The following is a 56,325-nucleotide window of genomic DNA, read 5'->3' as shown; positions in this document are numbered from 1 at the left end:
TCGGTCGCGGTCACGCTGTGGCGGACCCTGAGCCTTGCCGGCGGCGACATTGCGGCTCTTGCGGAATGGGGCCGGATATTCCAGACAATGCCAGCCATCAAGTGACGGAGACATCAGTGACGCAGCTCGATCTCGCCATTCGCGGCGGCACCATCGTGACGGCCAGCGACGAGTTTCGTGCGGATATCGGCATCCGTGACGGCCGCATCGTCAGCATTGCCGATCATCTCGAGGGTGCGGCGCGCGAGATCGACGCGACGGGCCTGCTGGCACTGCCGGGCGGCATCGACAGCCACGTGCACATCTCGCAAGCTTCCGGCCCCGACGTGGTGATGGCCGACGACTTCGCCTCGGCGACGCGCGCGGCGGCCGCCGGCGGCAACACCATGGTGCTGCCCTTCGCGCTTCAGGAGAAGGGCACCTCGCTGCGGACCTGCGTCGAGAACTACCGCAAGCTCGCCGAGGGCGAGTGCTACATCGACACGGCGTTCCACCTCATCATCTCCGATCCGACCGCGGTCGTGCTCGGTCAGGAGCTGCCGGCCCTGGTCAAGGACGGCTACACCTCGTTCAAGGTGTTCATGACCTATGACGACCTCGTGCTCAGCGACAAGCAGTTGCTCGAGGTCTTCGACGTCGCGCGCCGCGAGGAGGCGCTGGTCATGGTCCATTGCGAGGGCTACGACGCCATCCGCTTCCTGACCACCAAGCTGGAGCGCGAGGGCCATATCGCGCCCTATTATCACAGCGTCTCGCGGCCGCAGGCGGTCGAGCGCGAGGCGACGCATCGCGCCATCAGCCATGCCGAAATCGTCGGCGTCCCCATCATGATCGTCCATGTCTCCGGCCGCGAGGCGATGGAGCAGGTGCGTTGGGCTCAGCAGCGCGGATTGCCGGTTCATGCGGAGACCTGTCCGCAATACATCACGCTGACGGCCGACGACATGAAGGGCCTGAACATGGACATTACTGGCGCGAAATACGTCTGTTCGCCGCCGCCGCGCGATGCCGAAAGCCAGCAGGCGATCTGGGAGGGCATTACATCAGGCGTGTTCCAGACCTTCTCGTCCGACCACTGCCCGTTCCGCTACGACGACCCGAAGGGCAAGCTGACACCGAATTCGCGCACCTCGTTCCGCTGGGTGCCAAACGGCATCCCCGGTGTCGAGACGCGACTGCCGATCCTGTTCTCCGAGGGCGTGTCGAAGGGAAGGATCAGCCTACAAAAATTCGTCGAGCTGACCGCGACCAACCATGCGCGCATCTACGGCCTCTATCCGCGCAAGGGCTCGATCGGTGTCGGCTTCGATGCCGATATCGTGCTGTGGGACCCCAAATTGAAAAAGCCGATCCAGCAGGCCGATCTGCATCACGGCGCAGACTACACGCCGTGGGAGGGCTTTGACGTCACCGGCTGGCCGGTCACCACGGTTGCCCGGGGCCGCGTGGTGTACGAGCACGGCAGGATCGTCGGCGACAAGGGCGCGGGCCAGGTGCTGAGCCGCGGCAAGTCCAGCCTGGTGTGATCCTCACGCGATGTGAGGATCACATCGGGTCGGCGATCTCCGCCGTCAGTTCGTCGGTCCGTCGCCGCGGATGGCGAATGTCGTGGTTTTCAGCTTGGTCATGCCGAACTTGTCGAACAGCTTGTCATAGGTGCCGTCAGCGCGGATCGCGGTGAGCGCATCGGCAACGGCCTGGGCCAGCAGCTTGTCGCGGAAGGCGAAGGTGATGTCGGTGCCGGCGATGTCGCGGACCCAGATCTTTGCGATGCCCTTCTGTTCGAGCGAGTTGGCGGTCTCGTTGATGTTGAGCGCGGCCTCGAGCTGACCGGCACGCAGCGCCGCTGAGGTGGCGGTGACAGTGGTGAAGGTGCGCAGCTCGATCGGCTTCAGGCCCTTGGCCTCCATCGCGGTGCTGAACTCGCGCGCCTTGCGCTCGGTGTAGGTCGCCGATTCCACGCCCACGACGCGGCCGGCGAGATCCTCGAACTTCTCCAGCTTCAGGCTGGAGGAGGGATCGGTGTAGATGCTGATCGCCTGCTGCGCGTAGGGCACGAGGTAGAGCATCTTCGAGCGCTCCTCGGTCCAGAACAGACCGGTGTTGATGGCATCGAAGCGGCCCGAACGCAGCGCCGGGATCATCGGCGGGAAGTCCATGCGCAGAAACACCGGCTCGACGCAGATGCGCTTGGCGATCTCGCGGGCGAGCTCGACATTGAGGCCCTGCAACTCTCCCTTGTCGTCGACGAATTGCTGCGGCGGCAGCGTCGGGTTGATCGACATCTGCCACTTCGGCGCTTCGATCAGGCTCGAGGCCGGGACCTTCGGCGTGCAGGTCTGAGCGCCGGCGGCCTGGGACAGGCCGATCAGCAGGGCGAAGGCGGAGAAGATCTTGGGAAATCGCATCTGAATACTCCGATCAAATCGTGGGTGGCAGAGGAGCCGTTCTCCGGTCCGACGTCTTCTTCATTGTCTCGTCAAATGGCCGCCGTCGCGTCGCGATCGGCCTGCCGGGTCAGGATCAGCGAGGTGTGGCGGGCGGCGGTCACCACCTCATCGCGCTGGTTGAGAAGGTCGAGCGTCTCGATGACGATGCCGCGCGCGGGATTTTTGGTCGGCCGCTTCTCGACGAAACGGAAACGCACGCGCAAGCTATCGCCGGCGACGATAGGACCTTTGAATTTGACTTCGTCCCAGCCGAGCGAGGCGACCGAGGTCTCCTCGTACAGCTTCAACTCCGACTTCAGTCCTTCCATCAGCGACAGGCCGAACAGTCCATGGCCGATCACCGCGGGAAAACCGCGCGACTTCGCATAGCCTGCATCGATGTGGAGCGGATGATGGTCGCGCGTGACGTCGGCGAAGACTGCGATATCGGCCTCCGTCACGGTGTGCGCGGCGGTCTCGAACTCCGTGCCGAGCGCGATGTCCTCGTAACGGAGATTGATCGGGGCGCTGGTGTCCATGCCCAATCCTCAGGCGACCTTGCGCGGCCGCGCCGGCAAGGCCTTGAAGCTCTGCGCGATGCCCATGGGCCCGGAGCGGAAGATGCGCGGATCCATGTCCTTCAGTTGCGGGCTGATGCGCGGCCGAAAGCCCATATGGGCGAGGATGTCCTCCTCCAGGCGAGCGCCCGGCGCGATCTCGGTCAAGGTCACGCTGCCGTTCTCCAGTTCGAACACGGCGCGCTCGGTGACATAGCTGACGTGCTGGCCGCGCTGCGCGGCAAGCGACGCACTGAAGCTGATCTGGCCAACCTGCGGCACAAACTTGCGGAAGGCGCCGTCGCGCCGGATCGCAAGGCGCCCGTTCTCGACGCCGATATCGAACTTGCCACCGGTCATGGTGCCGCTGAAGATCAATCGCTTGGCGTTCTGCGTGATGTCGATGAAGCCGCCGGAGCCGTCGCGGCGATCGCCGAAGCGGGTGACGTTGACGTTGCCGGCCTCGTCCACCTCCGCGAAGGAGAGGAAGGCGCAAGACAGCCCGCCGCCGTCGTAGAAGTCGAACTGATAGGCCTGGTCGAGGATGACGCGCGGATTGATCGCGGTGCCGAATTCGCGCGCATGGCCCGGCACGCCGCCGACCACGCCGGATTCGACCGTCAGCGTGATCAGGTCGGAGATGCCTTCCTCGGCCGCGACGTTCGGGATCATCGCGGAGATGCCGACGCCGAGAACGTCGCGCGGGCGCAGCTCGAAGGCGGCGCGGCGGGCGATCACCCGGCGCTCGGTCAGCGGATCGGGCGTGATCATCGCCTCGGGCACACGCGTTTCACCGCAGCGCGCCGGATCGTAGGCGGTGCCGTAGGTCTGCATCTGATCGGGCTCGAGCACGATATGGTCGATCAGGAAGCCGGGGATCTTGACCATCTGCGGATGGATCGAGCCGCGCTTTACGATCCGCTTGACCTGGCAGATCACGGTGCCGCCCGCATTGTGCACGGCCTGCGCGATCGAAAGATCCTCGCGCGTCGTACCCTCGTGCTCCATGCTGACATAGCCGTCTTCGTCGGCGGAGGTGCCGCGGATAATGGCGACTTCGGGCGGGGCGGGGACGCGGTAGAGCAGCCACGACTGGCCGTGCAGCTCGAGCAGGTCGACCAGCGGCGCGGTGGTGCGCTTGTTCATGCGGCCGCCGTCCTGGCGCGGGTCCATATAGGTGTTGAGACCGACATGGGTGAGCACGCCAGGATGTTTCGCCGCCATGGCACGGCAGAGCTGGCTCATCACCCCTTGCGGGAAATTGTAGGCGTCGATCAGCTCGTCGCGGACGAGGCGCATGAACGGCACTTGCAAGCCGAAATTGCCGCCGATCACGCGCGCGATCAGGCCCTCATGGGCGAGATGGCAGAGGCCTTTCTCGGTCACGGCGCCGACGCCGGTGATGTTGATCAGCGTCAGATTGTGCGGGCCCTGGCCGCCGAGGAAACGCCGCTCCAGCGCGTCGAGAATGGCTTCGGCCGCGCCCGTGCCGCCATTGCCGCCGACGATCAGCGTATCGGCGTCGCGGATGAGGCCTGCGGCCTCTGCCGCCGTGATGATGCTCAGCATGATTGCACGCCCCGCATCACGCAGCCTCCTTCTCGACCTGGCGGGCGATGATGAGCCGCTGGATCTGGTTGGTGCCCTCGTAGATCTGGGCCAGGCGGACGTCGCGGAAGATCCGCTCGATGCGGTATTCGCGCGAATAGCCGTTGCCGCCGTGGATCTGCAGCGCGTTGGAGACGTGCTTCATCGCCATGTCGGTCGTGAACAGTTTGGTCTGCGCCGCCTCCTTGGCGATCGGCTCGCCGGCATCGTGCAGGCGCGCGGCGTGGTGGATCAGAAGCCGCGCGGCGGCGATGTCGGTCGACATGTCCGCGAGCATGAACTGAACCGCCTGGAAGCCGATGATGGCCTGGCCGAACTGCTTGCGGTCGCGGGCATAGGCGGTGGCGTCCTCGAACGCGGCCTGCGCCATGCCGAGCGCCATCGAGGCCATCATCAGCCGGCTGAAGTTGAAATTGCTCATGGCCATCTTGAAGGCCTGGTTCTCCGGCCCCATCACGCTGTCCGCCGGCAACTGCACGTCGGAGAAGGTGATCTGGCAATCTTCAAGGCCGTGCATGCCGAGCAGCTCCTCGTTCTTGCCGCGGGCGATGCCGGGCAGGGCGCCGTCGACCAGCAGGCAGGAGATGGAACGGTGGCCCGCCTCGCTGCCGGTGCGCGCGAACACCATGATGCGGTCGGCGACACCGCCGAGCGTCACCCAGGCCTTGGTGCCGTTGAGCCGCCAGCCGTTGCTCTCGCGCACCGCATGGGTGCGGATGCCGGCAACGTCGGAGCCGTGGTCGGGCTCCGAGACGGCGGTCGCGGGAATAATGTCGCCGCTGAGAATTTTCGGGATCAGTGCCTTGTGCGCGTCGGTACCGTGATGGTCGAAGAACAGCACCGCCTCGACGGGGATCGCGAAGGCATTGGCGACTGCGCCGGAGCATCGCGCCAGCTCCTCCATCGCGATGCAGGCCGCGACTGCATCCAGGCCGGCGCCTCCGGCGCCTTCGCGCAGGCAGATGCCGAACAGTCCGAGATCGGCCATGCCCTTGTAGAGGGTGCGGTCGAAGCGGTCCTCGCGGTCGATCGTGGCGGCGCGCGGGAGGATCTCAGCCTCCGCGAAGCGGCGCGCTGTCTCGCGCAGGGCTTTCTGGTCTTGAGAGTAGAAGCGGTCCATGGCGTGCGGCTCCCGTCAGTCGCTGGCGAGCTTGGAATCGTGGGAGACCTCGCTGCGGTCGCGATCGAGGAAATAGACCGCGACGTCATCGCCGGGCACGCCATAGGCGCTGCATACGCCGCGGGTCAGCGCGATGGCGGCGGCGCGGCGCTCGGCCTCGCTGCGGCGGAACGCGTGCACCTTGAGCATATGCGCTGGCCGGTGGCCTGCGCGCCGAACGTGCCGGCATGGGCGTAGTCATCGGGCGCAATGTTCAGGAAATAGAGCGTGACCGTATCAGCGGTGACGCCGAACGCCGACATCAGGCCGTCGGTCACGGACCTCGCCAGCGCGGCCTTGCGCTGGTTTGGGGCTTGCGGGGCGAGCACTTCGACATAGGGCATCGATCAGACCTTCGCGGATTTGGCCGCAGATGATTTGGATGAAGATGATTTGGACTTCGCGGATCTCGCAGGGGGCGGGGCATCGAACTGGCGGCAGGAGTCGCGCTTGATCAGCCGGGCGCCGACGCGATATTCGCGAACGCCGTCATTGCCGTTGCCCTTCGCATCCATGCGTTGCAGCAACCGGTCGACGGCGAGATTGGCGAGATCGCGCGCGCCGTTATCGACGATGCTGATCGCGGGGCGATGCCATTCGAACCACGGCATGTCCTCGTAGCAGAGCAGCGAGAGGTCGTCGGGGATCGCGATGTTCCGCTCCGCCGTCACGCGCAGCACGCCGAGCGTTGCCTCGTGGTTGGCCACGAAGATCGCGCTCGGCGGGCGCGGGAGGTCCAGCAGCTTGCGGCAGCCCGTCGCACCGGTCTCGGGGACGAAATGGCCGGCGTGAATCAATGTGTCGTCCTTGGCGATGCCGGCCTCGCGCAGCGCGCGGACATAGCCGGACAGTCGCTCGCGGCCGGACGTCGTATCCTGGCGGCCGACGATCAACCCGATGCGCTTGTGGCCGAGCTCGATCAGGTGGCGCGTGCCGAGATAGGCGCCCTGCGGATCGTCGGCGAGCACGGTCTCGAGATCGGTTGCGTCGTCGCGCCGCACCAGGCAGACGATCGGAACATCCTTCGCCAACGCCTTGAGCTGCGGGCCGTTCTTGCCGGTGGGAACGACGATCAGTCCGTCGATGCGGTGGTCGACCAGCGTCGTGAGGGTGTCGCTCTCCTGCTGCGGATCGTCGCCGCCGATGCACAGAAGCATCTGATAACCCAGCGCCTTCAGGCGCGCCTGCACCACTTCGGCCATCACCTGGAACGAGGCGTTGGTGAGGTTGTGCACGAGCAGCGCGACGAGCCGCGATTGTCCGGTCTTGAGGCCCCGCGCGATGGGGTTCGGCCGATAGCCGAGCTCGCGCGCGATACGCGTCAGGCGCTGCTGCGTGCGCTCGCTGGTCAAGCCGGTTCCCGTCAGTGCGCGCGAGGCGGTACTGACCGAAACGCGGGCCGCCTGTGCCACATCTTTGAGCGTGACGGTCATCAAACCTGCCGATAGACTGCAATCGATTGCAGAAACGCTATGAGCTTATTCCACGCGGATCAAGCTCAAAAAATGGATGGTGTTGCCCAATGCAGAGCCATTTATGCAAACGATTGCATAACGCGTGCGGATATTCCGCAGGCAGCACCCATCGCCTGAATTCACCCGAGCACCCGGCAGTTCCCTGATGAAGACGTTCCGCGGCACCTACACCGTCATGATCACCCCGTTCACGGCAGCGGGCGAGGTCGATGTTGCAGCCTTGCGCGCCTTCGTCGACTGGCAGATCGCGGAAGGCATTCATGGGCTAATCCCGCTCGGCTCGACCGGCGAATTCCTGTCTCTCGACGACGACGAGAAGGCGCTGGTGGCGGAGGTCGTCATCGGCCAGGCCGCGGGGCGCGTGCCCGTGCTGATCGGCACCGGTGCGGAGGATACGCGCGAGGTGGTTCGCCTCAGCCGCCGTGCCGAAAAGCTGGGCGCCGACGGCGTCATGATCATTCCGCCGTTCTATTCGACGCCGACCGACGATGAGCTCGTCCATCACTACAAGACGGTGGCCGACGCGATCGCGCTGCCGATCATGGTCTACAACAATCCGGCGACTGCCAATGTCGATCTCAAGCCACAGCTCGTGGCGCGCATCGCCGAGATCGACAACTGTCTCTATATCAAGGAGTCGACGCTGGAGGTGACGCGGGTGCGCGACATCATCCGGCTCTGCGGCGACAGGATGACCGTGTTCGGCGGCATCCTCGGCTTCGAATCCTTCGTCGAGGGCGCGCAAGGCTGGGTCGCGGTGGCCTCCAATGTGGTGCCGTCCGAGATGGCGCGCATCTTCAGCCTCGTCGCAGACGAGGGCGCCATCAAGGAGGCGCGCGAGCTCTACCTGAAATATCTGCCGGTGATCGAGTTCGTCGGCGGCCAGGCCTATGTCGCCGGCAGCAAGGCGCTGCTCGGCCATATGGGCCTTGCGGTCGGCGGCCCGCGCCCGCCGCGACTGCCGCTGCCGGCCGCACAGGACGCGGCCGCGCTGGCGCTGGTCAAGTCGTTCGGTCTCGCGTGGCGCGGCGCATCCACTGCAGCCGCTTAAACCTGGTGTGATCGATGAACCTGCTCGACGGCGTCAAAATCCTCAGCTTCAATCATTACCTCGCTGGCCCGCTGGCCGCGCAGACGCTCGCCGATCTCGGCGCCGACGTCATCGCGGTCGAGCCGATCGAGGGCGCGTTTCAGCGCAACTGGGCGGTGGCCAATCATTTCGTCGCGGGTGATAGCGTCAATCACCTGGCGACCGGGCGCAACAAGCGCAGTCTCGCCGTCGATCTCAAGCATCCCGACGGCATCGCCGCGGTGAAGAAGCTGGTCGCGACCGCCGATGTCGTGATGGAAAACTTCCGGCCGGGCACCATGGCCAAGCTCGGCCTCGGCTACGACACGCTCAAGGCGATCAACCCCGGCCTGATATATGCGGTGGCGACCGGGTTCGGATCGGAAGGGCCCTACAAGGATCGTCCCGGCCAGGATCTGCTGCTCCAGGCGATGTCGGGCCTTGCGATGCGGACGGGGCGGGCGGACGGCGAGCCGACCGCTGTCGGCGCGGTGATCGTCGATCAGCATGCGGCCTCGCTCTATGCCATGAGCATTCTCGCGGCACTGTTTGCCAGGACCAAGACGGGGAAGGGGCAGCTCGTCGAGGTCAACCTCTATCAGGCCGCCCTCGATCTCCAGGTCGAGCCGCTGACCGCCTGGCTCAATGGCGCGCCGTCGCCGACGCCACGCGGTCCGGCCGGAATTGCCGCCTGGTTCAGCCCCGGGCCTTACGGCATTCATGCGACGGCCGACGGCCATCTCGCGATCTCGATGGCGGCGCCCAAGGCGCTCGCGGCAGGGCTCGACTGCGAAGAGTTGAAGCGGTTCGGCGAGGCCGACAGTTTTTCGAAGCGCGAGGAGATCACGCGGATCGTCGCGACGCGTCTGAAACAGAAGTCGACGGCCGATTGGCTGCCCTCGCTCGAGGCGGCGCGGATCTGGCACGCGCCGGTCCAGGATTATCGCGACCTCGAGGCCGATCCCCAGCTCAAGCATCTCGGCGTGTTCAAGAGCGCCGAGAGTGCCGGCGGCGCGCAAATTCGGATGGTGGCGCATCCCGCTCGCTATGACGGCCGGTCGCCGGAGGTGCGGCTGGTGCCGCAGCGGCTAGGTGCGCAGACGCGCGAGGTGCTCGGCGAGATCGGCTACGGCGCTGCCGACATTGACGCGATGATCGCCGGCAAGGCGGTGGGAGTGGCGCGATGATCGACTTTTCAATCCCTGAGGATACGCGCCTGCTGGTCGATACCGTCCGCCGCTTCGTCGAGACGGAGGTGCAGCCGCTCGAAGACGTCGTGGAGCAGACGGCCAAGGTGCCGCCCGATGCGCTGGCGGTGACCAAGGCCAAGGCCCAGAAGCTCGGCCTGTATGCGATGAACATGCCGGCCGATGTCGGTGGTGGCGGGCTGTCCTGCGTCGAGCATTGTCTCGTCGAGGAGGAGTTCGGCAAGACCTCCGATGCGTTGATCCGCCGCGTGTTCGGCCAGGTCTATCTGATGCTGATGGCCTGCAAGGGCGATCAGGTCGAGCGTTATCTGCTGCCGACGGTGAAGGGCGACAAGATCTGCGCCATGGCGATCACCGAGCCGGGCGCCGGCTCCGACGCCGCCTCGATCAGCACGACCGCTCATCTCGACGGCGACCAGTGGGTGCTCAACGGCACCAAGCATTTCATCAGTGACGGCGACATCGCCGATTACGTGATCCTGATGGCGCTGACCGACAAGGAAAAGCGCGCGCGGGGCGGCATCACGCTGTTTCTGGTCGATCGTACCACACCCGGCTTCAAGGTCGCACGCACGCAGCCGATGATGGGCCACCGCGGCTATGGCCACGCTGAGCTGGCCTTCGAGGACTGCCGCATTCCGAAAGCGGCCGTGCTGGGCGAGGTTGGCGGCGGGTTCAAGCTGATCATGCAGAGCGTGCTCCAGATCCGTCTCGCCCATATCGGGGCGCGTGCCGTCGGCATGGCGCAGCGTGCGCTCGAGATGATGCGCAAGCATGCCGGCGAGCGGCGTCAGTTCGGCCAGCTCATCGGTGACTTCCAGATGGTGCAGAAACTCATCGCCGATTCCGCCACTGAGATCTTCGGCGTCAAGATGATGGTGATGAACGCCGCCTGGGACATCGATCAGGGCAAGGATGCGCGGGACAAGGTCTCGATGATCAAGGTCGCGGCCTCCGAGATGCAGGGCCGCGTCGTGGACCGCGCCATCCAGGTGTTCGGCGGCATGGGCTTCAGCAAGGACCTGCCGCTGGAGCGCATGTATCGCGACGCGCGCGTCACCCGCATCTATGACGGCACCTCCGAGATCCACCGCATGCTGGTGGCGCGCAGCACCATCAAGAACGGCTTGCAGCTCTAGGGAAACGACCGATGTCTCACGCACCTCTCAAGCCCGGCGCCGTCTTCGCGTTCCGCAAGACCATGACGGTTGCGGAGCAGGCGATGTTCACCGGCATCAGCGGCAATCTCGGCGGTCTCTATGTCGATGCCGTCCGCGCCAGGAAGGCCGGCGCCTCCAACATGGTCGCCTTCGAGCTCGCGGTCGGCGGCCTTGCCACGACCTGCCTCAGCCAGCTCGGCGGACCGACGCGGCGGATCGGCAGCATCGCGCTGAATTTCGCCGCGCCGGTGATCGTCGGCGAGTCCGTCGAGGCCAAGGCCGAGATCGTCTCGGTTGCCGGTGATGACGCGGTCTGCCGCGTCACCTGCACGCTGTCGCCCTCCGGGGCGACCGTGGTGGACGGCACCGCGACGCTGGTTCCTTTCGCGAAGGGCTGAGCCATGTACGAGCCGAAATCCTTCGACGATCTGAAGGTGAACGACAGGGTCAGCCTCAGCAAGACCATCACCGAGGCGGATGGTGCGCTCTATATTGCTGCGACCGGCGATTTCGGTCCCGTTCATGTCGACGAGGTCTACGCGGGCGCGACGCGCTTCGGCCGCCGGCCGGCGCCGGGGATCATGGTCGCGGGCCTCTGCACCAGCATCCTCACCAGCGAGCTGGTCGGCACGATCGGCGTCTCTGTCGAGGACCGGTTCTGGTTCACCGGCCCGGTGTTCTACGGCGACACGCTCACCTTCGACGTCTGGATCGCCGAGCAGCACGACGAGACCCGCACCATCATCTGGGAGGCGAGCGCCCGCAACGAGGGCGGCCTCGAAGTGCTGAAGGCGCGCGCGAGCCTGAAATTTCCACGGCGGAAACCGTCATGAGCAAGCCGATGAAGAAACCTGACCTGCGCGGCGTCACGGTCGCGACCGTGCTGCCCTTCAAGGACGACAGCTCGATCGACTGGGACGGCTACGCCCGCGTGCTCGACTATTGCGCCTGTCCGGACGGGATCGCGGCCGTGTTCGTCAACGGACATGCCGGCGAGGGCGGGTCGCTCTCGGACGACGAGCGGCAGGCGGTGATCGAGCGGACGCGCAGGCACATCGGCGGCAAGCCGCTGCTTTCAGGCATTATCGCGCATTCCACCGCGGAAGCGATCCATCAGGCGCAGCTCGCGGAAGCTGCCGGCGCCGATTGCGCCGTGTTGTTCCCGCCGGCGCCGCTTGGTGGCGGTGCATCGGCGACCTCGCGCGCACCGGTGGCTTTCGTGCAGGCGGTCAGTTCCGCCATCGGCATTCCAGTGTCGATCTTCCAATATCCACTGGCGTCCGGATTTGGCTACTCACCGGAGACGCTGGCGAAGATCGCAGCGCTTGACGGCGTCATCGCCATCAAGGAGGGCAGCGACAGCATCTTCGCCTATGACGAGAATCGCCGGGCGGTGAAGCGGGCCGATCCCTCCGTTGCGATCCTGCCGTCGAACTTCAACTGGTTCCTGCCGCAGCTCGCCATCGGCGGCGACGGCATTCTCTCGGGTCTCGTCAGCCTCGCGCCGGATCTGTTCGTCGCGCTTTGGCAGGCGGCGCTCGCCGACGATCTCACCGCGCTGCGCGCGGTCAACGAGCGGCTCTATCCAATCGTCCGCGCGATCTATGGCCCGGCGCCGATCATGGACATGCACACGCGCATGAAAGTCGGGCTCAAGGCGCTCGGCTTGATCGGTAACGCCGATCCGCGGCCGCCGCTGCTGCCGGTCGTTCCGGCGTTGTGCGACGCCATCGCAACGACGCTCGGTGCGGCGCGCGCGACCGGCGACATTCGTCTGGCGTGAGGGACGAACCCATGGCCGACGAAGCCTTCATTCACATCGTGCGGGTCGACATCGATCCCGAGCACGAGGCCGCGTTCAACGCCTGGTACGAGCAGAGGCATTTCCCTGATTTGCTCGCCTGTCCCGGCTGGCTGTCCGCAAAGCGCTTCGTCTCGATCGGCGACGGACCGAAATACGCGGCCATGTACGAAGTCGCGGGACGATGGGCGTTCGAAACGCCGGAGTTCCTGAAGGTAAAGGGCTTCGGTCCGTTCGAGCCCCTGGTGAAGAACTTCATGCGAATCCAGCTCAAGCCGATGTCGGGATCGGCTTGAGGGGGCGAAGACGATGCTGCCTGTCGTGTCGTGAGATCCGGCCGGCCGCATCCAACAAACATTGAGGGGAATCCCGGGCGAGGGACTGCATCGGTCATTGGCGTCTTACTGGAGGTATCACATGCTCTCGACACTGCTTCGCCTGAGTGCGGCCGCCGCACTCGCTCTTGCATCCACGGCTGCGCATGCGGCCTGTACGCCTGGGATCACCGACGACAATCTGATTGCGCCCGGGAAGTTGCAGCTCTCGATCAATCCGACAAACCCGCCGCAGCAATTCGTCGACAAGGACGGCCAGTTGCAGGGCCTCAACGTGGAACTCGCCGCCGAGCTCGGCAAGCGGTTGTGTCTTCCGGTCGAACTCGTCCGGATGGATTTTCCGGCGATGATACCGGCCATGGCCGCGGGCCGCATCGACGGCATCGACACCGGCATGTTCTGGACCGAGGAACGTTCGAAGCTGATGTACATGGTGCCGTACGCCATTCAGGCGATTTCGGTCGTGGTTGCGCCCGACAGCGGCACAAAAATTGCTACCGAAAATGATCTGATCGGAAAAACATCCGCCGTCGAGGTCAGCACCTACCAGATGAATTGGCTCAAGAAGCTCAGCGATGCGAGCGTGGCGAAGGGCGGCGCAGCCGTCGAGATGCGGACCTTCCCCACCGCCACCAACGTCGTCAGCGCGCTGCTGGCCGGCCAGGTGGACAACGCGTTGCTTGTCGACAGCGTGGCGCGTGATCTCACCGGCCGCGGTCGCGTGAAGGAAGTATTGAGCGGGCTCGGCACGGCGCGCACTACGCTCGGTTTCCGCAATAAGACGGTGGTCGACGCCGTCGTCAAGGCGCTGAACGCCATGCGCGCCGACGGCAGCTACCAGGCGCTGTTCGACAAGTTCGGCCTGACCAGCATGCCGGCCGATCAGCCGCTTGCGATCGCCGGCCCGGGTCCGGCCTGATACCTACGGAGACGAGCCGATGAGCCATTTCAGTCCGACGGCCGCCGTCAACTACTTCTTCAACTACTTCCTGATGAAGGGGGTGCTCGTCACCATCGGCCTGACGGTGGCGGCGGTCATCGGCGGATTGATCCTCGGCATGGGCATCGCGTTGATGCGCATGTCGTCCAACCCGGTGCTGTCGGGCGCGTCGCGCTTCTACATCTGGTTCTTCCGCGGCACGCCGCTGCTGATCCAGCTCGTGGTGATCTACAGCGGCTTGCCGCAACTCGGGATCAAGTTCTCCGTGATCACCTGCGCGCTGGTCGGCCTGATCCTCAACGAGGCGGCCTACCTCGCCGAGATCGTGCGCAGCGGCTTCATGGCCGTTTCGGCGGGACAGCGCGAAGCCGCCTGGGCGCTCAGCCTGTCGCCCTGGGTGACGTTCCGCCGGGTGACCCTGCCGCAGGCGTTCCGGCTGATGATCCCGCCGCTCGGCAACTCCATCAACTCGCTCTTGAAGGCGACCTCGCTCGCCTCGGTGATCTCGGTCGAGGAGCTCATGCGCCGCAGCGACATGCTGATGCAGGAGCATTTCCAGATCCTCGAAGTCTATGCGGCGGCCACGGCCTATTACCTGATCCTCACCTCGGTCTGGGATGCGATTCAACGCCGGCTGGAGAAGCACTTTGGTCGGTCCAGCGCTGCGAAGTCGAGGCGGGTTGCGGCGAGGGCGCCGGTTGCGCGGGCGAGCGTGGAGGCCCGGGCATGAGCGAGATATCGATGAATGCGGCTAGCGGCGTCGAAGGTGCAACGCAGCTCCGCGATGTGCCTGCGGTTCGCATGGAGGCCGTCTACAAGCACTATGGCGACTTCACCGCGCTGGATCAGATCGATCTCAGGGTCGACAAGGGCGAGAAGATCGTGGTCTGCGGTCCCTCCGGCTCGGGCAAGTCGACGCTGATCCGCTGCATCAATCACATCGAGAAGCACGACGAGGGCCTGATCTACGTCAACGGCGTCGAGCTCGATCGCCAGCGCAAGAACATCGACGCGGTCAGGCGCGACACCGGCATGGTGTTCCAGAGTTTTAATCTGTTTCCGCACATGACCGTGCTGGAGAACTGCATCCTGGCCCCGATGACCGTGAACAGCATGAGCGAGGCAGAAGCCAAGGACCTCGCCATGCATTTCCTGACAAAAGTCCGGATTCCGGACCAGGCCGAAAAATTTCCCGGGCAGCTCTCGGGCGGCCAGCAGCAGCGCGTCGCGATCGCACGCGCGCTGTGCATGCGGCCGAAGATCATGCTGTTCGACGAGCCGACCTCCGCGCTGGACCCCGAGATGGTCAAGGAGGTGCTGGAGACCATGAAGAAGCTGGCGGAGGAGGGCATGACCATGCTGTGCGTGACGCACGAGATGGGCTTCGCCCGCGAGGTCGCCGACCGCATCGTGTTCATGAACGAGGGCAAGGTTGTGGAGCAGGCCGTACCGGAGGAGTTCTTCCAGCATCCGAAGTCCGAACGGGCGCGGACGTTCCTCGACCAGATCATTCACTAGCGGGCGCGGCGGCGGTGTCCGGCGAGATGACGCAAACATTCAGCGATCGCCTTCGCGGCATTCATGCCGCCACGATCGTGCCGATGACGCCCGATTTCGAGATCGATGAGACAAGACTGGCGGATCATGTGGCCTCGGTCGCGTCCACGCCGGGCATCAATGGCCTCCTGGTCAACGGCCATGCCGGTGAGAATTTTGTGCTGTCGCTCGCCGAAAAACAGCGCGTGGTGGAGCTGGCGCGCGAGTACGCTCCGAAAGACTGCCTGATCGTCTCTGGCGTCAATCACGAATCGAGCCTGGAGGCCGCGCGCGAGGCGGCTGTGCTGGAGCGGGCGGGCGCGGACGGGCTTCTGGTGTTTCCTCCCAACAGCTGGGCGCTCGCACACGCCGATGATTGTGTCATCGCACATCACCGCCATATCCGCGATGCCACCACCGTGCCGCTGATGCTCTACGCCGCGCCGGTCGGTGCGGGTGCCATGGCTTATGCATCGTCGCTGCTGGAGCAACTGGTTGCCGACCCTCGCTTCGTTGCGATCAAGGAGGGCAGCTGGGAGGTCGCGACTTACGAACAGAATCTGCGACTGATCCGCAAGCTGCGGGCGGAGTTCGTCGTGCTCGGCTCGGGAGATGAGCACCTGCTGACGAGCTATCTCGTTGGCTCGGCCGGCAGCCAGGTCAGCCTTGCCTGCGTCGTGCCGGAGCTTGTCGTCAGCCTCTGGAATGCGGCTGAAGCCGGTGATTGGGAGCAGGCGCGGGCCGCGCACGAGAAGCTCTATCCGCTTGCGGTCGCGATCTATCGCGATGCGCCGGGAGGACGCGCGACGGTGCGGCTCAAGGCCTGCCTGAAATTGCTTGGGCGTCTTTCATGCGACGCGGCGCGACCGCCGCAGCCACCGGCAACTTCAAATGAGTTGCGGGCACTCGAGCAAGCGCTGCGGATCGCCGGCGCGCGCTGAAGCCTGATGGCTTTTGGTTGACTCGATCTCGCGGCGGGATCGGTCACCTCTCCCGCTTGCGGGAGAGGTCGGCGCACTTGCGCCGGGTGAGGGTTCTATCCTCTTGGGGAATCCCACCGCGGAGACACCCTCTCCCCAACCCTCTCCCGCAAGCGGGAGAGGGAGCGTACCTGCCTCGCGGCTCGCAGTCAGACCTAACTTCATCATCTTCTAAGCCGCGAAGAACGGATTGGCCGGCCGCGCAAGGCCGAGGTGATCCCGCAGCGTCGTCCCCTCATAGTCCGCGCGGAACAGCCCGCGCTCCTGCAGGATGGGTACGACGAGCTCGACGAAATCCTCGAACCCTTCGTGGAAATAAGGCGGCATGACGTTGAAGCCGTCGGCGGCGTGCTGCTCGAACCAGAGCTGGAGCGTATCGGCGATGCGCTCGGCCGAGCCGCACAGCACCCAATGGCCGCGGGCGGCGGCGGTGAGATTGTAGAGATCGCGCAGCGTCATGTTCTCGCGGCGGCCCTTGGCGAGCATGACGCTGGCGAAACTGTGATAGCTGTCGGACGGTGCGATGTCCGGGATCGGCCCGTCGAGATCGTAGGCCGACATGTCCCGGCCGAAGCGATCGGACAGGATCGCGAGCGCATTGCTGCCGCTGACAAAGCTCTGGAGCACGTTGAGCTTCTCGAACGCCTCCCTATCGGTGCGGCCGACGACGGGCATCACGCCCGGCAGCACCGTGACGTCGTCGGCCTTGCGGCCGAACGACGGCAGTCGCGTCTTCAGCGAGGTGTAACCGGCCTTGGCCTCCTCGATATCCTGCACCACCGAGAACACGATATCGGCGGTGCGCGCGGCGAGAGCCTGTCCGGCCTCGGAGCCGCCGGCCTGGAGCACCACGGGGTGGCCTTGCGGGCTGCGGCCGATGTTGAGCGGGCCCTTCACCTTGAAGAACGCGCCGTCATGATCGATCGGGCGGAGTTTGGCCGGATCGATGTAGACGCCGCTCGCGCGGTCGGCGACGATGGCGTCATCCGCCCAGCCGTCCCACAGGCCCTTGACGACGTCGAGGAATTCGCCGGCCATCTCGTAGCGGCGGGCGTGGTCGGGATGGGTGGTGCCGAAATTCGCAGCGGTCGCCGGATTGGCCGTCGTCACCGCATTCCACGCCGCGCGGCCCCTGGAGATGTGGTCAAGCGAGGCGAACACGCGCGCGACCGAGAACGGATCGCTGTAGGTGGTCGAGACGGTGGCGCCGAGCCCGATATGGCTGGTCGAGGTCGCGAGCGCGGCGAGCATCGTCAGCGGCTCGAGCCGCAGCGTGTAGGAGGGATGGGCGGCGGCATCGGCATAGAGATTGTCGCCCATGAAGATCAGGTCGAACTTGCCGCGCTCGGCGGTGCGGCCGATCTGCTGGATGGCTGCAAAGTCCTGGAAGCTGTCGACCGCGCCTGGATAGCGCCAGCCGGCGACGTGGCTGCCGGTTCCCAGGATGAACAGGCCGAGATGCATCTGTCGTTTCATGGCGTCATGTCCAGAACAGTATCTTGCGTTCGAGGAAACCGATCAGGCCGAAGAAGGCGAGGCTCGCCGCCGATGCGACGACGATCGCCGCCCAGACCTGGACGAAGTCGATCTGGAGCACGGCCTGGTAGATCACCCAGCCGAGCCCGCCATGCGCGCCGAGCATCTCGGTGACGATCGCGACGATCACGCTGCGCACCGTCGAGACGCGCATGCCCGCGAGCAGCAGTGGCAGGGCAGTCGGCAGGCGCAGGCGCCACAGCACACCGAAGCGGCTTGCGCCAAAACTCTTCATGAGATCGACGGCGCGGCGGTCGACACGGTCGAGCCCGGCCAGCATCGAGAGCAGGATGGTGAAGCTCACCGCCATCGCCACCATCACGATCTTCGAGCTGACGCCGATGCCGAACCAGAGCAGGATCAGCGGCGAATAGCCGACCACGGGCACCGAATTGATCGCGGTGGCCAGCGGCAGGATCGCACTGCGAAGCGCCGGAACCAATGCGATTGCGACGGCGAGGCCGATACCGATCAGGCATCCGAGTCCGTAGCCGACCAGCGCTTCGAGCAGGGTGTAACCGGCAGCGTCGATGAGCGTCGCGCGCTTGGACCAGAGGCCGGCGAGGATGTCGGTGACGGCGGGCAGGACATAGGCCGGCAGATGCAGTCCGCGCGCTGCGCCTTCCCAGCACGCGACCAGGAGGACGGCGCCCAGGATGCCGCGCTGGACGGCGAGCGAAGGTGAGGCAAGCGCGCGGCTCATTGCTCGGCGCTCCAGAACACCAGCCGTCGCTCCACCGCGGCGACCACCGCATAGAAGCCGGTGCCGAGCAGCGCGGCGGCGAGCAGGGCGGCCCAGATCGCGACGACGTTCTCGGTGAACATGGCCTGGAGCAGCAGCACGCCGAGCCCGGTGGTGTCGCCGAACCATTCGCCGACGATGGCGCCGACGAGGCTCAGCGATGCGGCGAGCCGCAGCGCGACGAAGATCTGCGGCAGTGCGGTTGGAAGCTGCAAGCGGAGCAGCAGCTGGCGGTTGGAGGCGCCAAAGCTGCGCATCAGGGCGATCTGCTTGGGATCGACGGTTTCGAGGCCCAGCAGCGTGTTCACCGTCACCGGAAAGAAGGTCAGATAGAACGCAATGATCGCCTTGGCGAGCAGCGTATTGCCAAACCACAGCACCACGAGCGCCCCGAAGGCGATGACCGGAATGGTCTGCGACACCACGAAGATCGGAAACACCATCTCGCGCAGCGCGCGGATGCGGAAGAACACGACGCCCATGAGCACGCCGAACGCCCCGCCCGAAGCAAAGCCGATCAGCGTTTCGGCGAGTGTACGCAGGAAGCCGTCGACATAGGCGCGAGGCGTCGCCGCGATCGCCATCAGGATCGTGCTGAGGCGCGGCAGGTAATAAGGCCGGATGCCGAACAGCTGCACCGAGCCTTCCCAGATCACCGCCGCAATCGCAAGGCCCAGCAGGAGCCGGACCAGCTTGCGCAACGAAGCCGGCATCGCGATGCGCTGCGCAGCAACCCAGCTCTTGCCAAGCGATGCCGCCGAAGGGCGGCTCACGGCAGCCGGTCCGCCAGCGGAACGCTCTGGATGAAGCTTGCATCATACGCGGCGGCAAGATCCAGCGGCTTGGAGATGACGCCGTACTTCAGGAAGAAGTCGTGGGCGGTCTTGACCGCGTCGGCATCGATCCAGAACATGCCGTTCTTCGCCGCCGCGCCTGCGGTCATCAGGCGCTTTACCTCGGTGAGCATGAATTCCTGCTGCGCGCGGTCGAGCGTCGGGGCCGCGGCCATCACGGTATCGACGGCGCCCTTGGGGTCTGCGAACGCGTCCTTCCAGCCTTTGAGCGAAGCGCGCAGGAACGCCTTGACCAGCTCCGGCTTCTCCTTGGCGGTCGCCTCGGCCACGATCAGCGTGTCGCGCGGGAAGGTGATGCCGTAGTCCTCGGCGACGAAGGTCTTCAGGCTGTCCTTCGGCATGCGCGACTGGATGGTGTAGAACTCGTTGTAATAGGTCGCCGTGACCACATCGACGCTGCCGTCGACGAAGGGTGTCACCGAAACCTGCTGCGGCTGGATCTTCAACTCATCCGGCTTGATGCCTTCCTTGGCCAGCATGCCGTTCAGCACATGGTTGGCGCCGGTAAACCAGGTGGTGACGGTCTTGCCCTTGAAATCCTGGATCGTCTTCACCGGCCCGTCCTTGCGGGTGACGAAGATGAACGGGGTGATCTGGTGCGACACGCCGATGCAGACGATCGGCAGTCCCTTGTCGCGCGCCGCGAAGACGCTGTCGGTGCCGCCGGAGAGACCGAACGTGTCGGCGCCGGTCGCGACCAGGTTCTCGGTGAGCAGGTTGGGTCCGCCGGGATTGATGGTGAGGTCGATGCCCTCGGCCTTGTAGTAGCCCTTGGCGGCCGCAACGTAGAATCCGGCGAACTGCGCCTGCGGCAGCCATTTCAGGCGCAGGCTTGCCTTCTGCAATTCAGCGGCGGGCGCGGCCGTGACAAGCGAGCCGGTCGCCAGTGCGATGGCGGAGAGGACGGAGAGGGCGTGGCGTCGGCTCAACATGGTCAAACTCCAGGCGGTGAAAATCAATTGCGGTAGGACGGATCGGTGCGGTCGAGCTGGCGCATCAGCGCCGGCCATTCGCGTTCGCCGGGCACGAGGATGTCGCCCTGCAATTCCCAGAACTGGCGCGCGGCTTTCTCGCAGACCTCGTGCGGCGGCATCACCAGCTTGGCGCCGGCTGCGGCCGCCGCCTGCATCTGGAGCTGGATCCGCGCGGCGCGTTCGAAATAATACAGCAGCATGAAGGCCTCGCCCGGCGTCCGTCCGACGGTGAGGATGCCGTGGTTGCGCATCAGCATCACCTTGTGCGGGCCGAGGTCGCGCACCAGGCGAACCTGCTCGTCGAGGTCGATGGCGACGCCTTCGTAGTCGTGGAAGGCCTGGCGGTCGTAGAAGCGCATCGCGAACTGGCTGAGCGGCAACAGGCCTTTCTCTTGTCCTGAGACGGCGACGCTCGCGTCGGAATGGGTGTGCAGCACGCAGGCCGCGTCGTGGTTCGAGGTGTGGATCGCGGCATGGATGACGAAGGCCGCGACGTTGACGCCATGCGGCGTTTCGTCGAGCTTGTTGCCCTTGGTGTCGATCTTCACCAGGCTGGATGCCGTGATCTCGTCGAACAGCAGGCCGTAGGGATTGATGAGGAACTGGTCCTCGTGGCCGGGCACGCGCAAGGAGATGTGGTTGTAGATCAGGTCGTCCATCTCGAGCTTGGCGACCATGCGATAGCAGGCCGCGAGCTTGACCCGGGCATCCCACTCGGCCGGTTCGATGCCGCGCGGTGCGGCTTGGGGCTCTCTCGCTGACATCGCGTTCACGGCGTCTTCTCCTGCGCGATGGAGGATTGGAACGACTTCATGCTTTCCTCCTCGATCGCATCGAGCAGCGTGCGCTTGAGGCGCACGAATTCGGGGGAGGTGACGATTTCGGGCCGGCGCGGGCGGGGCAGGTCGACGACCTGTTCGAGCTTCACCGAGCCGGGACGCGCGGTCATCACCAGCACGCGGTCGCCGAGGAAGATCGCCTCGTCGACGTCATGGGTGATGAAGAGAATGGTGCGGCGGTATTTCTGCCAGACGTCGAGCAGCCAGCGCTGCATCATCGCCCGCGTCAGCGCATCGAGCGCGCCGAACGGCTCGTCCAGCAGCATCAGGTCGCGTTCGAACAGGAAGGTGCGCATCAGGGCGACGCGCTGGCGCATGCCGCCCGACAATTGGTTGGGATATTGCTTCTCGAAGCCGGCGAGCCCGAACTCGGGCAGCATCTTCAGCGCCTTTGCGCGCGCCTGCTCGCGCGGCATGCCCTCGACCTCGAGCGCGAGGATGGCGTTGTCGACGACATTGCGCCAGGGAAACAGCAGGTCGCGCTGCGGCATGAAGGAGACGCGGCCGAGCAGGTCGGCGGCGTGGCAGCTCTTGCCTTCGAAGCGCAGGATGCCGCCGGCGTCGGGCTCTTCCAGGCCGGCGACAATATTAAAGAGGGTGCTCTTGCCGCAGCCGCTCGGGCCGACGACGGTGACGAACTCGCCGGGGGCGACGCTCGCCTGAAGTCCGGACAGTGCCGCAACGGAGCCGAAGGTCTTGTCGATCGCGCGCAGCTCGAGCAGCGGCCCAGGCTTCGGGTGAGCCTGAGGGGCCTCGATGGCCGGTCCGGGATCGGGGAGGCGGGCAGCCTGCACCGGGATGTCCTTGTATAATGGCGGCGGCCATTCGCATACGAAAGCGGACCGCGTCGAAATCTCTTAGCAACTCGTGTGCCAGTGCGATTTCGCGGCAAATCAGGCATAAGATTTGCGAGTTGGCAGGTGGATATCCCGGAGATGCACGCATCTCCGCCAGAAAATCGGCCGGCTCACTGGAAGATTGGTGCCATTTTGTATACGTATATCGATATCGGAGAAACATGGTGGCGGATATTGGTGCACATGCCGGAGGCAAGCGCGTGAAAAATGGGCACGAAACCCTGGCCGCAGGCCCCGGCATGACGCTCGCCGAGAGCCTGCGCCAGAAGCTCGAAGGGGCGATCGCGGCGGGGCATCTCGAGCCGGGCAGCCGGCTCGACGAGCAGGAGATCGCCCAGCGCTTCGGCGTCTCGCGCACGCCGGTGCGGGAGGCATTCCGTCTGATGGCCGCCAACAATCTGGTCGAACTGCGCGGCCGGCAAGGGGCGACGGTCCGCAGCATCAAGGCGCAGGCGCTGATCGAGATGTTCCAGGTCATGGCGGAGCTGGAAGGGCTCTGCGCGCGGCTCGCCGCAAGGCGCGTCTCCCCGGCCTGGGGGACTGAAATTGGCGAGATTCACCAGCGGCTTGTGGCGGCAGGTGAAACCGGCGATATCGATGTTTTCTACGACATCAACCAGGAATTTCACGAAGCGATCTATGAGGCCTCGCGCAACGCCTTCCTGGCCGAGCAGGCCCGCAAGCTGCGCAACCAGGTGGCGGCGTATCGCCGCCGGGTGACGCGCATGCCGAACCGGATTGCCGACACCGTTCGCGAGCATGAGGCGATCATGCAGGCGATCCTGGCCCACGATCCCGAGCGGGCGCACAGCGCCATGCGGGACCACGTCAACCTGCTCGGCGACAATCTTCTGGACTTCCTCGCCGCCTTCGAATGCCCCCTCGGGTCGCTTGGTATGCAAATTGCTAGACCGTGTATATCTAGCTTGCATCCTGGAGACCCGGAGTGGACCTGAAGCTGACGAACAAGACCGCCCTGATCACCGGCGCGTCGAAAGGAATTGGACTTGCGGTGGCCGAGCTCTTCGCCGCGGAGGGCTGTCACCTGCATCTGGCCGCCCGCAATGGCGAGGCGATGCTCCAGGCCAAGCGTGATCTGGAAGCCCGCTTTGGCGTGAAGATCACCATCCACGCGCTCGACCTGTCGAGCACGGCCGCGATGGAGAAGCTCGCGGCCGAGGTCGGCGACATTGACATCCTCGTCAACAATGCCGGCGACATCCCGGCCGGCTCGCTGGAAATCCTCGATGACGCCGCCTGGCGGCGCGGCTTCGATCTCAAGGTGTTCGGCTACATCACGCTGTCGCGTCTTTATTATCCGCGCATGAAGGGCAAGGATGGCGTCATCATCAACATCATCGGCAATTCCGGCGAGAACTGGGACGCGAGCTACATCGCGGGCTCGACCGGCAACGCGGCGCTGATGTCCTTCACCAAGGCGCTCGGCGGCCGCAGCCTCGATCACGGCGTGCGCGTCGTCGCGGTCAATCCGGGGCCGGTTGCCACCGACCGCATGCTCAAGATCATGAAGCGCAAGGCGATCGACATGCTCGGCGACGAAAGCCGCTGGGAGGAGCTGTTCGACAAATATCCCGGCAAGCGCCCCGCGACGTCGGAGGAGGTCGCCGATCTCGTCGCCTTCCTGTCCTCGCCAAGGTCCGGCTACATCACTGGCACCGTGGTGACGATCGACGGCGGCATCGCCGCACGCGGCTCGGTGATCTGAGGCCTCGATGTCGAAGCCTCAATCCGCGGCACTGCTCCGCAACCGCTATTTCGATGAGCTCTCGGCGACGCCCGGGCTCTACTGGCTCGGGCAGAACACCAACCATATCGAGAGCCACCCCGCCGTGCGCGAGGCGATGCTGCGCTCGATCGAGGCTGGCGAGTTCAATGCCTATGCCCCGCCGCTCGGCTTCGAGGCGCTGCGTGCCGCGATCGTCGCCGACCTCGGTGTGCCCGGCGCGGAAGCGCTGGTGACCGAGGGCGGCGTCAACGCGCTGGCGATGATCTGTCGCGCGCGCTGCAAGCCCGGCACGACGCTGGTGACGACCGATCCGACCTGGAAATGGCCGTGCCTGTTCGCGCGCCAGCAGGGCGCCGAGGTGATCGAGATTCCGATCTACGATCCGGCCTGCAACTACCGCCTGACGCCCGAGGCGTTGAAGGCGAATGTCGATGAGCGCACGGCGATCATTTATCTCGTCGATCCCAACAATCCGCTCGGCATTCGCTACACCCGCGAGGAGATCGAGAGCTTCGCGGCGATTGCGCGCGATTGCGGCGCGCTGCTGGTGCACGACTGCACCTACCGCGATTTCGCCGACGGCCACACCCCGGCGCTCCACGTGGCGCCGCAAGGCTCGGTGGTCTCGACCAGCTTTTCGAAATGGCTCGGGCTTGCCGGCCTGCGGATCGGCGCTCTGGTCGCAGCGCCCGACCTGTTCGAGGAACTGGCGCTGACATCCACGAGCGTGCTTGGTGCGAGCGTCATCGCCCAGCGTGCGGCGCAGGCGGGACTTTCCGTCAAGGCTGAGTGGATGAAGAAGGTCCGCAGCACCGACCGGTCCAACAAGGCGATGATCCAGGAGGCGGCGGCCGCGATCGAAGGGCTGGCGCTGCCGATCATGCCCTCGCACGGAAACTTTCTGGTGCTGGAGACCATCGCAGCGGGCATCCGTCCCGAGGCGCTGGTCGAGTGCTATCGCCGCCAGGGCATCATGATCCGCCAGGGCACGTATCATACGCAGCGCTTCGGCGACCGCTTCGTCAAGATCAGCACCTCCGTGCCGCAGGCGTGGGTCGAAAAGCTCTGCACGCTGCTGCCGGACATGGTTGCGCAGGCGCGCACGCTCAACGACCTGCCGCCGCAATTCTAGGGAATATGTCGATGACGATGATCACCACCAAAGACGGTGTGAAGCTCCATGTGGAAGAGGCGGGCGCGGGCACGCCGATCCTCTTCATCCATGAATTCGGCGGCAATCACGAAAGCTGGGAGCCGCAGCTGCGCTATTTCAGCCGGCGCCATCGCTGCATCACCTACGCCGCGCGCGGCTATCCGCCGTCGGATGTGCCCGACAGCGTGGAGGCCTATTCGCAGGCGATCGCCGCTGACGATGCGGTCGCCGTGCTCGACGCGCTCAAGATCGAGAAGGCGCACATCGTCGGCCTGTCGATGGGCGGTTTCTGTACGGTGCATTTCGGCCTGCGCACGCCGGAGCGTGCCTTGTCGCTCACGGTGGCCGGCGCCGGCTATGGCTGCGAGAAGGAGTTCGAAGAATATTCTCGCGGCGTCTCGCTCGAAGTTGCCGACAATTTCGAGAAGCAGGGCGCCAAGGAATTTTCGAAGATCTACGCGCTCGGCGCGAGCCGGGTGCAGTTCCAGAACAAGGATCCGCGCGGCTGGAAGGAATTCGCCGATCGCCTTGCCACCCATTCCGACCGCGGCGCCGCCAACACCATGCGCGGGGTCCAGGCACGGCGGCCGTCCTTCTACGATCTCGAAGACGGCCTGAAGAAGATGATGGTGCCGACGCTGGTCGTCGTCGGTGACGAGGACGATCATTGTCTCCAGCCCGGCATCTTCCTGAAGAAGACCATTCCGGCCTGCGGTCTCTCGGTCTTCCCCAAGACCGGCCACACGCTCAATCTCGAGGAGCCGGCGGCGTTCAACGCGCTGCTTGCCGAGTTCATCGCCCAGGTCGAGGCCGGGCGCTGGCTGCCGCGCGATCCGCGCGCGCTGCCGGGCCAGATCATGCGCACGAAGTAGGTCGATGGGATCGAGCACCTTGATCAACGCCGATCGGCTCTGGACGCGCCTGATGGCGCTCGCCGAGATCGGCGCGACGCCCGCCGGCGGGGTGAACCGCCAGGCACTGAGTGACGGCGAGATTGCCGCCTGGCGCCGTGTTATCGGCTGGGCGCGCGAGGCGGGCTTGACGCCGTCGACGGATGCCGCGGGAAACCTGTTCCTGACGCTGGCCGGGCGCGATGGCGCCGCGTCGCCGGTTCTGCTCGGCAGTCATCTCGACAGCCAGCCGACCGGCGGGAAATTCGACGGTGCGGCCGGTGTCATGGCGGCGCTGGAGGCGGCGGTCTCGCTCGCCGAGCAAAGTGACAGGCCGGCACGCGATGTCATCGTCGTCGCCTGGATGAACGAGGAAGGCTCGCGCTTCGCCCCGGGCATGATGGGTTCGGAGGCCTTTACCGGCGAACGCAATATGGATGCGATCCGCGCCGCGCGCGATGCCGACGGCATCAGCGTCGGCGAAGCGCTCGACCGCCTCCACCAGCCTTTCCCTGATGTGCCGCACAGGCCACTCGGCTTCGCGGCCGGAGCGTATCTCGAATTGCACATCGAGCAGGGACCATTGCTCGAAGCAGCCGACTGCGCGATTGGAGTCGTCACGGGCATCCAGGGCAAGAAGACGTTTCAGGTGGTGGTCGAGGGCGCCGAAGGACACGCCGGCACGCTGGCGCAGCAGGAGAGGCGGGATGCGCTCGCGGCCTTTGCGCGGATGGCGTCGGCGCTCCATGCCGAGATCGGCACGGTCGATGCCGACATCAAGTTCACCATCGGCCGCGTTGCCGTGGTTCCGAACGCGCCGTCGGTGGTGCCTTCGCGCGTCAGCTTCAGCATCGATCTGCGTCATCCTGATAATGCGGTGCTCGATGCCGCGGGCGCGCGCATCGCGGCTCTTTGCCAGCAGAACGCCGCACCGTGCGCGGTCACGGTGACACCGCTCGTCGATGCGCCGTCAAACGCCTTCGATCCGCGCCTGCGGGCGAGCATTGCGGAAGCCGCGCGCGAGCAGGGGCATTCCGCCATGGAGATACTCTCCGCCGCCGGTCACGACGCCCGCCATCTTGCCAAGATCTGTCCCGCCGCGATGATCTTCATCCCGTGCCGCGACGGCGCAAGCCATGTCGAGCACGAATGGGCTGAGCCCGATCATGTTGCCGCCGGCGCCTCCGTGCTGGCCCAGGTGCTGCGCGAGCTGGCGTTTGCGCCTGGCATTGCGGTGTGAGGACGCGGATGCAGGACGTGGCCCCACAGGATTACCGCGATGCGATGGCCTGTCTCGGCGCGGCCGTCAACATCGTGACCACAGACGGCAGCGCGGGTCGCGCCGGATTTACCGCATCCGCCATTTGCAGCGTTACCGACGATCCGCCGACGCTTCTGATCTGCATCAACCGCGGCTCCTCTGCCTACTCCAGCGTGACGCGCAACGAGGTGGTGTGCGTCAACGTGCTCTCGGCCCGGCATGAGCCGCTGTCCCGGCTGTTCGGCGGCAAGGTGCCCGCCGAGGAACGGTTTGCCGCGGCCGCGTGGTCGACACTCGTAACCGGTACGCCGGTGCTGGCCGACTGTTCCGCCGCGTTCGACTGCCGGATTGCCGATATCGTCAATGTCGGTACGCATGACGTGCTGTTCTGCCGCGTCGTGGCCCTGCAAAGATCCGGTTGCACCGACAATCTGATCTATTTCGGCCGCGCCTACCACACGGTCGGGGTGACCGATCCAACCGAGGCTGGACCCGAATCCGCTCTTGACGCATCCTGAGGTGAGACTGGCGATCGCCGGCCGTTCCAACAATCACCTCTGCGCGATGGACAAGAGCCGTCAACCGAACAAGCGCGTATCTCTCGCCGGGATGCATATCGACCGGACGTCGGCCGTGCCGCTGCACTTGCAGATCGCGGCCCACATCCGGGGCTGCATTCTGCGCGGCACTTTTCCGGCCGGAACGCAATTTCTGGGCTCGCGGGAGATCGCGCGGGAGTTGGGCTGCTCGCGCACGGTGGTGTTGATCGCGTGGGATCTGCTCTACGCCGAGGGCTATCTTGAATCGACCCCGCGCGGCAGCGTCATGGTGGCGTCAGTCGCAACACCGCACGCGGAGCCGCCGTCGGTGGCGTCGCCCGCGGCCGTGCCCGCCCATATGTCGAAGCGCTGGCAATCACTGCTGGCGTTCGACTACGAGACCAACTGGCCGTCGGAGTTCAGTCCCGGCGCACCTGATATCTCGACGTTCCCCTTCAAGGACTGGTCGCGCCTGCTGCGCCAGACCTGGCAAAATCCGAGGGAGCAGGAGTGCCTCGATCTCCCTCCCGAAGGCCATCCGCGCCTGCGCAGCGAGATCGCAAATTTCCTCGGCTCGGTGCGCGGGCTGGTCTGCTCGCCGGAGGAGGTCGTCGTCACGTCAGGCACATCGGGGGCGCTCAATTTCTGTAGCCGGATGATCCTCGATCCCGGCGACGAGGTCTGGGTCGAGGAGCCCGGCTTTGTCGAGGCCCGGTGGGCGCTCACGGCGGCCGGCGCCAAGCTGGTTCCGGTTCCGGTCGATGACAAGGGGTTGGTGGTCTCGGAAGGGATTCGACGCGCGCCGGGTGCCCGGCTGATCGTGGTCACGCCGTCGCATCAATATCCGCTCGGCGTCAGCATGGGCCTGGAGCGGCGTCTCGAGCTGCTCGACTGGGCCAACAAGAACGATGTCTGGGTGATCGAGGACGACTACAATTCGGAGTTCAGGCACCAGGACAGCATGATCGCCTCCTTGCGTTCGCTCGATCGCGAGGGGCGGGTGATCTATTTCGGCACCTTCTCGAAGATCATGATGCCGAACCTGCGGCTCGGCTACATCGTCGCCAACAGGCATTTCATCGATGGCTTCTCCAAGGGCCGCGCGCGGATCGACGTCCATACCTCCGGCGTCGGTCAGCTCGCGCTCGCCGAATTCATGCGGGAGGGGCATCTGCTGCGGCACCTGCGCGGGATGCGCCGGGCCTATGCCACCAGGCGCAAGGCGCTGATCGATGCGATCGCCACGCTGATGCCTGACGATCTGACCGTGTCCGCGGCGGTGACGGGACTGCATCTGGTGGCGCTGTTCACCGAGGCGATGCGGGCGCGGATGAGCGACCGCGAAGCGGCTGCAAGCCTGAAGCAGGCTGGCATCCATGTGCAGCCGCTGTCGCAGAATTTTCTGGAGCAGCCGACGTTGCAAGGTCTGGTGTTCGGATACGGGCGGCTGCGCGTCGAGGATGCATCTCCGCTGCTTGCGAGAATCGCGGCTTGCATCGGCAGCAGCTCCCGCAATGCATCATCCGACCCGGCAATATCGTCTCGTACTGTTCGTACAATAAAGAGAGGCAGAGCCGATCGTGGTGCATAGCTCATAGGCACCCGACGATCCCGCAGCGCCGTTCGATCGCCTGCAAATTAGACAGACGATTTCAGACGTTCGGATTGCAGCGCAGCAGGAGTTGCGATTTGCCCGGAGAATTCCGTGGTGCGCTGCACGTTTCTCGCGTGAGCCGGCCCGTGTTCGCGTGCTCTCTCTGCGGGCACGACTGCACCAAAACGTGCAGCAGGTGGCGTGGCGCACGGCGCCGGTCGCGCGCTGGTCTAGTGGTTTGCGACAACTCTGGCCCTATCCCGTGCCCATCGCTCTGTCGCACGCTCTCGGTCGGTGGCATGACAAGGGATGCATGATGAGCGCTCTGGTTTCGGCATTGGACGTTGCGATGAACGGCAAGGACCCGGCGTCCGGTTCGGACGTCACGCGTAGCTGATCCCTGCACATGAGCTCTTCCGAACATCACTGGGAAGTCGGCACCGATATCGGCGGCACCTTCACCGATATCATCGCGATCCGGCGCGACTCCGCGGAGGCGCGGATTGCGAAGGTGCCGTCGCGCCCGCAGGCGCCCGTTCAGGCGATGCTTGAGGCCATCGAGGCCGTCGGCCTGCGCAAGAGCGAGGTCAAGCGCTTCGTCCACGGCACCACGCGCGTGACCAACGCCATCGTCGAGGGCCGGCTGCCGAAGGTTGCGCTGGTCGCGACCGAAGGCTTTGCCGATGTGCTCGAGATCGCGCGCTATCGCCGCCGCGATCTCTATCGGCTCGACATTCCCCCGAAATCGCCGCCTCTGGTGCCGCCCGAACGATGCTTTGGACTCGCCGAGCGCCTCGATCACGAAGGCAGGGTGCTGAAGGCGCTTGAGGACGCCGAGATCGAGCGTCTGGTGGCCTGGCTCAAGCAGACCGGCGTTCAGAGCGTCGCGGTGGCCTTGCTGCACGCCTACGCCAATCCGGTGCATGAAAAGATTCTCGGCGAGCGGCTCAAGGACGTCGTCGCCCACGTCTCGCTGTCGCACGAGATCAATCCGGAGGCCCGCGAATATGAGCGGACTTCGGCAACCGTGTTCAACGCGGCCGCGATGCCGATCGCGGTGGAATATCTCAGCGAGCTGGAGCAGCGGCTGCCGATTGGAGCCGGCCTGCAGGTGTTTCATTCGGCCGGCGCCATGATCCCGATCTCGGCGGTGAAGCGGCGGCCGCTCGTGATGGCGATGTCGGGTCCTGCAGCCGGCGTCTCGGCCTCGGTCAGTATCGCGCGCCAGCTCGGCACGTCGCGCATGCTGACCTTCGACATGGGCGGCACCACGACCGACGTGTGCCTGATCGTGGACGGCCAGGCCGAGATGACCGACGGCCGCATGCTCGGCGACAAGCCGCTGCGCCAACCGATGCTCGCGGTTCATTCCATCGGTGCCGGCGGCGGATCGATCGTGCGCAACGGTCCGGGCGGCCTGACGGTCGGGCCGGAGAGCGCCGGCTCCGAGCCGGGGCCGGCCTGCTACGGCCGCGGCGGAACCGAGCCCACCATCACCGACGCCAACGCCGTGCTCGGCTATCTCAATCCCGAGACCAAGCTTGGCGATCGCATCGGCATCGACATCGAATCCGCCAAGCGCGTCATCGCGCCGATCGCGCAGGCATTGGGGCTGAGCCTGACCGAAACGGCGCTCGGCATCATCAAGGTCGCGAACGCCACGATGGCTCGGGCGCTCCGGCGCGTCACGGTCGAACGCGGCATCGACGGACGCGATTGCACGCTGCTCGCCTTCGGCGGCGGCGGACCGATGCATGCCGCGGGTCTTGCCGATCTCTACGGGATTGCAGCGGTCGTCGTGCCGAGCGCATCGAGTGCGTTCTCGGCGCTGGGCTGTCTTACCGCCGATTTCAGCTTCCTCCAGCAGCAGACGCTGCGCGCGGCGCTTGAAGGGATCGACTTGGCGCGCGTGTCGGAGCGGATCGGGACGTTGATTGATGATGCCTCGGCGCCGCTGATTGCCAACGGTGTCGCCAGGGCAGAGATCCAGGTCGAGCTGGTGGCCTTGATGCGCTATGCGGCGCAGAACGACGCCATTCCGGTGCCGTTCGCACTGCCGCTCGACGTGGCCGGGCTCAAGAAGGATTTTCTGGCGCGGCATCACGAGCTCTTCGGCTATGCGACGAAGGAGAGCTGCGTCATCGAATCCGTGCGGGTGCAGGCGCGCCGCCCGTCGACGACCGTTGTCAGCCGGCCGGCGACCGTGGCCCGCGCGGTGTCCACCGGCCGGCGCACCTGCTCGTTCGACGGCTTCCACGAGATCGCAACCGCGATCATCGACCGCGCTGCACTGACCGAAATCGTCAGCGGTCCGGCCATCATCGAAGACGCGTGGTCAACAGTGGTGGTTCCGCCCGGCTGGCAAGCGAGGCCAGACGCCGCCGGCAATCTGTTCCTGACGCGGAGGGCGGCATGAAGCTCGATCCGTTCGTCGTCGAAGTCATCAGGCACGGGTTGTCCGCCGCCGCCGAAGAGATGAGCCTGGTGATGACGCGCTCGGCGCGCTCGCCGCTGCTGCGCGAGGCCGGCGACCTGTCGTCCGCGATCACGGACGGTCGCGGCGGCCTGGTCGGGCAGGGCCGCGACATCCCGATCCATCTCGGCGCGATGGCCTACACCATCCCCGAATTGCTGAAGGTGATGCCGCGCGATAGCCTGAATGCCGGCGACGTGGTGATCTACAATGTCGGCGCGCTCGGCGGCAACCATCTCAACGACGTCAAGGTCGTGCGTCCTGTCTTCGTCGACGGCGAGATCGTCGCGTTCGCGGTCAGCCTCGCGCATTGGCCGGATATCGGCGGCACCTGGCCCGGCAGCTATTTCGCCAAGGCCATCGATACCTTCCAGGAGGCGATGCGCATTCCGCCGGTGCTGATCGCAACCTCAGCCGGCGTCAATACGCCGATCGTGCAGCTGCTCAAGGCCAACGTTCGCGATCCTGAGTCCTGCGAGGGCGATCTTTTGGCCCAGATCGCGGCGACCAAGGCCGGCGAGAAGCGCATCGTCGAGCTCTGCCGCGAGCACGGCAAGGCGGCTTTCACGGCAACGCAGTCGCGCCTGCACGATCTCTCCGAGATCGAGATGCGCGAGGCGCTGCGCGCGCTGCCGGATGGCGTCTACGAAGGCGAGGATTATCTCGACGACGGCAGCGAGAACAACGCGCCCGCGCGCATCCACGTCAAGATCACGATTGGCGGCGATGAGGCGACCTTCGACCTCTCCGGAAGCTGCGACCGCGTCTCGAACTTCTGCAACACGACGCCGTTCATGGCCCGCTCGGCCGTCGCCTATGCCGCGCGCATCATGAGCGGACGCGATATGAACCAGAATGCGGGTGCACTGCGGCCGCTGACCATCATCACGCGCCCGGGCTCGATCCTGGAGCCGGGCTGGATGGCTTCGGTTGCCGCCGGCAACCACGAGACGTCCATGCGCATCGTCGATGCGATTTTTCGCGCGATGCAAGACACGATCCCGGAACGTCTGTCGGCAGGGGGCGCGACCACCGCGGGCGTGCTGTTCTTTGCCGAACCGCGTCAAAACGGTTCATGGAAGATGCTCTACGAGGTCCATGGCGGCGGCGAGGGCGCGCGGCACAATCGCGCCGGCATGTCGGCAACCCGGGTGCATCTCTCCAACACCTCGAACACGCCGGTCGAGGTGATCGAGGCGAACTACGCGATCCGCCTGGAGCAGCAGGCCATTCGCCGGCAATCCGGTGGCGCAGGGGCTCATCGCGGCGGTGACGGCTCGGTTCGCACCTATCGCATCCTGGCGCCGTCGATGCACCTGACCACCTGCATCGAGCGCATGGTGATTCCGCCATTCGGCATGCAGGGCGGCGAGGCCGGCAAGACCTGCCGTATCTCGCTGATCCGGCAGGGGGCGCATGTTGCGATCGACGGCAAATCAAATCTGGTGCTGCAGCAAGACGATCTCGTCACGATCGAGATGTGCGGCGGCGGTGGCTACGGCGCCGCGGCTGCGGAGTGAGGGGACCCGCGATGAGCAGATTGTTGCGAACCGGACTGAATGCGGGCGAGGCCGCGCCGATGGCCGTCGTCGGCGGCGAGGGCGTCTACTTCCACCTGTCCGACGGCCGCCGCCTCATCGACGGCAGCAACACCGGCGGCGGCCTCGGGCATCGTCATCCCGCGATGGTGGAGGCGATCCGCCGTGCGGCCGATACGCCGGTCGTGAATGAGGGGTGGACCTGGGTCGGTCGCGAGCAGGCCGCGGACGACCTGATGGCCACCGCGTTCGGGGGCGAAGAGGATTGGGTCGGTGCGGTCCGCTTCTGCATCAGCGGCAGCGAGGCCAACGACATGGCACTTTCGCTCTGCCAGGCGCTGACGCAGCGCTCTGCATTGGCGACGCGCGAGCGCGCCTATCATGGCATCACCGGCCTGTCGCGCAGCATGACGGTGCAGCCGCAATGGCATGGCGGGCTCGCGGTGCACTCAGGCGGTTCGCAGCTGCCGGCACCGATGGCGCCAGTACGGATTTTGCCGGCACCGAATGGCGCGATCTACGGCGCACCGGCCAATAATACGCCGCCGAGCGAATATCTGGCGGATGCCGCGCGTCTGCTCTCCGACACGGCGGCGACGATCATCGACTACACCCAAGGCGGCATCTACTACGACGGCGCCTATCAGGACGAGGTGGCGCGCCGCGCGCGGCAGGTGGGATCGTACTGGATCGCGGACGAGGTCGTCACCGGCGCAGGTCGCGCGGGCCGCTGGTTCGCGTTTCAGGGCGCGGAGAGCCGCCCCGATATCGTGACGCTCGGAAAGTCGCTCGGCGGCGGTGCGGCGGCGGTGGCCGCGGTCGTGGTGTCCAAGGACATCGTCGAGCGGCTCAAGGGCACGAGCTGGCAGAACTATGGCACGCTGCGCGGCCATCCGATCAGCATGGCGGCCGTCAGCGCCTATCTGAAGGTCGTCAGCGACGACAAGATTCTGGAGCATGTCCAAGAGCTCGAAAGGCTGTTCACCCGCCGCCTGCTCGCGATCGCGCAGAAACATCCGAGCGTGCAGCGCGTGGCGGGGCAGGGACTGCACTGGACGGTGGAGCTGCACGGCCCGGACTGGCGCACCTGGCATGCCGACACCACGGAGGTGCCGATCGCCTCGCGCGTGGCGGAGCGGGCGCTGGAAGCCGGCGCGGTGATCGGCACCAGCGGCGAGCAGACTTCGCTGTTCCTGGCGCCGCCACTCGTGATCTCCGAGCGCGAAGCTGAGCAGCTTCTGGATGCGCTCGACCACGGTCTCGACGTCGCGGACGAGGAGCACGGGTGAGTATAGATCACGCAGCATCCCGTCGTTCGCCGGCCTGGCCGGTGGATGAGCCCTGGCATCTCGCGATGCCGGAAGGGACGCTGTACGACGCGCTGGCACGCGCGGCGAACGACCGGCCGTCGCATCCGGCGACGGTGTTCTACGGTGCGAGCCTGAGCTACGCCGAGCTGCGTGAGCGTGTCGACGCGTTGGCGGGTTTCCTGCAAGGCGCTTGCGGCATCAAGCGCGGCGACCGCGTCATGATCGCGCTTCAGAACTCGCCGCAATATGTCATCGCCTATTATGCGGTGATGCGGGCGGACGCCGTGATCGTGCCGGTCAATCCCATGAACAAGACCGCCGAGATGGCGTATCTCGCCGCGGACAGCGGCGCCAAGGTCGCGATCATCGGCAGCGAACTGAGCGATGTGTTTGCTCCGCTGGTCGGGGATGCCATTGCGTATGCAATCGTCGCGCAGTATCGCGACGAGGTTCCGGTCGCCACGCCCTATACGCTGCCGTCCTGCGTGACCGAAGCGCCGTCGGAGATGCCGTCGTCGCCGGGCTGGCACTTTTGGTCGTCCGCGATCGCGCAAGGCTTGCGGCCGGGTGCGATGGCCGCCGGGCCGGACGACCTCATGATCCTGCCCTACACGTCGGGGACGACAGGCAAGCCCAAGGCCTGCATGCACAGTCATCGCAGCGCGCTGTTCACCGCGGCCTTGCAGGCGCGCTGGTACGGGCTCGATGGCGGCGACGTGATGACCGGCTTCATGCCGCTGTTCCACGTCGCGGGCATGCAGGGCTCGATGAATGCCGCGATCGTCGCCGGCGCCACGCTGCTGTTGATGGCGCGCTGGGACAAGGATCTGCTCCCGGACCTGTTCGAAACCTATGGTGTGACGTTCTGGAACGCGGCCCCGACCATGATCGTCGACGTGCTCGCAAGCGCCCGATTCCGCGACCGGTGTTTTGCGAAGCTGAAGGTGCTGACCGGTGGCGGCGCGGCGATGCCGACGGCGGTGGCCGAGCGGCTGAAGGGACGCTTCGGTCTCGATTTCGTCGAAGGCTACGGCATGACCGAGACCATGTCACCGACGCACCTCAATCCGATGGCGGCGCCGAAGCGGCAGTGTCTCGGCATCGCCGTGCAGGAGACCGACGCGAGAATCGTCGATCCCGAGAGCCTGATCGACCTGGACGACAACGTCGTCGGTGAGATCGTCGTGCACGGGCCGCAGGTGCTGCAAGGCTACTGGAACCGGCCCCAGGCCAATGCTGAATCCTTCATCGAACTCTCAGGCAAGCGGTTCCTGCGCACGGGCGATCTCGGCTATCGCGATGCTGACGGTTATTTCTTTGCGGTGGACCGCCTCAAGCGGATGATCAACGTCAGCGGCTTCAAGGTGTGGCCGGCCGAGGTGGAGGCGGCCATGTACCAGAACCGCGCCATCCGGGAGTGCTGTATCGTCTCGGCGCCGGACGATTATCGCGGCGAGACCGTCAAGGCCCTGGTGGTGCTGGACGAGGCGATGCGCGCGACGACGTCGGCGGACGATATCATCGGCTGGGCGCGCGGCGTCATGGCGAGCTACAAGGCGCCGCGCGCCGTTATCTTCGTCGATCATTTGCCGCGGACCGCGAGCAACAAGATCAACTGGCGACTGCTGCAGGACGCCGAATGGGGGCGGACCGCATGAGAAGGCGCCCGGCTGGAAATTCCGGACGCGGCTGCGCTATGCTGCCGGCGCCGGCAAATCGTTGAGGCTGCGATGTTCAGCTTCGTCCAAGAGGTCACCAGGAACCCGCTTATGCGTATTGTCAATGTTGCCGCCGCCCAGATGGGCCCGATTCAGAAAGCCGACAGCCGCGAGGCCGTGGTCAAGCGCATGATCGCGCTGATGGACGAGGCGAAAGCAAAAGGCGCCGACCTGGTCGTCTATCCGGAGCTGGCGCTGACGACGTTTTTTCCGCGCTGGTACGTGGAGGACCGGGCCGAGTTCGACAACTGGTTCGAGCGCGAGATGCCGAGTGCGGCGACGAAACCGCTGTTCGAGCGCGCGGCGCAGCATCAGATGGCGATGAATTTCGGCTATGCGGAGCTGACGCCGGACGGCCATCACTTCAATACCGCCATCCTCACCGACAAGTCCGGCAGGATCGTCGGCAAATATCGCAAGATCCATCTGCCGGGCCATGTGGAATACGACACCAAGCGTTCGCACCAGCACCTGGAGAAGCGCTATTTCGAGCCTGGTGACCTCGGCTTCAAGGTCTGGCGCGAGCTGGGCGGCATCATCGGCATGGCCATCTGCAACGACCGGCGCTGGCCCGAGACCTATCGCGTCATGGGCTTGCAGGGCGTCGAGATGGTGCTGATCGGCTACAATACGCCGTCTGTGAATGCGGAGAAGAGCGAGGAGGGCGTCGAGAAGCGCCTGTTTCACAATCGCCTTTCGGTGCAGGCCGGCGCCTATCAAAATGCGACCTGGGTCGTCGCAGTAGCCAAGGCCGGCAATGAGGATGGCCACCCGCTGTTTGGCGGCAGCCTGATCGTCGACCCCAACGGCGAGATCGTCGCCGAGGCCAAGACTGACGACGACGAGGTTCTGGTCCACGCTTGCGACCTCGATGCCACCACCTTCGGCAAGACCACGATCTTCGATTTCGCCCGGCACCGCCGCATCGAGCATTACGGCCTGATCACCAGCCAGACCGGCGCGGTGCCGCCGCCGGAAAAGTGACGCTGATGGCCGACAAGGGCACATCAGGCATTCCCTTAGCCGAGCTCGATCCGCGCGATCGCTACAAGCTGCTCTGCGGCGTGGTGGTGCCACGGCCGATCGCGCTGGTGACGACGCTGGACGAGAACGGGGCGGTCAATGCCGCGCCGTTCAGCTTCTTCAATATCTTCTCCGAAAGCCCGGCGCTGATCGTGCTGGGGCTTCAGCACAAGCCGGATCACTCGCCGAAGGACACGACCCGCAACATCCATCGCGACGGCGAGTTCGTCGTTCACATGGTGGATGAGGCGCTGTCGGGGGCAATGAACGACTGCGCGGTCGATTTTCCTTCCGGCGACAGCGAGGTCGCTGCGACCGGGCTCGCCACGCTTCCCTCGGTCGACGTGAAGGTGCCGCGTCTCGCTGCGGCACCCTTTGCGCTGGAATGCCGGCGCCATGTCGTGCTGAACTTCTCGCCGGATCGCGAGCTACTGGTCGGCGAGGTGCTCAGGGTTCACGCCCGCGAGGGCCTCGTCGATGAGGCCAACATGTATGTCGATCTCGACGCCTACCGGCCGATCGGCCGCATGTTCGGCAATCTCTACACGACGCAGCGGGACACGTTCGCACTGGTCCGCGAGAGCCACGCGCAATGGCGCGCGCGGCAGGACGCCAAAGAGCTGAAGGACGCCTAGTGAGCCGAGAACTGCGCCGCTCCGAGCGCCATGGTGACGGCCGCCTGTGTCGGGTCGATCACGGGAATACGCAGCGCGTCTTCCAGCGGGCGGCGATGGCGCGCCATGCCGGCGCAGCCCATCACGATGGCGCGGGCGCCGTCCTCGTCGCGCAGCGCACGGCCGATGTCGATCATCTTGGCCAGCGTGCCTTCGCCGGACGCGGTCTCTGCAACACTCATGTTGAGCGGCCGCTCGCCGGCGAGGCGGTCGGTCAGTCCCATCTGCCTGAGATAGCGCATGTGCCGCGGGATCGAGCGCTGGGCGATGGCGATGACGCCAAAGGTTTCGGCGCGCGCCAGCGCCGTCAGCACGCCGCACTCCGCGATCCCGAACACGGGCCGGTCGGTGCCCTCGCGGCAGACCTGAAGCCCGGGATCGCTATAGCAGGCGATGACGAAGGCGGCAAAACTGTTGTCGCTTTCCACCAGCCGGCGCAGCGGCATCGCGACGCTGTCGACGTCGGCCTGGCTTTCAATGCCGAACGGACCCTCGGCCAGCGTCCGACAAACCACTTCCGGTCCGCCCTCGAAATCGAGCGGCTTCAAGGCGTCCTCCAGCCCCTGCGTGACGGTGGGGTTGGAGTTCGGATTGATGACGAGAATGCGCGGCCGGGGCATGATGGTCTTTCCAAGAAATTGCGATCACGTGCGTTGAGCCTATCACGGAGTGCCTCATGACTGAACCCACCTACGACCTGATCATTCGCGGCGGCCGCGTCGCGACCACGACTGACGTCTTCGAGGCCGACGTCGCCATCTCTGGCGAGACCATCGCAGCCATCGGTAAGGGCCTTCCTCCCGCCAAGCGCGAGATCGACGCGCGCGGCAAGCTGGTGCTGCCCGGCGGCGTCGACAGCCACGCCCATATCGAGCAATTGTCCGCCGCCGGCATCATGAATGCCGATACGTTCGAGAGCGCGACCGTGTCCGCGGCGTTCGGCGGCACCACCACGGTGATCCCGTTCGCCGCCCAGCATGTCGGCATGAAGCTGCCGCAGGTGGTCGAGGACTATCACGCGCTGGCGAAGAAGGGCGCGGTGATCGACTACGCCTTCCACATGATCATTGCGGACGCGACCAGGGAGACGGTCGAGGAGCACATCCCGGCGCTGGTAAAGCAGGGGCATGCGTCGATCAAGATCTTCATGACCTACGACCGGCTCAAGGTCGACGACGAGCCGCTGCTCGACATCCTCCTTGCCGCGCGCCAGTCCGGCGCGATGCTGTGCGCGCACGCCGAAAACCACGGCATCATCGCCTGGATGGTGAAGCGCCTGCTCGCGCGCGGCTACACGCTGCCGAAATACCACGCCGTCAGCCACGCCCGTGTGTCGGAGGCCGAGGCGTTCACCCGGCTGATCGGAATGGCGGCGCTGATCGACCAGCCGATCATGATCTTCCATGTCTCGACCGCCGAAGGCGCCAAGGTCATCCGCGACTCGCGCGGTCAGGGGCTCAAGGTCTTTGCCGAGACTTGCCCGCAATATCTGTTCCTCACCGCTGCCGATCTCGACAAGCCCGGTGCGGACGGCGCCAAATGGATGTGCAGCCCGCCGCCGCGCACGCATGCCGACCAGGAGGCGCTGTGGCAGGCGCTGTCGCTCGGCGATCTCCAGACCATCTCGTCGGATCATGCGCCATATCGCTTTGACGAGACCGGCAAGCTGCGCGCCGGCCCCAATCCTAATTTCAAGCAGGTCGCCAACGGTCTGCCGGGACTGGAGCTGCGGCTGCCGCTGCTGTTCGACGCGATGGTGTCGAAGGGACGGCTGGGCCTTGAAAAATTCGTCGAGCTGACCGCGACCGCACCGGCCAAGATCTACAACCTTCACCCGCGCAAGGGCTCGATCGCGGTCGGCGCCGACGCTGATATCGCGATCTGGGATCCCAACCGCGAGACCGTGATCGCCGACGAGATGATGCACGACCTCGCCGGTTTTACGCCGTTTGCCGGGCGGAAGCTGAAGGGCTGGCCGGTGTCGGTGCTGTCGCGCGGCCGCGTGATCTTCGACGGCAATAAGTGTCTTGCGAGCGCCGGCAGCGGAAAATTCCTGGCGCGCAGCGGCGGCGAGGCGGCGAAGCCGACGGGTCGGCTGGTCGCGGACATGGATCCGGAACGGAATTTCGGGGCGAAGCTGCTGTGACGGTGGATTGCGTGCGATGAAGATCATCATCTTCGGCGGCACCGGCTTTGTCGGCCTCAATGTTGCCGAGGTGCTGCTTGCGCGCGGCCATGACGTGACGCTGTATGATCGTAAGCAACTTCCGGCTGGCGCGGAGCGGTTCTTTGCTGACCACCGGGAGCGGCTCTCGATTATTCAGGGCGAGATCACGGACATCGAGAGGATCGACGCGCTGGTAAAGCAAGGCTTTGATGCGATCATCCTTGGCGCTGCCATAACCGCCGGGGACCAGCTCGAGCGGACCACGACCTCGAGCATCCTCGAGATCAATGTGATGGCTCAGATGCCGATCCTGAGCGCTGCGATCCGCCGTGGCGTTCGGCGCGTGATCAATCTCTCCTCTGCGTCGGCCTATGGTGCCGCGGGGCAACGCTATCCGGTACTGGACGAGGAGACGCCGTGCGATCCCGTCTCATTTTACGCGATCAGCAAATTCACGTCAGAGAGATCCGTGGCGCGGCTTGCCGAGTTGTGGGGAGGCGATTTTCTGAGTGTGCGGTTAAGCGCCGTGTTCGGTCCGTGGGAGCGGATCGGGAAGGTGCGCGATACGCCCAGCCTCCAGTTCCAGATCCTTGCTGCGTTCGCCCGCGGCGAACCGGCCCTTCTCCCTGCGCCAGGCATCAAGGATTGGACCTACGCGCCCGACGCCGCCGAAGCGGTGGCGGTGCTGATCGAAGCCGAGCGGCCACGCCACCGGCTCTTCAACATCTCAAGCGGCGCAGCCTGGTCCGCGCTGCAATGGGGTGAGGCGTTCGCAGCCCTTCATCCCGGGCTGGAGTGCCGGCTCGCGTCACCCGGAGAGAAGACCTTCATCAAGCTCCACGGCGGGGATCGTGCGCCGATGTCGGTCAAGCGGATGGCCGATGAGTTCGGCTGGCGCGCCCGGTTCGGCTGCATGGAGTCGGCCGCAGCGATGAGCGCCTGGTGGATGCAGCACAAGGAAGGGATCTGACATGCGGCTGCAGGGGCGCACGGCCATCATCACCGGAGCGGGCTCGGGCATCGGCCGGGCCAGCGCAAAGCTGTTCGCGGCGGAGGGCGCGCGTCTCGCGCTGGTCGATCGCGATGCCGCGGGTCTTCAGGAAACGCTGGGCCTCGTGAGTGAGGCAACGGTGCATGTCGGGGACGTCGGCGATGCCGCATTGGCCGAGACTGTTGCCGGCGATGTCGTGGCGCGCCACGGCCGGCTCGATATCCTCATGACCGCTGCCGGCTTCTCCTGCGGCGGCACGGTGCTGACGACGAGCCCGGACGACTGGGACGCGGTGTTCCGCGCCAATGTCGGCGGCACCTGGCTGTGGGCGCGGGCCGCGGTGCCTCACATGCAGCGGCAGAACAGCGGCTCGATCATCACGCTGGCATCGCAGCTCGCCATCGCCGGCGGCAAGGGCAACAGCGCCTATATCGCCGCCAAGGGCGCGATCGTCAGTCTCACGCGGACGATGGCGGTGGATTTCGCCACCGACGGCATTCGCGTCAACGCCATCGCGCCCGGCGCGATCGACACGCCGATGCTCCGCCGCAGCTTCGCCCGTCACGCCAATTCGGACGAGGTGCGCGAAGCCTCCCGCAACCGCCACGCCATGAAGCGGTTCGGCCACGCAGACGAGATCGCGCAGACGGCGCTGCATCTCGCCAGCGATGCGTCCTCGTTCACGACGGGCACCGTGATGGTGGTTGACGGAGGCTGGCTCGCGGCATGAGTGACGCACTGACCGAGCTTGAAGCTGACGTTCGCGCTGATCTCGCCATGATCGCGCATCCGGGCGCGGCATGGCTTGAGCCGAAGATCGGGCCTGATGGCGAACCGGCGCTGGACGTGCTCATCGTCGGTGCCGGCCAATCCGGCATCGCCATCGGCTTCGGCCTCATGCGCTCCCGCGTCAGCAACATCCTGCTACTCGACAAGGCCGAGGAGGGGATGGAGGGTCCGTGGCTCACTTACGCCCGCATGCCGACGCTGCGCAGCCCCAAGGACTACACCGGTCCCGACCTCGACATTCCGAGCCTGACCTACCAGTCCTGGCACGAAGCCCGCTTTGGCAAGCAGAGCTGGCAAGAACTCGGCCTGATCGAACGCGGCCATTGGGCCGAGTATCTGCTGTGGCTGCGCCGCACGGTCGGCTTGCCGGTGCGCAACGCTTGCGAACTCCTGGAGATCGCGCCTACGTCTGACGGCTTGCTCACCGCGCGCGTGAAACGGGCAGGAGAGGTCGAGACGCTCTACGCCCGCAAGATCGTGCTGGCGACGGGGCAGGAGGGGATGGGCGGCTGGATGATCCCGGAACGGCTCCGCCATCTGCCATCGAGTTCGGTCGCGACCGTCGCCGACGACATCGATTTCGAAAAGCTTCGCGGCAAGCGCGTCGCCGTAATCGGCGCCGGTGCGTCCGCCTTCGACAATGCGGCGACCGCGCTGGAGGCTGGCGCCGCCGAGGTGCATCTGCTGTGCCGCCGTACGCAGATCCAGGTGATCCAGCCCTATCGGTGGCTGACCTTTCGCGGCTTCCTGCGTCATCTCAGCGATCTCGACGATGCCTGGCGCTGGCGCTTCATGCGCACTATCCTCGAAATGCGGGAAGGCTTTCCGCAAGCAACCTATGATCGCTGCGCGCGTCACGCCAATTTCACATTGCACGAGGGCGCGCCGGTCGAGGCGGCCCGGGAGACGGGCAAAGGCATCGAATTGCAGACGCCGCGCGGCGCCATCCGTGCTGATTTCGTCATCTGCGGCACCGGCATCGACATGAGCTTTGCCGGGCGCGGCGAGCTCGCCACATTCGCCGGCAACATCGCGACCTGGGCCGACCGCTATCAGCCGCCTTCGAGCGAGCGCAACGAACGGCTCGGCCGCTTTCCCTATCTCGCCGACGATTACGCCTTCACCGAGCGCGTGCCGGGCGAGACGCCCTGGATTTCCGACATCCATCTCTTCGCGATCGCCTCCACCATGAGCTTCGGTCCGTCGGGATCGTCGATCAACGCTATGACGACCGCCGTCCCGAAGCTGGTGCACGGCCTCACGCGCGGCCTGTTTCGCGCCGACATCGCGCGGCACTGGGCTTCGCTCAGCGCCTATGACGTGCCGCAGGCCGTGGTCACGCGGCCGGCGCGAAAGACGGGGGAATTGCGATGATCATCCATGCGCCGCCGCGACGAAGCGTCCCCATGAGCGCACCATGAGACTGGCGCGCAACTTGCTTGTTTCTTAACCTGCCTTGCTGGCGTTCTTGTCGAAATTCAGGGAAAAACGAATGCGTTTTGTGTATTTCAGGCCGGCGTCCTCGATGCTTGCCACTGTTGCGCTTCTGCTCATCGCGAACGCGCCTTCGCAGGCCCAAACCAGGGCGGAAACGCTGCGCTATGTGACCGGCGCATCCGTCAACACGCTCGATCCCAACATCCCCGGCTCGACGCGCGAGTCCTTCGCGCTGAGCATGAGCACCTACGACCGGCTGGTGGCGTTCGGCCGCAAGCAGCTCAACGGCAAATGGGTGTTCGATCTCGACACGATCACCGGCGAGCTCGCCGAATCCTACGACGTCAGTCCCGACGGGCTGAAGCTCACCTTCCGCCTGCGCAAGGACGCCAAGTTCCAGGACGGCTCGCCCGTGACCGCCGAGGACGTGAAATGGTCGCTCGATCGCTGCGTCACCGCGCCGATCCTCGGCAAGGCGCAGCTCCTGACCGGCTCGTTGACGTCGGCCGATCAGTTCAAGGTGATCGATCCCCTCACCATCGAGGTGACGCTGCCGAAGCCCGACAAGCTCGCGCTGCCGAATTTGGCGACCGTCTATCCCATGATCATCAACTCGAAGATCGCCAAGGAGCACGCGACCGCGGATGATCCCTGGGCGACCGCCTGGCTGAAGGAGCACACCGCCGGCAGCGGTGCCTACGTGGTCGAGACTTTCAAGCCGGGTGAGCAGGTGATCCTCAAGCGTGACGAGTCCTGGAACCGCGGCTCGGCCAACAAGCCCGCCTTCTTCAAGCGTGTGATCGTGCAGTCGGTGCCGGAGCCGGCGACCCGCGCCAACCTGGTCGAGCGCGGCGATGCCGACATCGTCGTCGATCTCCAGGCCAGCGACGTGCAGTCGCTCGAGGCCAAGGGCAAGCTCAGGGTGATCTCGACGCCGCAGTACAATGCGATCACCTTCGTCTCGATGAACAACCAGATCCCGCCCTTCGACAACGTCAATGTCCGCCGCGCCATCGCCTTCGCGCTGCCGTATGACGACATGTTCAAGGCCGCGCTGTTCGGCCGCGGCGCGCCGCTGTTCGGCGCGAGCTGGCCGGATGGCAAGCCTGTGAACGGCATCTATCCGTTCCAGGCACCGGTGAAGACCGATCTCGACAAGGCCCGCGAATATCTCAAGGCCGCCGGCCTTCCCGAAGGATTTGCGACCACCTTCAGCTTCAACGTCGGCCAGGCCTCGACGGCCGAGCCGATGGCGTCGCTGGTGAAGGAATCGCTTGCGAAGATCGGGATCAAGGTCGACATTCAGAAGCTGCCGGATGCGCAGATGTCGACGCAGATCAACGAGAAGAAGCTGCCGTTCTTCACCGAAGGCATCGTCGCCTGGCTGCCGTCGACCGACTACTTCTACCGCAACTTCTACACCGGCAATCAGCGCTGGAATTACAGCTCCATCAACAATCCCGAGCTCGTCGCGATCGCGCAGGAAGCCCGCTTCGAGCCGGACAAGGCCAAGTACGAGGAAGACGGCCGCAAGCTCAACGCGATCCATTTCAGCGAGATGCCGCAGATTCCGCTGTGGCAGCCGAACCAGGACGCGGTGATGGCGTCGTCGATCGAGGGCTATACCTACGAGTTCCACCGCCAGGTGGATTATCGCGACGTCAGCCGCAAGTGAGATCGGCAAACGAGAGGGGCTCTGAAAGGTGATGACCGGTCTTGGCGCAACGATGATCCGGGCGGGCAGGCGGCTTCTGTCGTCGCTGCCGGCGCTGTTCGGCGTGCTGGTCTTCACCTTTCTTCTGATGCGCGTTCTACCCGGCGACCCCGCGGTGTTCTTTGCCTCGGGGCCCAACGCCGGCAAGGAGGAGATCGAGCAGATCCGCAAGCAGATGGGGCTCAACAGGTCGGTGCCGGAGCAGCTCGTGTTCTACCTCTCAGACATCGGCCACGGCAATCTCGGCCGCTCCATGATGACCGGGCAGCCGGTGCTGAAGGATCTGCGCGAGCGGCTGCCGGCCTCGCTCGAGCTCACCTTCACCGCGCTGCTGATCGCGCTGATCGCAGCGGTGCCGCTCGGCGTCGTCGCGGCGCTGCGGCCGGGGTCGATCGTCGATCACGGCGTGCGGCTGTTCTGCGCGCTCGGCGTCTGCGTGCCGACCTTCGTGTCGGGCCTGCTGCTGATCTACGTCTTCTACTACCTGCTCGGGCTCGCGCCTGATCCAACCGGCCGGATCGACGTCTTCACCTCGCTGCCGCCGCAGCGCACCGGCTTCCTCTCGATCGATTTCCTGCTGGCAGGAGATTTTGAAGGCTGGTGGGCAGCTTGCAAGCAGCTGGTCCTGCCGGCGGTGAGCATGGCCCTGTTCGTGATCGCGCCGCTGGCGCGGATCACGCGCGCCTCGATGCTGGTTTCGCTCGGCAGCGATTTCGTGCGCACCGCGCGCTCTGTCGGGCTGTCGTGGCGCAAGGTGGTCGTCACCTATGCGCTGCGCAATGCGATTCTCCCCGTCATCACCATTGCCGGCATCGTGTTCTCGACCATGCTGGGCGCCAATGTCCTGGTGGAGAAGGTGTTCTCGTGGCCGGGCGTGGCTTCCTACGCACTCGATGCACTGCTGTCCTCCGACTATGCTCCGGTGCAGGGTTTTGTGCTGCTGATGGCCAGCCTCTTTGTGCTGGTCAATCTCGTGGTCGATGTCTGCTACGGTATCGCCGATCCCAGGGTGTCGATCGAATGACCAGCGCCACCCTTCGCCATTCGGTCTGGATCCTGCGCGGAAATCCGCTTACGGCCGTCGCCGCGGCCGGCGTCTTTCTGTTCGTCCTGCTCGCGATCTTCGGCCCCTGGATCGTGCCTTACGATCCCGTGGTCTCCAATGTTTCGGAAGCGCTGCAGCCGCCGAGCGCAGCCCATCTCGCCGGCACCGACCAGCTCGGGCGCGACGTGTTCAGCCGCCTCGTCATCGCGGCGCGGCTCGACCTTGCCATCGCGGTCTCCGCGGTCGGCATCTCCTTCTTGATCGGTGCCGTCGTCGGCTCGTTCTGCGGCTATGCCGGCGGCAGGCTCGACCGCGGCGTCGGCCGCTTCGTCGACGTCATGATGGCCTTTCCGTTGTTCGTGCTCGCCATGGCGATGGTCGCGGCCCTCGGCAACCGGATCGAGAACATCGTGATCGCGACCGCGATCATCAATCTTCCCTTCTACATCCGTTTCGCGCGGGCCGAGGTCAACGTCCGGCGCAATGTCGGCTGGGTGGAAGCCGCGCGCGCCTGCGGCGAGAGCCACTTTTCGGTGGTGCTGCGCTTTTTGCTGCCGAACATCCTGCCGGCGATGGCGGTGCAGATCTCGCTCAACCTCGGCTGGGCCATTCTGAATGCGGCGGGCCTGTCCTTCATCGGCCTTGGCGTCAAGCCGCCGACGCCGGAATGGGGCATCATGGTCGCGGAGGGCGCGCGCTTCATCTCGACCGGACGGTGGTGGCTGGTGGCCTTCCCCGGCCTTGCGCTGATGCTGGCCGTGCTCTGCTTCAATCTCCTCGGTGACGGGATGCGGGACATTCTCGATCCCCGCATGCGCACATGAGCAAGGAACTGCTCAGGATCGACGACCTCCACGTCTCGTTCTCGACGCGGCGCGGCATGGTCGAGGCCGTGCGCGGGGTCACGCTCACCGTCGAAGCCGGCGAGATGCTCGGCCTCGTCGGCGAGAGCGGCTCGGGCAAGTCGGTTACGGGGTTCGCAACGACAAGGCTGCTCGATGCGGCCGGCCGCGTCACCGGCGGCAAGATCCTGTTTCGCGGGCAGGACGTGACAAAACTCCGGGGCGACGATCTCCGTCGGCTCCAGGGCGCCGCCATGTCCATGATCTTCCAGAACCCGCGTGCGGCGCTCAATCCGATCCGGGCGATCGGCTTGCAGATCGCAGACGCGATCCTCACCCACAAGCGCGTCTCGAAGGACGCCGCGCGCGCCGAGGCGCTGGAGCTGCTGCGCGCGGTCCAGATCCGCGACCCCGAGGCGCGGATGAACGCCTATCCGCACGAGCTCTCCGGCGGCATGTGCCAGCGCGTGATGATCGCGATCGCGATCTCCTGCAATCCCGCACTGCTGATTGCCGACGAGCCGACCACCGGCCTCGACGTCACCACGCAGAAGGTGGTGATGGATCTTCTGGCGGACATCGCCGCCGCGCGCGGCATGGCGACGATCCTGATCACGCACGATCTCGGGCTCGCGGCGCGCTACTGCCGCCGCATCGCGGTGATGGAGCGCGGACGCATCGTCGAGGAGGCCAGTCCCAGGACTCTCTTCACCACGCCGCAGCACGCCTACACCAGGCGCCTCGTTGCGGCATCGCCGACCGCGACGTCCCGGATCGAGGATCTCGTGACGGAGGAGGAGCGGGAAGGCTACGCCGCGGTTGTCAACATGCCGAGGCAGGAGCCCGCGCACGGTACGCCGCCGCTGCTGGAAGTGCGGAAGCTTGCGAAACGTTTCGACCAGGGCTCTGCGGCGGTCGCGGACTTCTCGATGACGATGGCCGGCGGCGAGAGCGTCGGTCTCGTCGGCGAGTCCGGCTCGGGCAAGAGCACGACGTCGCGGATGATCTGCCGCCTGATCGATCCGAGCGAAGGCGACATCGTGTTCGACGGGCAGTCGATCGGTCATGTGGCGTCGCGTGATTTTCACCGCTCGTCCTTGCGCAAGGACATTCAGATGGTCTTCCAGGACCCGAACGAGAGCCTCAACCCGCGCTTTACCGCCTTCGACTGCATCGCCCATCCCCTGATGCGGCTCGACGGCATGCGGGCGGGCGACGCGCTGCGCGCGCGGGTCGAGGAATGCGCGGAGCGCGTGGGGCTGCCGCTCGATCTCTTGCCGCGCTTCCCGCACCAACTCTCCGGCGGCCAGAAGGCCCGCGTCGGCATAGCCCGCGCCATCGCCTGCCGGCCCCGGCTTCTGGTGCTGGACGAGCCGACCGCCGCGCTCGACGTCTCCGTGCAGGCGGTGGTGCTGCAATTGCTCGATCGCTTGCGCCGCGAGAACGACATCGCGCTGCTGTTCGTCAGCCACGATCTCAACGTGGTGCGCATGCTCTGTGATCGCACCATCGTGCTGCGCAATGGCGGCATCGTCGAACAGGGCGAGAGCCGGGCGCTGTTCGACAATCCGAAGACCGACTACACGCGCAAGCTGGTCGAGGCGATCCCGCATATCGAGACCGGGCCGACGCTGGCGGCGGCGCTTTGAGGTCTCGATCGACCAAAAGTGACGATGAGATCCCGCTGGCGAAGGCCTGGTTACTGGCATACCATTTGCACGCCAATGGGCTTCGGTTTCACTGCTCTTGGCCAATGACTGGCCGGCATCACGGCATTACTGGGAGGACTTCATGGATCGCAGGACCGTATTGAAGGGACTGGCTGGCGCAAGCGGCCTGGCATTGACGGGCGGCCTTTCGGCCCCGGCGATCGCCCAGGGTGCCGCGGCGCGCACCCTGCGCTTCGTGCCGCAGGCCAATCTCGCCAATTTCGATCCGATCTGGGGCACGCAATATGTCGTGCGCAACGCTGCGGCGCTGGTCTGGGACACGCTTTACGGCATCGATTCCTCGCTCCAGCCGCAACGCCAGATGGTGGAGTCCGAGGAAGTCACCGACGACGGTACGACCTGGACGTTCAAATTGCGGCCGGGGCTCAAGTTCCATGACGGCGAGCCGGTGCTGAGCAAGGACGTCGTCGCGAGCCTTACGCGCTGGTCGGCGCGCGATCCGATGGGGCTGATGATCAAGGCGCTTCAGCAGGAGCTGACTGCCGTCGACGATCGCACCTTCAAATGGGTGCTCAAGCAGCCCTTCCCGAAGCTGCTCTACGCGCTGGCCAAGAACAACTCGCCGTGCGCCTTCATCATGCCGGAGCGCATCGCGCAGACCGATCCGTTCAAGCAGATCACCGACTATGTCGGCTCCGGGCCGATGAAGTTCGCCAAGGGCGAATGGGTGCCCGGCGCGAAGGCGGTGTTCGAGAAGTTCGCCGACTACGCGCCGCGGCAGGAGAAAGCGTCGTGGCTGGCCGGCGGCAAGCAGATCATGGTTGACCGCATCGAATGGATCGTGATGCCGGATCCGGCGACCGCGGCCGCCGCCTTGCAGAACGGCGAGGTCGACTGGTGGGAAAGCCCGATCGCCGACCTCGTTCCGGTCCTGAAGAAGAACAAGAACATCAGCGTCGACATTGGCGATCCCCTCGGCAATGTCGGCTCGTTCCGCATGAACTTCCTGTATCCGCCCTTCAACGACGTGCGGGCGCGGCGCGCGGTGCTGATGGCAATGAGCCAGGAAGACTACATGCGCGCGATCGTCGGCGACGACACCGCGTTATGGAAGCCGCTGCCCGGCTATTTCACGCCGGATACGCCGCTCTATTCCGAGGCGGGCGGCGAGATCCTGAAGGGCAAGCGCGATCTCGACGCAGCCAAGAAGCTGCTCGCCGAGAGCGGTTATTCCGGCCAGCCCGTGACGTGCCTCGTGGCGCAGGACCAGCCGATCACCAAGGCGCAGGGCGACGTGACCGCGGACCTCCTCAAGAAGCTCGGCATGAATGTCGATTTCGTCTCGACCGACTGGGGCACGGTCGGCTCGCGCCGTGCACAGAAGACGCCGCCGGGACAGGGCGGCTGGAACATGTTCCACACCTGGCATGCGGGCGCGGACTGCATCAACCCTGCGCCGTACACCGCCATTCGCGCCAACGGCGACAAGGCCTGGTTCGGCTGGCCCACCAGCCCCGGCACCGAAAAGGAGGTCGCGTCCTGGTTCGAGGCCAAGAACCTCGATGAGGAGAAAGCCGCCATCGGCCGCCTCAACAAGGCGGCGCTCGATGACGTCGTCTACGCGCCGACCGGCTTCTTCCTGAGCTACACCGCGTGGCGCAAGAACGTCTCCGGCATCACCAAGGGGCCGCTGCCGTTCTTCTGGGGCGTGTCGAAATCCGCATGATCGCGCGCTGAAGCCAGATGCTCTCCTACATCCTCCGTCGCATCGTCGCGACCTTGCCGGTGATGGCAATCGTCGCGCTGTTCGTGTTCAGCCTGCTTTACATCGCGCCGGGTGATCCGGCCGTGGTGATCGCGGGCGATCAGGCGAGCCCGGAGGATGTGGAGCGCATCCGCCAGAGCCTCGGTCTCGACCGGCCGTTCCTGATCCAGTTCGGAAGCTGGGTCTGGCGCATCCTGCACGGTGATCTCGGCACCTCGATCTTCACCAACCTGCCGGTCTCGACGATGATCGGGCAGCGTCTCGGACCGACGCTGTCGCTGATGATCGTCACGCTGCTGCTCACCATCGTGGTCGCGGTGCCGCTCGGCGTGGTGGCGGCGTGGAAAGCCGGCAGCCTGATCGACCGCGTCATCATGGGCTTTGCCGTGTTCGGCTTCTCGCTGCCCGTCTTCGTGGTCGGCTACATGCTTGCCTACATCTTCGCGCTCGAACTGGAATGGCTGCCGGTGCAGGACTACACGCCGCTTGCCCAGGGCTTTTGGCCCTGGCTGGAGAACTTGATCTTGCCGGCGGTCGCGCTGGGCTGTGTCTACATCGCGCTGATCGCGCGCATCACCCGCGCCACCATGCTCGAAGTGCTGCAGCAGGACTATATCCGCACCGCGCGGGCCAAGGGCCTCGGGCAGGGCGGCATCCTGTTTGTTCATGCGCTGAAGAACGCGGCGGTGCCGATCGTCACCGTGATCGGGATCGGCATCGCGCTCCTGATCGGCGGTGCCGTCGTCACGGAAAGCGTGTTTGCGATTCCCGGCCTCGGCCGGCTCACGATCGATGCGATCCTGCGCCGCGACTATCCCGTCATCCAGGGGATCGTGCTGCTGTTCAGCTTCGTCTACGTCCTCGTCAATTTGATGATCGACGTCATCTATACGCTCGTTGACCCGAGGATCCGCTATTGACCGACACCACCGTCAACCCGCAATCGCTCCCGGCCGGTCTAGTCCTCGCGCCGCAACTGCCGGAGATCCTTCGGCCGGTCAAGATCCGGCGCGGCTTCATCGGCTTCCTGCGCGGTCATCCGACGGTCGCCATCGGCGGTGCGCTGCTGCTGACGCTGGTCCTGATCGCGATCTTCGCGCCTTATCTCGGAACGGTCGATCCGACCGCGCTCGCGCCAGCCAAGCGCACGCGCGCGCCGTCGGCGGACTACTGGTTCGGCACCGACGTGCTCGGCCGCGACATCTATTCGCGCGTGCTCTTCGGCGCGCGGGTCTCGCTCACGGTCGGCCTGTCGGTTGCGATGTTCGCGTCTGCGGTGGGCCTTGCCATCGGCATCGTCTCCGGCTTCATCCGCTGGGCCGACGGCATCCTAATGCGCTTCATGGACGGCTTGATGTCGATCCCGCCGATCCTGCTGGCGATCGCGCTGATGGCCTTGACCCGCGGCAGCGTCGGCAACGTCATCCTGGCCATCACCATCGCCGAGATCCCGCGCGTCTCGCGCCTCGTCCGCAGCGTGGTGCTGTCGCTGCGCGAGCAGCCCTATGTGGATGCGGCGGTGGCCTGCGGCACGCGCACGCCGATGATCATCCGCCATATCCTTCCCAACACGCTCGCGCCCATGCTGGTCCAGGCGACCTACATTTGCGCCAGCGCCATGATCACGGAGGCGATCCTGTCCTTCATCGGTGCGGGTACGCCGCCCACCATTCCGTCTTGGGGCAACATCATGGCCGAGGGCCGCGCGCTGTGGCAGGTCAAGCCCTATATCGTGTTCTTTCCGGCGGCCTTCCTGTCCGTCACCGTGCTTGCCGTGAATCTGCTCGGCGACGGCCTTCGCGATGCGCTCGATCCGCGCATGGCCAAGAGCCTCTGATGTTGCGAGGCTGATCACGATGGCGCTGCTCGAAGTCGAAGACCTTCAGGCCCACTTCCGTACGCCCAGCGGCATCAACCGCGCGGTCGACGGCGTGTCCTTCCATGTCAACGAGGGCGAGACGCTCGCCATCGTCGGCGAATCCGGCTGCGGCAAGTCGGTGACCTCGATGTCGCTGATGCGGCTGATCCCGGAGCCGCCGGGCAAGATCGCAGGCAGCATCCGCTTCGCGGGCAAGGACCTCCTCAAGCTGTCCGACCGCGAGATGCGTGCCATCCGCGGCAACGACATCTCGATGATCTTCCAGGAGCCGATGACGAGCCTCAATCCGGTCCTGACCGTCGGCCGCCAGATCCGCGAGACGCTGATGATCCACCAGGGCCTGGACAAGCAGGCCGCCGAGGCGCACGCGATCGAGATGCTGACGCTGGTCGGCATTCCCGAGCCGAAGCGGCGCGTGCGCGAATATCCGCACCAGCTCTCCGGCGGCATGCGCCAGCGCGTGATGATCGCCGTTGCGCTGGCGTGCAATCCAAAACTTCTGATCGCGGACGAGCCGACCACGGCGCTCGACGTGACCATCCAGGCGCAAATCCTCAAGCTGATGCTCGACCTCAAGAGCCGGGTCGGTGCTGCGATCATCCTGATCACGCACGATCTTGGCGTCGTTGCCGAGATCGCCGAGCGCGTCATGGTCATGTATGCCGGCCGCAAGGTCGAGGAGGCGCCGGTCGCCGAGCTGTTTCGCTCGCCCCGGCATCCCTATACGCAAGGTTTGCTCGGTGCCGTGCCGCGGCTTGGTTCGTCGCTGACAGGCACCGCAAGACGGCTGGCCGAGATTCCCGGGCAAGTCCCCGATCTCCGCAAGCCGATCACGGGCTGCGTCTTCGCCGGACGCTGCGCGCTCGCGACCGATCTCTGCCGCCAATATGCGCCGGGGCTCGAGGAGAAGGGCCCACGCCACGTCGCGGCCTGTCATTACGCGGCGAAGGGAGCGGTCGCGGCATGAGTCCTCCTCTGCTCCAGGTGAACGACCTCAAGAAGCATTTTCCGGTCAACAAGGGCCTGTTCGGCCGCAAGTCCGAATGGGTGTATGCGGTCGACGGCGTGTCCTTCGAGATCGCGCGCGGCGAGACGCTGTCGCTGGTCGGGGAGTCCGGCTGCGGAAAATCGACGGTCGGCCGCGCCATCCTGCGGCTGTTCGACATCACTTCGGGGCAGGTCATCCTCGACGGCCAGCGCATCGACGATGCCGCGCCGGCCACGATGCGCCAGATGCGCCGGCGCGTGCAGGTCGTGTTCCAGGATCCGTTCTCCAGCCTCAATCCGCGCATGCACGTGCGCGACATTCTCGCGGAGCCGATCCGCAATTTCGGCCTCGCCAAATCCGCGGAAGATCTCGAGGTGCGCGTCACGTCTCTGATGGACACCGTGCGCCTGCCGCGCGAGGCGCTGAACCGCCGGCCGCACGAGTTCTCCGGCGGTCAGCGCCAGCGCATCGGGATCGCGCGGGCGCTGGCGGCCGAGCCAGAGCTGATCGTCTGCGACGAGGCGGTCTCCGCGCTCGACGTCTCGGTCAAGGCGCAGATCGTCAATCTGCTCCAGGACCTCCAGCAGAAATTCGGCCTCGCGCTGCTATTCATCAGTCATGACCTCGCCATCGTCGAGCACATGACCCATCGCGTCGCGCTGATGTATCTCGGCAAGATCGTCGAGGTCGCGCCGCGCCGGGAGATCTTTGCCGCGCCAAGGCATCCCTACACCAAGGCGCTGCTCTCAGCGGTGCCGCTGCCCGAGCCGGGCGCCCAGCGCAACCCGATCATCCTCGGCGGCGACGTGCCGAGCCCGATCAATCCGCCGAGCGGATGCCGCTTCCACACCCGTTGTCCGTACGTGTTCGACCGTTGTCGCACGGAAGAGCCGGTGCTTCGGACGACTGGACCCGAGCAGTGGGTGGCGTGCCACCTCGACGAGGCACTAGAGGCACCATAAGTTTAGAGGCACGGCATGCGGGATTTCGCCAGCACGCAGTGAATGCCCTTGTTGCCGTCGACCATCTGCGTGACCCTGAGGTCCGCGGCGATCGAGCAGAGCGTATAGGCATCCTGTGCGCTGAGGCCGCTGTGCTCGCGGATCAGCGCGATCATGTCGCGCAGCGCGGCCTTGGCCGCGTCGTCGAGATCCTCGTCAAAGCCCATGGTGATCCAGTCGGACGCCGTCTCGGCGCGGGGCGAGGTGAGGCGGAGATCGCGGCGGACGTGGAATTCGAAGGTGCCGGTGAGCGCCGCCTCGATCGCGGTCAGGCAGACTTCGCCGTCGCCCTGGAGCGCGTGGCCGTCGCCGGCGGAGAACAGCGCGCCCGGCACGAAGACCGGAAAATAGAGCGTGCTGCCGGCACCTAACTCCTTGTTGTCCATGTTGCCGCCGAAGGCCCGCGGCTCCTTCGAGGACAGCCGGCCCCAGGCGAGCGGCGGCGCGACGCCGAAATTGCCGAAGAAGGGGGCGAGCGGCAGCTCCTGGCCCCAGGGGAGCTTTGCGACGTTGCGCGCGCGGTCCAGCGGAATGTGGATGCGGCGGAACTCGGGGAAATCCTCAGGGAGAGTGCCGAGCGCCGGGACCTGGAGATTCCAGCCCCAATTGCAGCGCAGCTCGATGCTCAGCACGCGCACTTCGAGGACGTCGCCGGGCTCGGCGCCCTCGATGTAGACAGGCCCGGTGAGAAGGTGCGGCCCCGGACCGCGGAAGGCGCTTGCGAGCACCTCCGCATGTCCGGGCACGACATCAAAACCGAGCGACGGATCGGGCAGGTCGTCCGGCTCGCCCGAGAGCGTCTCGATGGTCACGCGGTCTCCGGATGCGATCCGGAGCACCGGCTTCAGCCGTCCGTCCCAGAGTCCCCACTGGACGTTTCCAGGAGTGGATCGCAGAATGTGGTCCATGCCTTCACCGGCCTGCGCTGCTCGCAACGATCGAGGAGGGCGACGTGACGTGCTTGCCCAGCGCCAGATAGACCAGCCCCGAGACCCCGATCCCGAAAAGCCAGCTCAGATCGGCTCCGCCCAGGAGGTTGATCGAGACCGGCCCCTGAAGCGCGCCGACCAGGCCGTCTTCCACCAGCCATCCGGCGACAAGGCCGGCGAAGAACGCGATCATGCCGGCCCAGTTGATGTCGCCATAGGCGCTGGTCTCCGGCGAGCGATAGAGCTCGGCGACGTCGATCTTGCCCTTCCGCTTGAGGAAGAAGTCCGCGAGCACCACGCCGGCCCACGGGCTCATCCACAACAAGAGGCTGATCATCCAGTTGTCGAACGCCTTGGCGAAGGACGGCGCGAAGATGAAGTACAGCGTGACCAGATAGCCGGCGACGCCAACGATGACGGTGAGCCAGAAGCGCGAGAACTTCAGCCCCGCGCTCAGCGCCGCCAGCGTCGCCGAGTAGACGTTGAGGATGTTGGTCGCGATCGGGCCGTGCAGCACCATCAGCAACACGAGGATGCTGACCGGCCCGCCGAACACCGCGCTGACCATTTTTGCGGGATCGGTGTCCAGCGTGGTCGAGGCGATGGTCGCGCCGAGGATGCCGAGCCAGACCGTCGGCACGAACATGCCGATATAGCTGTACCAGAAGACGGATTTCGACGGCACGCTTTTCGGCACGAAGCGCGAATAGTCGGAGGCCCAGGTGACCCAGGAAATGCCCCAGCCGACGCCGATCGCGGTCATCAGCAGCGTCAGCATCGCCAGATGCGCGCCCGGCGGCAGCGAGGTCGTGAGGCTCCAGTTGACGACGCCGGGGCGCGTCCAGGCCAGCACGCTCATCAGCACCATGATGGCGATGGTGGGTGGCACCGTGTATTTCTCGAAGGTGCGGATCGCGTAGAATCCGTAGACGCCGATCAGGACCTGCGCCGCCATCACCAGCGTGATGATGACGATCTCGATCAGCCAGGTGTCGGGCACGCCGAACTGGCCAAGGATTCCGATCGAAACCTTCACCGGGAAGTAGGTGTTCACGCCGATCCAGCCGAGCGTCATCACGAACATCAGGATGCTGGGCAGGTAGGCGCCGCGGACGCCGAACGCGGACCG

Annotated in this window: 54 protein-coding genes (2 of these 54 running past the window's edge); 39 read left to right on the top strand and 15 right to left on the bottom strand. The window is 65.6% G+C overall.

Annotated elements, in window-relative coordinates; all coding sequences use genetic code 11:
• Positions 1-105, top strand: the end of a protein-coding gene (locus ACFLEY_RS29920; RefSeq protein ID WP_060911304.1) for an aspartate/glutamate racemase family protein. Its footprint begins 633 nt before the window's first position; 105 of the gene's 738 nt are visible here — the last part of the coding sequence; its start codon lies beyond the left edge, outside the window; the stop codon is at positions 103-105.
• Positions 66-1,526 carry a dihydropyrimidinase gene (hydA, locus tag ACFLEY_RS29915; protein ID WP_082756433.1) on the top strand — a complete coding sequence of 487 codons (1,461 nt, stop codon included), beginning with the start codon at positions 66-68 and terminating at the stop codon, positions 1,524-1,526. Before ACFLEY_RS29920 ends, hydA (ACFLEY_RS29915) begins: the two co-directional genes overlap by 40 nt.
• 45 nt (positions 1,527-1,571) lie before the next feature.
• Here hydA (ACFLEY_RS29915) and ACFLEY_RS29910 read toward each other — a convergent pair whose 3' ends face one another.
• From ACFLEY_RS29910 to ACFLEY_RS29885, 6 genes are all read right to left on the bottom strand, one after another.
• Positions 1,572-2,408 (bottom strand): ABC transporter substrate-binding protein, encoded by an 837-nt coding sequence (locus ACFLEY_RS29910; RefSeq protein WP_060911306.1) that lies wholly within the window; start codon positions 2,406-2,408, stop codon positions 1,572-1,574.
• A gap of 71 nt (positions 2,409-2,479) precedes the next feature.
• Positions 2,480-2,968, bottom strand: coding sequence for a MaoC/PaaZ C-terminal domain-containing protein (locus ACFLEY_RS29905; RefSeq protein ID WP_060911307.1), 489 nt, complete (start codon positions 2,966-2,968; stop codon positions 2,480-2,482).
• 9 nt (positions 2,969-2,977) lie between these two features.
• Positions 2,978-4,555 (bottom strand): acyl CoA:acetate/3-ketoacid CoA transferase, encoded by a 1,578-nt coding sequence (locus ACFLEY_RS29900; protein ID WP_060911308.1) that lies wholly within the window; start codon positions 4,553-4,555, stop codon positions 2,978-2,980.
• A gap of 16 nt (positions 4,556-4,571) precedes the next feature.
• A complete protein-coding gene (locus ACFLEY_RS29895; protein WP_211433309.1) occupies positions 4,572-5,714 on the bottom strand; it encodes an acyl-CoA dehydrogenase family protein in 1,143 nt (380 codons plus the stop codon).
• A gap of 15 nt (positions 5,715-5,729) precedes the next feature.
• The gene (locus ACFLEY_RS29890; protein ID WP_249162687.1) at positions 5,730-5,903 is read right to left on the bottom strand and encodes a hypothetical protein; all 174 of its coding nucleotides are present in this window, start codon (positions 5,901-5,903) and stop codon (positions 5,730-5,732) included.
• Between the two features lie 197 nt (positions 5,904-6,100).
• The gene (locus ACFLEY_RS29885) at positions 6,101-7,186 is read right to left on the bottom strand and encodes a LacI family DNA-binding transcriptional regulator (protein ID WP_011086085.1); all 1,086 of its coding nucleotides are present in this window, start codon (positions 7,184-7,186) and stop codon (positions 6,101-6,103) included.
• 184 nt (positions 7,187-7,370) lie between these two features.
• Between ACFLEY_RS29885 and dapA the strand changes: the two genes are divergently transcribed.
• From dapA to ACFLEY_RS29830, 11 genes are all read left to right on the top strand, one after another.
• Positions 7,371-8,279, top strand: a complete 909-nt coding sequence (gene dapA / locus ACFLEY_RS29880) for a 4-hydroxy-tetrahydrodipicolinate synthase (protein ID WP_060913009.1) — start codon at positions 7,371-7,373, stop codon at positions 8,277-8,279.
• 14 nt (positions 8,280-8,293) lie between these two features.
• Complete coding sequence (locus tag ACFLEY_RS29875) at positions 8,294-9,484, top strand: CaiB/BaiF CoA-transferase family protein (protein WP_060911310.1); 1,191 nt, start codon at positions 8,294-8,296, stop codon at positions 9,482-9,484.
• Entirely contained in the window at positions 9,481-10,644 is a 1,164-nt protein-coding gene (locus tag ACFLEY_RS29870; protein WP_060911311.1) for an acyl-CoA dehydrogenase family protein, read from the top strand. The genes ACFLEY_RS29875 and ACFLEY_RS29870 overlap by 4 nt, the downstream gene beginning before the upstream one ends.
• 11 nt (positions 10,645-10,655) lie before the next feature.
• Complete coding sequence (locus ACFLEY_RS29865) at positions 10,656-11,063, top strand: MaoC/PaaZ C-terminal domain-containing protein (RefSeq protein ID WP_028172095.1); 408 nt, start codon at positions 10,656-10,658, stop codon at positions 11,061-11,063.
• 3 nt (positions 11,064-11,066) lie between these two features.
• Entirely contained in the window at positions 11,067-11,498 is a 432-nt protein-coding gene (locus ACFLEY_RS29860) for a MaoC/PaaZ C-terminal domain-containing protein (RefSeq protein WP_060911312.1), read from the top strand.
• Positions 11,495-12,448, top strand: a complete 954-nt coding sequence (locus tag ACFLEY_RS29855) for a dihydrodipicolinate synthase family protein (RefSeq protein ID WP_060911313.1) — start codon at positions 11,495-11,497, stop codon at positions 12,446-12,448. Before ACFLEY_RS29860 ends, ACFLEY_RS29855 begins: the two co-directional genes overlap by 4 nt.
• 11 nt (positions 12,449-12,459) lie before the next feature.
• The gene (locus ACFLEY_RS29850; RefSeq protein WP_060911314.1) at positions 12,460-12,762 is read left to right on the top strand and encodes a DUF4286 family protein; all 303 of its coding nucleotides are present in this window, start codon (positions 12,460-12,462) and stop codon (positions 12,760-12,762) included.
• 121 nt (positions 12,763-12,883) lie between these two features.
• The gene (locus ACFLEY_RS29845) at positions 12,884-13,720 is read left to right on the top strand and encodes an ABC transporter substrate-binding protein (protein WP_060911315.1); all 837 of its coding nucleotides are present in this window, start codon (positions 12,884-12,886) and stop codon (positions 13,718-13,720) included.
• A gap of 19 nt (positions 13,721-13,739) precedes the next feature.
• Positions 13,740-14,471: an amino acid ABC transporter permease gene (locus ACFLEY_RS29840; protein WP_161535632.1), complete on the top strand. Its 732-nt coding sequence runs from the start codon at positions 13,740-13,742 to the stop codon at positions 14,469-14,471.
• A complete protein-coding gene (locus ACFLEY_RS29835; protein WP_082756447.1) occupies positions 14,468-15,259 on the top strand; it encodes an amino acid ABC transporter ATP-binding protein in 792 nt (263 codons plus the stop codon). The genes ACFLEY_RS29840 and ACFLEY_RS29835 overlap by 4 nt, the downstream gene beginning before the upstream one ends.
• Positions 15,260-15,273: 14 nt before the next feature.
• On the top strand, positions 15,274-16,218 hold the full coding sequence (locus tag ACFLEY_RS29830; protein ID WP_082756451.1) for a dihydrodipicolinate synthase family protein: 945 nt from the start codon (positions 15,274-15,276) through the stop codon (positions 16,216-16,218).
• 210 nt (positions 16,219-16,428) lie between these two features.
• On the opposite strand, the gene ACFLEY_RS29825 is transcribed toward ACFLEY_RS29830, so the two are convergent.
• Genes ACFLEY_RS29825 through ACFLEY_RS29800 form a run of 6 tightly spaced genes read right to left on the bottom strand, consistent with a single transcriptional unit; the run spans position 16,429 to position 21,996 of the window.
• A complete protein-coding gene (locus ACFLEY_RS29825; RefSeq protein ID WP_028172088.1) occupies positions 16,429-17,733 on the bottom strand; it encodes an LLM class flavin-dependent oxidoreductase in 1,305 nt (434 codons plus the stop codon).
• Positions 17,734-17,737: 4 nt separating this feature from the next.
• Positions 17,738-18,496, bottom strand: a complete 759-nt coding sequence (locus tag ACFLEY_RS29820) for an ABC transporter permease (protein WP_060911316.1) — start codon at positions 18,494-18,496, stop codon at positions 17,738-17,740.
• On the bottom strand, positions 18,493-19,308 hold the full coding sequence (locus tag ACFLEY_RS29815; RefSeq protein WP_060911317.1) for an ABC transporter permease: 816 nt from the start codon (positions 19,306-19,308) through the stop codon (positions 18,493-18,495). The genes ACFLEY_RS29820 and ACFLEY_RS29815 overlap by 4 nt, the downstream gene beginning before the upstream one ends.
• Complete coding sequence (locus ACFLEY_RS29810) at positions 19,305-20,321, bottom strand: ABC transporter substrate-binding protein (RefSeq protein ID WP_060911318.1); 1,017 nt, start codon at positions 20,319-20,321, stop codon at positions 19,305-19,307. Before ACFLEY_RS29810 ends, ACFLEY_RS29815 begins: the two co-directional genes overlap by 4 nt.
• 23 nt (positions 20,322-20,344) lie before the next feature.
• The gene (locus tag ACFLEY_RS29805) at positions 20,345-21,136 is read right to left on the bottom strand and encodes a class II aldolase/adducin family protein (protein WP_082756458.1); all 792 of its coding nucleotides are present in this window, start codon (positions 21,134-21,136) and stop codon (positions 20,345-20,347) included.
• Positions 21,133-21,996 carry an ABC transporter ATP-binding protein gene (locus ACFLEY_RS29800; RefSeq protein WP_011086102.1) on the bottom strand — a complete coding sequence of 288 codons (864 nt, stop codon included), beginning with the start codon at positions 21,994-21,996 and terminating at the stop codon, positions 21,133-21,135. The genes ACFLEY_RS29805 and ACFLEY_RS29800 overlap by 4 nt, the downstream gene beginning before the upstream one ends.
• A 224-nt stretch (positions 21,997-22,220) precedes the next feature.
• Here ACFLEY_RS29800 and ACFLEY_RS29795 point away from each other — a divergent pair, with 224 nt between their 5' ends.
• The 13 genes from ACFLEY_RS29795 (at position 22,221) to ACFLEY_RS29735 (ending at position 37,940) form a co-directional block, all read left to right on the top strand.
• Positions 22,221-23,015: a GntR family transcriptional regulator gene (locus ACFLEY_RS29795; RefSeq protein ID WP_249162690.1), complete on the top strand. Its 795-nt coding sequence runs from the start codon at positions 22,221-22,223 to the stop codon at positions 23,013-23,015.
• Positions 23,006-23,785, top strand: a complete 780-nt coding sequence (locus tag ACFLEY_RS29790; RefSeq protein ID WP_011086104.1) for an SDR family oxidoreductase — start codon at positions 23,006-23,008, stop codon at positions 23,783-23,785. Before ACFLEY_RS29795 ends, ACFLEY_RS29790 begins: the two co-directional genes overlap by 10 nt.
• 7 nt (positions 23,786-23,792) lie before the next feature.
• Complete coding sequence (locus ACFLEY_RS29785) at positions 23,793-24,938, top strand: pyridoxal phosphate-dependent aminotransferase (RefSeq protein WP_060911319.1); 1,146 nt, start codon at positions 23,793-23,795, stop codon at positions 24,936-24,938.
• An 11-nt stretch (positions 24,939-24,949) separates the two neighbouring features.
• The gene (locus ACFLEY_RS29780; RefSeq protein ID WP_060913015.1) at positions 24,950-25,831 is read left to right on the top strand and encodes an alpha/beta fold hydrolase; all 882 of its coding nucleotides are present in this window, start codon (positions 24,950-24,952) and stop codon (positions 25,829-25,831) included.
• Between the two features lie 52 nt (positions 25,832-25,883).
• Positions 25,884-27,089, top strand: a complete 1,206-nt coding sequence (locus ACFLEY_RS29775; protein ID WP_396604276.1) for a Zn-dependent hydrolase — start codon at positions 25,884-25,886, stop codon at positions 27,087-27,089.
• A gap of 8 nt (positions 27,090-27,097) precedes the next feature.
• On the top strand, positions 27,098-27,628 hold the full coding sequence (locus ACFLEY_RS29770) for a flavin reductase (RefSeq protein ID WP_211433310.1): 531 nt from the start codon (positions 27,098-27,100) through the stop codon (positions 27,626-27,628).
• A 46-nt stretch (positions 27,629-27,674) separates the two neighbouring features.
• On the top strand, positions 27,675-29,240 hold the full coding sequence (locus ACFLEY_RS29765) for a PLP-dependent aminotransferase family protein (RefSeq protein ID WP_060913016.1): 1,566 nt from the start codon (positions 27,675-27,677) through the stop codon (positions 29,238-29,240).
• Between the two features lie 409 nt (positions 29,241-29,649).
• Positions 29,650-31,659 carry a hydantoinase/oxoprolinase family protein gene (locus ACFLEY_RS29760; RefSeq protein WP_060911321.1) on the top strand — a complete coding sequence of 670 codons (2,010 nt, stop codon included), beginning with the start codon at positions 29,650-29,652 and terminating at the stop codon, positions 31,657-31,659.
• Positions 31,656-33,236, top strand: coding sequence for a hydantoinase B/oxoprolinase family protein (locus ACFLEY_RS29755; protein ID WP_396604275.1), 1,581 nt, complete (start codon positions 31,656-31,658; stop codon positions 33,234-33,236). The genes ACFLEY_RS29760 and ACFLEY_RS29755 overlap by 4 nt, the downstream gene beginning before the upstream one ends.
• Positions 33,237-33,247: 11 nt before the next feature.
• On the top strand, positions 33,248-34,543 hold the full coding sequence (locus ACFLEY_RS29750) for an aspartate aminotransferase family protein (RefSeq protein WP_028172075.1): 1,296 nt from the start codon (positions 33,248-33,250) through the stop codon (positions 34,541-34,543).
• Positions 34,540-36,222 carry a long-chain fatty acid--CoA ligase gene (locus ACFLEY_RS29745; RefSeq protein ID WP_060911323.1) on the top strand — a complete coding sequence of 561 codons (1,683 nt, stop codon included), beginning with the start codon at positions 34,540-34,542 and terminating at the stop codon, positions 36,220-36,222. The genes ACFLEY_RS29750 and ACFLEY_RS29745 overlap by 4 nt, the downstream gene beginning before the upstream one ends.
• Before the next feature lie 111 nt (positions 36,223-36,333).
• Positions 36,334-37,266 (top strand): N-carbamoyl-D-amino-acid hydrolase, encoded by a 933-nt coding sequence (locus ACFLEY_RS29740; protein ID WP_060913017.1) that lies wholly within the window; start codon positions 36,334-36,336, stop codon positions 37,264-37,266.
• Between the two features lie 5 nt (positions 37,267-37,271).
• Positions 37,272-37,940 carry a flavin reductase family protein gene (locus ACFLEY_RS29735; RefSeq protein WP_171901246.1) on the top strand — a complete coding sequence of 223 codons (669 nt, stop codon included), beginning with the start codon at positions 37,272-37,274 and terminating at the stop codon, positions 37,938-37,940.
• On the opposite strand, the gene ACFLEY_RS29730 is transcribed toward ACFLEY_RS29735, so the two are convergent.
• Positions 37,937-38,599, bottom strand: a complete 663-nt coding sequence (locus ACFLEY_RS29730; RefSeq protein WP_060911325.1) for an aspartate/glutamate racemase family protein — start codon at positions 38,597-38,599, stop codon at positions 37,937-37,939. The genes ACFLEY_RS29735 and ACFLEY_RS29730 overlap by 4 nt on opposite strands.
• Positions 38,600-38,655: 56 nt before the next feature.
• Here ACFLEY_RS29730 and hydA (ACFLEY_RS29725) point away from each other — a divergent pair, with 56 nt between their 5' ends.
• From hydA (ACFLEY_RS29725) to ACFLEY_RS29665, 13 genes are all read left to right on the top strand, one after another.
• A complete protein-coding gene (gene hydA, locus ACFLEY_RS29725; RefSeq protein WP_060911326.1) occupies positions 38,656-40,125 on the top strand; it encodes a dihydropyrimidinase in 1,470 nt (489 codons plus the stop codon).
• A gap of 16 nt (positions 40,126-40,141) precedes the next feature.
• Positions 40,142-41,116 (top strand): NAD(P)-dependent oxidoreductase, encoded by a 975-nt coding sequence (locus tag ACFLEY_RS29720; protein WP_060911327.1) that lies wholly within the window; start codon positions 40,142-40,144, stop codon positions 41,114-41,116.
• 1 nt (position 41,117) lies between these two features.
• A complete protein-coding gene (locus tag ACFLEY_RS29715) occupies positions 41,118-41,867 on the top strand; it encodes an SDR family oxidoreductase (protein WP_060911328.1) in 750 nt (249 codons plus the stop codon).
• On the top strand, positions 41,864-43,300 hold the full coding sequence (locus ACFLEY_RS29710) for an NAD(P)-binding domain-containing protein (RefSeq protein ID WP_060911329.1): 1,437 nt from the start codon (positions 41,864-41,866) through the stop codon (positions 43,298-43,300). The genes ACFLEY_RS29715 and ACFLEY_RS29710 overlap by 4 nt, the downstream gene beginning before the upstream one ends.
• A gap of 118 nt (positions 43,301-43,418) precedes the next feature.
• On the top strand, positions 43,419-45,038 hold the full coding sequence (locus ACFLEY_RS29705) for an ABC transporter substrate-binding protein (RefSeq protein WP_060911330.1): 1,620 nt from the start codon (positions 43,419-43,421) through the stop codon (positions 45,036-45,038).
• Between the two features lie 28 nt (positions 45,039-45,066).
• Positions 45,067-46,101, top strand: coding sequence for an ABC transporter permease (locus tag ACFLEY_RS29700; RefSeq protein WP_028172067.1), 1,035 nt, complete (start codon positions 45,067-45,069; stop codon positions 46,099-46,101).
• Positions 46,098-46,946: an ABC transporter permease gene (locus tag ACFLEY_RS29695; RefSeq protein WP_060911331.1), complete on the top strand. Its 849-nt coding sequence runs from the start codon at positions 46,098-46,100 to the stop codon at positions 46,944-46,946. The genes ACFLEY_RS29700 and ACFLEY_RS29695 overlap by 4 nt, the downstream gene beginning before the upstream one ends.
• A complete protein-coding gene (nikE, locus tag ACFLEY_RS29690) occupies positions 46,943-48,613 on the top strand; it encodes an ABC transporter ATP-binding protein (RefSeq protein WP_211433311.1) in 1,671 nt (556 codons plus the stop codon). Before ACFLEY_RS29695 ends, nikE begins: the two co-directional genes overlap by 4 nt.
• Positions 48,614-48,755: 142 nt before the next feature.
• Positions 48,756-50,360 carry an ABC transporter substrate-binding protein gene (locus ACFLEY_RS29685; RefSeq protein WP_060911333.1) on the top strand — a complete coding sequence of 535 codons (1,605 nt, stop codon included), beginning with the start codon at positions 48,756-48,758 and terminating at the stop codon, positions 50,358-50,360.
• Between the two features lie 17 nt (positions 50,361-50,377).
• Positions 50,378-51,319, top strand: a complete 942-nt coding sequence (locus tag ACFLEY_RS29680; protein ID WP_060911334.1) for an ABC transporter permease — start codon at positions 50,378-50,380, stop codon at positions 51,317-51,319.
• Positions 51,316-52,236 (top strand): ABC transporter permease, encoded by a 921-nt coding sequence (locus tag ACFLEY_RS29675; RefSeq protein ID WP_060911335.1) that lies wholly within the window; start codon positions 51,316-51,318, stop codon positions 52,234-52,236. The genes ACFLEY_RS29680 and ACFLEY_RS29675 overlap by 4 nt, the downstream gene beginning before the upstream one ends.
• Positions 52,237-52,255: 19 nt before the next feature.
• The gene (locus ACFLEY_RS29670) at positions 52,256-53,245 is read left to right on the top strand and encodes an ABC transporter ATP-binding protein (RefSeq protein ID WP_060911336.1); all 990 of its coding nucleotides are present in this window, start codon (positions 52,256-52,258) and stop codon (positions 53,243-53,245) included.
• The gene (locus ACFLEY_RS29665; protein ID WP_211433312.1) at positions 53,242-54,228 is read left to right on the top strand and encodes an ABC transporter ATP-binding protein; all 987 of its coding nucleotides are present in this window, start codon (positions 53,242-53,244) and stop codon (positions 54,226-54,228) included. The genes ACFLEY_RS29670 and ACFLEY_RS29665 overlap by 4 nt, the downstream gene beginning before the upstream one ends.
• 2 nt (positions 54,229-54,230) lie before the next feature.
• Here the strand turns inward: ACFLEY_RS29665 and ACFLEY_RS29660 are convergent, their stop codons facing one another.
• Together ACFLEY_RS29660 and ACFLEY_RS29655 are read right to left on the bottom strand one after the other, a co-directional pair.
• A complete protein-coding gene (locus ACFLEY_RS29660; protein WP_060911338.1) occupies positions 54,231-55,175 on the bottom strand; it encodes an acetamidase/formamidase family protein in 945 nt (314 codons plus the stop codon).
• A 4-nt stretch (positions 55,176-55,179) separates the two neighbouring features.
• Positions 55,180-56,325: the 3' portion of a cytosine permease gene (locus ACFLEY_RS29655; RefSeq protein WP_063824281.1), read on the bottom strand. The gene runs 273 nt beyond the window's last position; only the last 1,146 of its 1,419 coding nucleotides appear in the window; its start codon lies off the right edge, out of view; it ends in the stop codon at positions 55,180-55,182.

Source organism: Bradyrhizobium sp. YCK136 (assembly GCF_044570075.1).
GTDB classification, from domain to species: domain Bacteria; phylum Pseudomonadota; class Alphaproteobacteria; order Rhizobiales; family Xanthobacteraceae; genus Bradyrhizobium; species Bradyrhizobium diazoefficiens.
The sequence above is the reverse complement of the archived record's forward strand: the minus strand, read 5'-3'. Positions and strand labels throughout refer to the sequence as shown.

What these genes read in the sequence shown, in the direction of transcription:
- ACFLEY_RS29740 (WP_060913017.1), top strand. Translation starts at nt 36,334, where the DNA reads ATGCGTATTGTCAATGTTGCCGCCGCCCAGATGGGCCCGATTCAGAAA.
- ACFLEY_RS29760 (WP_060911321.1), top strand. Translation starts at nt 29,650, where the DNA reads ATGAGCTCTTCCGAACATCACTGGGAAGTCGGCACCGATATCGGCGGC.
- hydA (WP_082756433.1), top strand. Translation starts at nt 66, where the DNA reads ATGGGGCCGGATATTCCAGACAATGCCAGCCATCAAGTGACGGAGACA.
- ACFLEY_RS29755 (WP_396604275.1), top strand. Translation starts at nt 31,656, where the DNA reads ATGAAGCTCGATCCGTTCGTCGTCGAAGTCATCAGGCACGGGTTGTCC.
- ACFLEY_RS29845 (WP_060911315.1), top strand. Translation starts at nt 12,884, where the DNA reads ATGCTCTCGACACTGCTTCGCCTGAGTGCGGCCGCCGCACTCGCTCTT.
- ACFLEY_RS29670 (WP_060911336.1), top strand. Translation starts at nt 52,256, where the DNA reads ATGGCGCTGCTCGAAGTCGAAGACCTTCAGGCCCACTTCCGTACGCCC.
- ACFLEY_RS29905 (WP_060911307.1), bottom strand. Translation starts at nt 2,968, where the DNA reads ATGGACACCAGCGCCCCGATCAATCTCCGTTACGAGGACATCGCGCTC.
- ACFLEY_RS29705 (WP_060911330.1), top strand. Translation starts at nt 43,419, where the DNA reads ATGCGTTTTGTGTATTTCAGGCCGGCGTCCTCGATGCTTGCCACTGTT.
- ACFLEY_RS29865 (WP_028172095.1), top strand. Translation starts at nt 10,656, where the DNA reads ATGTCTCACGCACCTCTCAAGCCCGGCGCCGTCTTCGCGTTCCGCAAG.
- ACFLEY_RS29765 (WP_060913016.1), top strand. Translation starts at nt 27,675, where the DNA reads ATGGACAAGAGCCGTCAACCGAACAAGCGCGTATCTCTCGCCGGGATG.
- ACFLEY_RS29885 (WP_011086085.1), bottom strand. Translation starts at nt 7,186, where the DNA reads ATGACCGTCACGCTCAAAGATGTGGCACAGGCGGCCCGCGTTTCGGTC.
- ACFLEY_RS29810 (WP_060911318.1), bottom strand. Translation starts at nt 20,321, where the DNA reads ATGTTGAGCCGACGCCACGCCCTCTCCGTCCTCTCCGCCATCGCACTG.
- ACFLEY_RS29730 (WP_060911325.1), bottom strand. Translation starts at nt 38,599, where the DNA reads ATGCCCCGGCCGCGCATTCTCGTCATCAATCCGAACTCCAACCCCACC.
- ACFLEY_RS29840 (WP_161535632.1), top strand. Translation starts at nt 13,740, where the DNA reads ATGAGCCATTTCAGTCCGACGGCCGCCGTCAACTACTTCTTCAACTAC.
- ACFLEY_RS29890 (WP_249162687.1), bottom strand. Translation starts at nt 5,903, where the DNA reads ATGCTCAAGGTGCACGCGTTCCGCCGCAGCGAGGCCGAGCGCCGCGCC.
- ACFLEY_RS29870 (WP_060911311.1), top strand. Translation starts at nt 9,481, where the DNA reads ATGATCGACTTTTCAATCCCTGAGGATACGCGCCTGCTGGTCGATACC.
- ACFLEY_RS29695 (WP_060911331.1), top strand. Translation starts at nt 46,098, where the DNA reads ATGACCAGCGCCACCCTTCGCCATTCGGTCTGGATCCTGCGCGGAAAT.
- ACFLEY_RS29850 (WP_060911314.1), top strand. Translation starts at nt 12,460, where the DNA reads ATGGCCGACGAAGCCTTCATTCACATCGTGCGGGTCGACATCGATCCC.
- ACFLEY_RS29795 (WP_249162690.1), top strand. Translation starts at nt 22,221, where the DNA reads ATGGTGGCGGATATTGGTGCACATGCCGGAGGCAAGCGCGTGAAAAAT.
- ACFLEY_RS29875 (WP_060911310.1), top strand. Translation starts at nt 8,294, where the DNA reads ATGAACCTGCTCGACGGCGTCAAAATCCTCAGCTTCAATCATTACCTC.
- ACFLEY_RS29660 (WP_060911338.1), bottom strand. Translation starts at nt 55,175, where the DNA reads ATGGACCACATTCTGCGATCCACTCCTGGAAACGTCCAGTGGGGACTC.
- ACFLEY_RS29715 (WP_060911328.1), top strand. Translation starts at nt 41,118, where the DNA reads ATGCGGCTGCAGGGGCGCACGGCCATCATCACCGGAGCGGGCTCGGGC.
- ACFLEY_RS29820 (WP_060911316.1), bottom strand. Translation starts at nt 18,496, where the DNA reads ATGAGCCGCGCGCTTGCCTCACCTTCGCTCGCCGTCCAGCGCGGCATC.
- ACFLEY_RS29665 (WP_211433312.1), top strand. Translation starts at nt 53,242, where the DNA reads ATGAGTCCTCCTCTGCTCCAGGTGAACGACCTCAAGAAGCATTTTCCG.
- ACFLEY_RS29720 (WP_060911327.1), top strand. Translation starts at nt 40,142, where the DNA reads ATGAAGATCATCATCTTCGGCGGCACCGGCTTTGTCGGCCTCAATGTT.
- ACFLEY_RS29775 (WP_396604276.1), top strand. Translation starts at nt 25,884, where the DNA reads ATGGCGCTCGCCGAGATCGGCGCGACGCCCGCCGGCGGGGTGAACCGC.
- ACFLEY_RS29750 (WP_028172075.1), top strand. Translation starts at nt 33,248, where the DNA reads ATGAGCAGATTGTTGCGAACCGGACTGAATGCGGGCGAGGCCGCGCCG.
- ACFLEY_RS29680 (WP_060911334.1), top strand. Translation starts at nt 50,378, where the DNA reads ATGCTCTCCTACATCCTCCGTCGCATCGTCGCGACCTTGCCGGTGATG.
- ACFLEY_RS29780 (WP_060913015.1), top strand. Translation starts at nt 24,950, where the DNA reads ATGACGATGATCACCACCAAAGACGGTGTGAAGCTCCATGTGGAAGAG.
- ACFLEY_RS29735 (WP_171901246.1), top strand. Translation starts at nt 37,272, where the DNA reads ATGGCCGACAAGGGCACATCAGGCATTCCCTTAGCCGAGCTCGATCCG.
- ACFLEY_RS29710 (WP_060911329.1), top strand. Translation starts at nt 41,864, where the DNA reads ATGAGTGACGCACTGACCGAGCTTGAAGCTGACGTTCGCGCTGATCTC.
- nikE (WP_211433311.1), top strand. Translation starts at nt 46,943, where the DNA reads ATGAGCAAGGAACTGCTCAGGATCGACGACCTCCACGTCTCGTTCTCG.
- ACFLEY_RS29770 (WP_211433310.1), top strand. Translation starts at nt 27,098, where the DNA reads ATGCAGGACGTGGCCCCACAGGATTACCGCGATGCGATGGCCTGTCTC.
- ACFLEY_RS29900 (WP_060911308.1), bottom strand. Translation starts at nt 4,555, where the DNA reads ATGCTGAGCATCATCACGGCGGCAGAGGCCGCAGGCCTCATCCGCGAC.
- ACFLEY_RS29785 (WP_060911319.1), top strand. Translation starts at nt 23,793, where the DNA reads ATGTCGAAGCCTCAATCCGCGGCACTGCTCCGCAACCGCTATTTCGAT.
- ACFLEY_RS29835 (WP_082756447.1), top strand. Translation starts at nt 14,468, where the DNA reads ATGAGCGAGATATCGATGAATGCGGCTAGCGGCGTCGAAGGTGCAACG.
- ACFLEY_RS29895 (WP_211433309.1), bottom strand. Translation starts at nt 5,714, where the DNA reads ATGGACCGCTTCTACTCTCAAGACCAGAAAGCCCTGCGCGAGACAGCG.
- ACFLEY_RS29825 (WP_028172088.1), bottom strand. Translation starts at nt 17,733, where the DNA reads ATGAAACGACAGATGCATCTCGGCCTGTTCATCCTGGGAACCGGCAGC.
- ACFLEY_RS29910 (WP_060911306.1), bottom strand. Translation starts at nt 2,408, where the DNA reads ATGCGATTTCCCAAGATCTTCTCCGCCTTCGCCCTGCTGATCGGCCTG.
- ACFLEY_RS29860 (WP_060911312.1), top strand. Translation starts at nt 11,067, where the DNA reads ATGTACGAGCCGAAATCCTTCGACGATCTGAAGGTGAACGACAGGGTC.
- ACFLEY_RS29685 (WP_060911333.1), top strand. Translation starts at nt 48,756, where the DNA reads ATGGATCGCAGGACCGTATTGAAGGGACTGGCTGGCGCAAGCGGCCTG.
- hydA (WP_060911326.1), top strand. Translation starts at nt 38,656, where the DNA reads ATGACTGAACCCACCTACGACCTGATCATTCGCGGCGGCCGCGTCGCG.
- ACFLEY_RS29855 (WP_060911313.1), top strand. Translation starts at nt 11,495, where the DNA reads ATGAGCAAGCCGATGAAGAAACCTGACCTGCGCGGCGTCACGGTCGCG.